General features: G+C 67.6%; 48 protein-coding genes and 1 tRNA gene (1 of these 49 cut by a window edge). 26 read left to right on the top strand and 23 right to left on the bottom strand.

Going from position 1 to position 55,908, the window contains the following annotated elements:
- Positions 1-26 precede the first annotated feature (26 nt).
- From F9Z44_RS19540 to F9Z44_RS19515, 6 genes are all read left to right on the top strand, one after another.
- On the top strand, positions 27-560 hold the full coding sequence (locus tag F9Z44_RS19540; protein ID WP_159608354.1) for a F0F1 ATP synthase subunit delta: 534 nt from the start codon (positions 27-29) through the stop codon (positions 558-560).
- Between the two features lie 54 nt (positions 561-614).
- A complete protein-coding gene (gene atpA, locus F9Z44_RS19535; RefSeq protein WP_159608353.1) occupies positions 615-2,171 on the top strand; it encodes a F0F1 ATP synthase subunit alpha in 1,557 nt (518 codons plus the stop codon).
- Positions 2,172-2,202: 31 nt separating this feature from the next.
- Positions 2,203-3,069 (top strand): F0F1 ATP synthase subunit gamma, encoded by an 867-nt coding sequence (gene atpG / locus F9Z44_RS19530; RefSeq protein WP_159608352.1) that lies wholly within the window; start codon positions 2,203-2,205, stop codon positions 3,067-3,069.
- Between the two features lie 44 nt (positions 3,070-3,113).
- The gene (gene atpD / locus F9Z44_RS19525) at positions 3,114-4,520 is read left to right on the top strand and encodes a F0F1 ATP synthase subunit beta (protein WP_159608351.1); all 1,407 of its coding nucleotides are present in this window, start codon (positions 3,114-3,116) and stop codon (positions 4,518-4,520) included.
- Positions 4,521-4,595: 75 nt separating this feature from the next.
- Positions 4,596-5,012: a F0F1 ATP synthase subunit epsilon gene (locus F9Z44_RS19520; protein WP_056266665.1), complete on the top strand. Its 417-nt coding sequence runs from the start codon at positions 4,596-4,598 to the stop codon at positions 5,010-5,012.
- Positions 5,013-5,137: 125 nt separating this feature from the next.
- The gene (locus tag F9Z44_RS19515; RefSeq protein WP_159608350.1) at positions 5,138-5,710 is read left to right on the top strand and encodes a cyclic nucleotide-binding domain-containing protein; all 573 of its coding nucleotides are present in this window, start codon (positions 5,138-5,140) and stop codon (positions 5,708-5,710) included.
- 13 nt (positions 5,711-5,723) lie between these two features.
- Here F9Z44_RS19515 and F9Z44_RS19510 read toward each other — a convergent pair whose 3' ends face one another.
- The 3 genes from F9Z44_RS19510 to F9Z44_RS19500 are packed head-to-tail and all read right to left on the bottom strand — an operon-like array spanning position 5,724 to position 7,788.
- Positions 5,724-6,251, bottom strand: a complete 528-nt coding sequence (locus F9Z44_RS19510; protein WP_159608349.1) for a TPM domain-containing protein — start codon at positions 6,249-6,251, stop codon at positions 5,724-5,726.
- 5 nt (positions 6,252-6,256) lie between these two features.
- Positions 6,257-7,171, bottom strand: a complete 915-nt coding sequence (locus F9Z44_RS19505) for a TPM domain-containing protein (protein ID WP_159608348.1) — start codon at positions 7,169-7,171, stop codon at positions 6,257-6,259.
- Complete coding sequence (locus F9Z44_RS19500; RefSeq protein ID WP_159608347.1) at positions 7,168-7,788, bottom strand: LemA family protein; 621 nt, start codon at positions 7,786-7,788, stop codon at positions 7,168-7,170. Before F9Z44_RS19500 ends, F9Z44_RS19505 begins: the two co-directional genes overlap by 4 nt.
- A gap of 138 nt (positions 7,789-7,926) precedes the next feature.
- Here F9Z44_RS19500 and F9Z44_RS19495 point away from each other — a divergent pair, with 138 nt between their 5' ends.
- The 3 genes from F9Z44_RS19495 to F9Z44_RS19485 are packed head-to-tail and all read left to right on the top strand — an operon-like array spanning position 7,927 to position 9,894.
- Complete coding sequence (locus tag F9Z44_RS19495; RefSeq protein ID WP_159608346.1) at positions 7,927-8,364, top strand: YybH family protein; 438 nt, start codon at positions 7,927-7,929, stop codon at positions 8,362-8,364.
- A complete protein-coding gene (locus F9Z44_RS19490; protein ID WP_236574197.1) occupies positions 8,361-9,359 on the top strand; it encodes a YheT family hydrolase in 999 nt (332 codons plus the stop codon). Before F9Z44_RS19495 ends, F9Z44_RS19490 begins: the two co-directional genes overlap by 4 nt.
- A 10-nt stretch (positions 9,360-9,369) precedes the next feature.
- Positions 9,370-9,894, top strand: a complete 525-nt coding sequence (locus F9Z44_RS19485; protein WP_159608345.1) for a DUF2946 family protein — start codon at positions 9,370-9,372, stop codon at positions 9,892-9,894.
- Here the strand turns inward: F9Z44_RS19485 and F9Z44_RS19480 are convergent.
- Positions 9,875-10,972, bottom strand: a complete 1,098-nt coding sequence (locus F9Z44_RS19480; RefSeq protein ID WP_159602847.1) for an IS630 family transposase — start codon at positions 10,970-10,972, stop codon at positions 9,875-9,877. The two genes, F9Z44_RS19485 and F9Z44_RS19480, sit on opposite strands and share 20 nt — an antisense overlap.
- Positions 10,973-11,105: 133 nt before the next feature.
- Positions 11,106-11,948 (bottom strand): c-type cytochrome, encoded by an 843-nt coding sequence (locus F9Z44_RS19475; protein WP_159608344.1) that lies wholly within the window; start codon positions 11,946-11,948, stop codon positions 11,106-11,108.
- A 141-nt stretch (positions 11,949-12,089) separates the two neighbouring features.
- Here F9Z44_RS19475 and F9Z44_RS19470 point away from each other — a divergent pair.
- The 7 genes from F9Z44_RS19470 (at position 12,090) to F9Z44_RS19440 (ending at position 18,253) form a co-directional block, all read left to right on the top strand.
- Positions 12,090-12,165, top strand: a tRNA-Arg gene (locus tag F9Z44_RS19470).
- Positions 12,166-12,314: 149 nt separating this feature from the next.
- Complete coding sequence (locus F9Z44_RS19465) at positions 12,315-13,325, top strand: 3'-5' exonuclease (RefSeq protein WP_159608343.1); 1,011 nt, start codon at positions 12,315-12,317, stop codon at positions 13,323-13,325.
- 95 nt (positions 13,326-13,420) lie between these two features.
- Positions 13,421-14,965: a methyl-accepting chemotaxis protein gene (locus F9Z44_RS19460; protein ID WP_159608342.1), complete on the top strand. Its 1,545-nt coding sequence runs from the start codon at positions 13,421-13,423 to the stop codon at positions 14,963-14,965.
- 80 nt (positions 14,966-15,045) lie between these two features.
- Positions 15,046-15,636 carry a TetR/AcrR family transcriptional regulator gene (locus F9Z44_RS19455; RefSeq protein WP_159608341.1) on the top strand — a complete coding sequence of 197 codons (591 nt, stop codon included), beginning with the start codon at positions 15,046-15,048 and terminating at the stop codon, positions 15,634-15,636.
- A 93-nt stretch (positions 15,637-15,729) separates the two neighbouring features.
- Positions 15,730-16,437 carry an SDR family oxidoreductase gene (locus F9Z44_RS19450; protein WP_159608340.1) on the top strand — a complete coding sequence of 236 codons (708 nt, stop codon included), beginning with the start codon at positions 15,730-15,732 and terminating at the stop codon, positions 16,435-16,437.
- Positions 16,434-17,792: an MATE family efflux transporter gene (locus tag F9Z44_RS19445; RefSeq protein ID WP_159608339.1), complete on the top strand. Its 1,359-nt coding sequence runs from the start codon at positions 16,434-16,436 to the stop codon at positions 17,790-17,792. The genes F9Z44_RS19450 and F9Z44_RS19445 overlap by 4 nt, the downstream gene beginning before the upstream one ends.
- A 44-nt stretch (positions 17,793-17,836) precedes the next feature.
- Positions 17,837-18,253: a PaaI family thioesterase gene (locus F9Z44_RS19440; protein WP_159608338.1), complete on the top strand. Its 417-nt coding sequence runs from the start codon at positions 17,837-17,839 to the stop codon at positions 18,251-18,253.
- Positions 18,254-18,268: 15 nt separating this feature from the next.
- Here the strand turns inward: F9Z44_RS19440 and F9Z44_RS19435 are convergent, their stop codons facing one another.
- Genes F9Z44_RS19435 through F9Z44_RS19425 form a run of 3 tightly spaced genes read right to left on the bottom strand, consistent with a single transcriptional unit; the run spans position 18,269 to position 20,726 of the window.
- On the bottom strand, positions 18,269-18,649 hold the full coding sequence (locus F9Z44_RS19435) for a thioredoxin family protein (RefSeq protein ID WP_159608337.1): 381 nt from the start codon (positions 18,647-18,649) through the stop codon (positions 18,269-18,271).
- Positions 18,650-18,654: 5 nt separating this feature from the next.
- Complete coding sequence (locus tag F9Z44_RS19430; protein WP_159608336.1) at positions 18,655-19,983, bottom strand: c-type cytochrome; 1,329 nt, start codon at positions 19,981-19,983, stop codon at positions 18,655-18,657.
- Positions 19,980-20,726: a c-type cytochrome gene (locus tag F9Z44_RS19425; RefSeq protein ID WP_159608335.1), complete on the bottom strand. Its 747-nt coding sequence runs from the start codon at positions 20,724-20,726 to the stop codon at positions 19,980-19,982. The genes F9Z44_RS19430 and F9Z44_RS19425 overlap by 4 nt, the downstream gene beginning before the upstream one ends.
- An 80-nt stretch (positions 20,727-20,806) precedes the next feature.
- Here F9Z44_RS19425 and F9Z44_RS19420 point away from each other — a divergent pair, with 80 nt between their 5' ends.
- Positions 20,807-22,246 (top strand): aminotransferase-like domain-containing protein, encoded by a 1,440-nt coding sequence (locus tag F9Z44_RS19420; protein ID WP_159608334.1) that lies wholly within the window; start codon positions 20,807-20,809, stop codon positions 22,244-22,246.
- 10 nt (positions 22,247-22,256) lie between these two features.
- Here the strand turns inward: F9Z44_RS19420 and F9Z44_RS19415 are convergent, their stop codons facing one another.
- Positions 22,257-22,700 carry a PACE efflux transporter gene (locus tag F9Z44_RS19415; RefSeq protein WP_159608333.1) on the bottom strand — a complete coding sequence of 148 codons (444 nt, stop codon included), beginning with the start codon at positions 22,698-22,700 and terminating at the stop codon, positions 22,257-22,259.
- A gap of 84 nt (positions 22,701-22,784) precedes the next feature.
- Here F9Z44_RS19415 and F9Z44_RS19410 point away from each other — a divergent pair, with 84 nt between their 5' ends.
- Positions 22,785-23,738, top strand: coding sequence for a LysR family transcriptional regulator (locus F9Z44_RS19410; protein ID WP_159608332.1), 954 nt, complete (start codon positions 22,785-22,787; stop codon positions 23,736-23,738).
- Here F9Z44_RS19410 and F9Z44_RS19405 read toward each other — a convergent pair.
- Both F9Z44_RS19405 and F9Z44_RS19400 read right to left on the bottom strand, forming a co-directional pair.
- The gene (locus tag F9Z44_RS19405; RefSeq protein WP_159608331.1) at positions 23,710-24,957 is read right to left on the bottom strand and encodes an MFS transporter; all 1,248 of its coding nucleotides are present in this window, start codon (positions 24,955-24,957) and stop codon (positions 23,710-23,712) included. The two genes, F9Z44_RS19410 and F9Z44_RS19405, sit on opposite strands and share 29 nt — an antisense overlap.
- A 135-nt stretch (positions 24,958-25,092) precedes the next feature.
- Positions 25,093-25,959, bottom strand: coding sequence for a class II aldolase/adducin family protein (locus F9Z44_RS19400; protein ID WP_159608330.1), 867 nt, complete (start codon positions 25,957-25,959; stop codon positions 25,093-25,095).
- Between the two features lie 109 nt (positions 25,960-26,068).
- Here F9Z44_RS19400 and F9Z44_RS19395 point away from each other — a divergent pair, with 109 nt between their 5' ends.
- The 3 genes from F9Z44_RS19395 (at position 26,069) to F9Z44_RS19385 (ending at position 29,270) form a co-directional block, all read left to right on the top strand.
- Positions 26,069-26,953 carry a LysR substrate-binding domain-containing protein gene (locus tag F9Z44_RS19395; RefSeq protein ID WP_201449990.1) on the top strand — a complete coding sequence of 295 codons (885 nt, stop codon included), beginning with the start codon at positions 26,069-26,071 and terminating at the stop codon, positions 26,951-26,953.
- A 78-nt stretch (positions 26,954-27,031) separates the two neighbouring features.
- The gene (locus F9Z44_RS19390) at positions 27,032-28,702 is read left to right on the top strand and encodes an ATP-binding protein (protein ID WP_159608329.1); all 1,671 of its coding nucleotides are present in this window, start codon (positions 27,032-27,034) and stop codon (positions 28,700-28,702) included.
- Between the two features lie 196 nt (positions 28,703-28,898).
- Entirely contained in the window at positions 28,899-29,270 is a 372-nt protein-coding gene (locus F9Z44_RS19385) for a COG4315 family predicted lipoprotein (RefSeq protein WP_159608328.1), read from the top strand.
- 16 nt (positions 29,271-29,286) lie between these two features.
- Here the strand turns inward: F9Z44_RS19385 and F9Z44_RS19380 are convergent, their stop codons facing one another.
- Positions 29,287-30,345, bottom strand: coding sequence for an ornithine cyclodeaminase (locus F9Z44_RS19380; protein WP_159608816.1), 1,059 nt, complete (start codon positions 30,343-30,345; stop codon positions 29,287-29,289).
- A gap of 122 nt (positions 30,346-30,467) precedes the next feature.
- On the opposite strand from F9Z44_RS19380, the gene F9Z44_RS19375 reads away from it, so the two are divergent.
- Positions 30,468-30,887 carry an Lrp/AsnC family transcriptional regulator gene (locus F9Z44_RS19375; RefSeq protein WP_159608327.1) on the top strand — a complete coding sequence of 140 codons (420 nt, stop codon included), beginning with the start codon at positions 30,468-30,470 and terminating at the stop codon, positions 30,885-30,887.
- A 4-nt stretch (positions 30,888-30,891) separates the two neighbouring features.
- Here F9Z44_RS19375 and F9Z44_RS19370 read toward each other — a convergent pair whose 3' ends face one another.
- Complete coding sequence (locus F9Z44_RS19370; protein WP_443135132.1) at positions 30,892-31,845, bottom strand: delta(1)-pyrroline-2-carboxylate reductase family protein; 954 nt, start codon at positions 31,843-31,845, stop codon at positions 30,892-30,894.
- 23 nt (positions 31,846-31,868) lie between these two features.
- Between F9Z44_RS19370 and F9Z44_RS19365 the strand changes: the two genes are divergently transcribed.
- Entirely contained in the window at positions 31,869-33,098 is a 1,230-nt protein-coding gene (locus tag F9Z44_RS19365) for an MFS transporter (protein ID WP_159608325.1), read from the top strand.
- On the opposite strand, the gene F9Z44_RS19360 is transcribed toward F9Z44_RS19365, so the two are convergent.
- Positions 33,064-34,209: a sensor histidine kinase gene (locus tag F9Z44_RS19360; RefSeq protein WP_159608324.1), complete on the bottom strand. Its 1,146-nt coding sequence runs from the start codon at positions 34,207-34,209 to the stop codon at positions 33,064-33,066. The genes F9Z44_RS19365 and F9Z44_RS19360 overlap by 35 nt on opposite strands.
- Before the next feature lie 164 nt (positions 34,210-34,373).
- Between F9Z44_RS19360 and F9Z44_RS19355 the strand changes: the two genes are divergently transcribed.
- Positions 34,374-39,191: a PAS domain S-box protein gene (locus F9Z44_RS19355; protein WP_159608323.1), complete on the top strand. Its 4,818-nt coding sequence runs from the start codon at positions 34,374-34,376 to the stop codon at positions 39,189-39,191.
- Here F9Z44_RS19355 and F9Z44_RS19350 read toward each other — a convergent pair whose 3' ends face one another.
- The 8 genes from F9Z44_RS19350 to F9Z44_RS19315 form a co-directional block, all read right to left on the bottom strand.
- The gene (locus tag F9Z44_RS19350; RefSeq protein ID WP_159608322.1) at positions 39,192-40,169 is read right to left on the bottom strand and encodes an NADPH:quinone reductase; all 978 of its coding nucleotides are present in this window, start codon (positions 40,167-40,169) and stop codon (positions 39,192-39,194) included.
- Positions 40,170-40,230: 61 nt separating this feature from the next.
- Positions 40,231-41,439: a sensor histidine kinase gene (locus tag F9Z44_RS19345; RefSeq protein ID WP_159608321.1), complete on the bottom strand. Its 1,209-nt coding sequence runs from the start codon at positions 41,437-41,439 to the stop codon at positions 40,231-40,233.
- Positions 41,436-46,577 (bottom strand): CHASE domain-containing protein, encoded by a 5,142-nt coding sequence (locus tag F9Z44_RS19340; RefSeq protein WP_159608320.1) that lies wholly within the window; start codon positions 46,575-46,577, stop codon positions 41,436-41,438. Before F9Z44_RS19340 ends, F9Z44_RS19345 begins: the two co-directional genes overlap by 4 nt.
- Entirely contained in the window at positions 46,574-46,954 is a 381-nt protein-coding gene (locus F9Z44_RS19335) for a response regulator (RefSeq protein ID WP_236574196.1), read from the bottom strand. The genes F9Z44_RS19340 and F9Z44_RS19335 overlap by 4 nt, the downstream gene beginning before the upstream one ends.
- A gap of 257 nt (positions 46,955-47,211) precedes the next feature.
- On the bottom strand, positions 47,212-48,873 hold the full coding sequence (locus F9Z44_RS19330; protein ID WP_159608318.1) for a SulP family inorganic anion transporter: 1,662 nt from the start codon (positions 48,871-48,873) through the stop codon (positions 47,212-47,214).
- Positions 48,874-48,898: 25 nt separating this feature from the next.
- On the bottom strand, positions 48,899-50,230 hold the full coding sequence (locus tag F9Z44_RS19325; protein WP_159608317.1) for a sulfatase family protein: 1,332 nt from the start codon (positions 50,228-50,230) through the stop codon (positions 48,899-48,901).
- 8 nt (positions 50,231-50,238) lie between these two features.
- A complete protein-coding gene (locus F9Z44_RS19320) occupies positions 50,239-51,231 on the bottom strand; it encodes a Bug family tripartite tricarboxylate transporter substrate binding protein (RefSeq protein ID WP_159608316.1) in 993 nt (330 codons plus the stop codon).
- Positions 51,232-51,255: 24 nt separating this feature from the next.
- On the bottom strand, positions 51,256-52,218 hold the full coding sequence (locus F9Z44_RS19315; protein ID WP_236574195.1) for a Bug family tripartite tricarboxylate transporter substrate binding protein: 963 nt from the start codon (positions 52,216-52,218) through the stop codon (positions 51,256-51,258).
- 99 nt (positions 52,219-52,317) lie between these two features.
- Here F9Z44_RS19315 and F9Z44_RS23195 point away from each other — a divergent pair, with 99 nt between their 5' ends.
- Entirely contained in the window at positions 52,318-52,830 is a 513-nt protein-coding gene (locus F9Z44_RS23195) for a MarR family winged helix-turn-helix transcriptional regulator (protein ID WP_159608315.1), read from the top strand.
- 12 nt (positions 52,831-52,842) lie between these two features.
- On the opposite strand, the gene F9Z44_RS19305 is transcribed toward F9Z44_RS23195, so the two are convergent.
- The gene (locus F9Z44_RS19305) at positions 52,843-54,399 is read right to left on the bottom strand and encodes a methyl-accepting chemotaxis protein (RefSeq protein ID WP_159608314.1); all 1,557 of its coding nucleotides are present in this window, start codon (positions 54,397-54,399) and stop codon (positions 52,843-52,845) included.
- Positions 54,400-54,703: 304 nt separating this feature from the next.
- Here F9Z44_RS19305 and F9Z44_RS19300 point away from each other — a divergent pair, with 304 nt between their 5' ends.
- Positions 54,704-55,908, top strand: the 5' portion of a protein-coding gene (locus F9Z44_RS19300) for a sensor histidine kinase (RefSeq protein ID WP_159608313.1). 1,249 nt of this gene lie beyond the right edge of the window; 1,205 of the gene's 2,454 nt are visible here — the first part of the coding sequence; its start codon is at positions 54,704-54,706; the stop codon falls past the right edge of the window.

Below are 55,908 nucleotides of genomic sequence, written 5' to 3'. Positions count from 1 at the left end.
ACCGACACGGCATTCAAAGGTAAACCATGGCCGAAATCGCCACCATTGCCCGCCCCTACGCGGAAGCGCTGTTCCAGGCCTCTGGCTCTGGTGCGGCTGGCACCGCCGCCTGGCTCGACGAGCTGGCGTCGGTGGCTGCCGATGAGCAGCTTCGCCAGTACGCCGACAACCCCAGGACCACGCCCGAACAGGTGTTCAGCCTGGTCGCCGGTGTGATCAAGACGAGCCTGCCTGCGATGGCGCAGAACTTCCTGCGCACCGTGATCGACAACGGTCGCCTGGCCGCGTTGCCTGAAATCGCGGACCAGTTCCGCGCTTTGAAGAACGCGCAGCAAGGCGCATTCGATGCGACGGTCTACAGTGCTTTTGCTATCGATAGCGCCGCGTTGGCCGATCTCTCCGGCGTGCTGGAAAAACGCTTTGCCCGCAAGCTCAACCTTCAGGTCGAATTGCAGCCCGAGTTGATCGGTGGCATTCGCGTGGTGGTGGGCGACGAAGTGCTCGACACCTCGATCAAAGCCCGCCTGGAACACATGAAAACCGCCCTGACCGCGGCCTGACCGCTGTAACCCCGCGCCCGCCTGCTCACCATTTAACGAAAGAAGGAAAGAGTCATGCAACTCAATCCCGCCGAAATTTCCGAATTGATCAAGTCCCGCATCGAGGGACTGGGCACATCGACCGATGTGCGCAACCAGGGCACCGTGGTGTCGGTGACCGACGGTATCGTCCGCGTCCACGGCCTGTCCGACGTGATGCAGGGCGAGATGCTGGAATTCCCGGCCAACAAGGACGGCGTGCCTTCCTTTGGCCTGGCGCTGAACCTGGAGCGTGACTCCGTGGGCGCCGTGATTTTGGGTGAGTACGAGCACATCTCCGAAGGCGAAACCGTCAAGTGCACGGGCCGCATTCTGGAAGTGCCGGTGGGTCCCGAGCTGATTGGCCGCGTGGTCAACGCCCTGGGTGCTCCGATCGACGGCAAGGGCCCGATCAACGCCAAGATGACCGACGTGATCGAGAAGGTCGCGCCCGGCGTGATCGCTCGCAAATCGGTGGACCAGCCGGTGCAGACCGGCCTGAAGTCGATCGACTCCATGGTGCCCGTGGGCCGTGGCCAGCGCGAGCTGATCATCGGCGACCGCCAGACCGGCAAGACCGCTGTGGCGATCGACGCGATCATCAACCAGAAGGGTCAGAACATGACCTGCGTTTACGTCGCCATTGGCCAGAAGGCCTCGTCGATCAAGAACGTGGTGCGTGCCCTGGAGCAGGCTGGCGCGATGGAATACACCATCGTCGTGGCCGCTTCGGCTTCTGAATCCGCTGCCATGCAGTACCTGTCGGCCTACTCCGGCTGCACCATGGGCGAGTACTTCCGCGACCGTGGCCAGGACGCCCTGATCGTGTATGACGACCTGTCCAAGCAGGCCGTGGCCTACCGCCAGGTCTCGCTGCTGCTGCGCCGCCCACCAGGCCGCGAAGCCTACCCAGGCGACGTGTTCTACCTCCACAGCCGTCTGCTGGAGCGGGCCGCTCGCGTGAACGCCGACTACGTCGAAGCCTTCACCAAAGGCGAAGTCAAAGGCAAGACTGGTTCGCTGACGGCACTGCCCATCATCGAAACGCAGGCCGGTGACGTGTCCGCTTTCGTGCCCACCAACGTGATCTCGATCACCGACGGCCAGATCTTCCTCGAAACCAGCCTGTTCAACGCCGGTATCCGCCCCGCCATCAACGCCGGCATTTCGGTGTCGCGCGTCGGTGGTGCTGCCCAGACCAAGCTGATCAAGAGCCTGTCTGGCGGTATCCGTACCGACCTGGCCCAGTACCGTGAACTGGCTGCGTTCGCGCAGTTCGCGTCCGACCTGGACGAGGCCACCCGCAAGCAGCTCGACCGCGGTGCCCGCGTGACCGAACTCTTGAAGCAGGCGCAATACAGCCCACAGTCGATCGGCCTCATGGCTTCCACGCTGTTCGCCGTGAACAAGGGATACCTGGACGACATCGAAGTCAAGAAAGTGCTCTCGTTCGAGAACGGCATGCACGCTTTCCTCAAGGACAAGCACGCAGCGCTGCTGTCCAAGCTGGAAAACGACAAGGCCATGGACAAGGACGCGGAAGCCCAGCTGGCTGCAGCCATTGCCGACTTCAAGAAAACCGGCACCTACTGATCCGGTCCATTGACTTCTTAGAGGAAACACAATGGCAGCAGGCAAGGAAATACGCGGCAAGATCAAATCGGTGGAGAACACCAAGAAGATCACCAAAGCCATGGAAATGGTCGCCGCCTCCAAGATGCGCAAGGCGCAGGAACGCATGCGTGCGGCCCGGCCTTACGCAGAAAAAGTGCGCCAGATCACCGGCAACCTGAGCCGCGCCAACCCCGAGTACACGCACCCCTTCATGCAGACCAACGACGCCAAAGTCGCGGGTTTTGTGGTGGTGACGACCGACAAGGGTCTGTGTGGTGGTTTGAACACCAACGTACTGCGCGCGGTGACGACCCAGCTCAAGGACCTGCAGGCGCAGGGCCAAACGGCTGAGGTGGTTGCCATTGGCAACAAAGGGCTGGCGTTCATGAACCGCATCGGTGCCAAGGTGGTTTCCAGCGTGACCGCTCTGGGTGACACGCCGCACCTTGAGAAGCTGATCGGCCCGGTGAAGACGCTGCTCGATGCGTACACCGAGGGTCGCGTCAATGCCGTCTACGTCTGCTACACCAAGTTCATCAACACGATGAAGCAGGAGTCGGTGGTCGAGAAGCTGTTGCCGCTCAACTCCGGCGATCTGCAGGACAACGCCGGTGGCCGTGACTGGGACTACATCTACGAACCCGATGCACCGGCCGTCATTGACGAGCTCCTGCTGCGCTACGTGGAAGCCCAGGTCTACCAGGCCGTGGCTGAAAACATGGCGTCCGAGCAGTCTGCGCGCATGGTGGCCATGAAGGCCGCCACCGACAACGCCGGCAGCGTCATCAGCGAACTCAAGCTGGTCTACAACAAGACCCGCCAGGCGGCGATCACGAAAGAGCTTTCGGAAATCGTCGCCGGCGCCGCAGCGGTCTGAAGCAGCCGTTCAACAGAATCCAGAGAATTTAAAAGGTATCCATCATGTCTCAAGTACAAGGCAAGATTGTTCAGTGCATTGGCGCCGTGGTCGACGTGGAATTTCCGCGCAACCAGATGCCGCGCGTTTACGACGCCCTGAAAATGGAAGGTTCCGCGCTGACGCTGGAAGTCCAGCAGCAGCTCGGTGACGGCGTGGTCCGCACCATTGCGCTGGGCTCTTCCGACGGCCTGCGCCGCGGTATGGTGGTGACCAACACCGCCGAGCCCATCATGGTGCCCGTGGGCAAAGCCACCCTGGGCCGCATCATGGACGTGCTCGGCGCGCCCATCGACGAGCGTGGCCCGGTTGATCAGGCGCTCACAGCCTCCATCCACCGCAAGGCCCCAGCGTATGACGAGTTGTCGCCATCGCAAGAGCTGTTGGAGACCGGCATCAAGGTGATCGACTTGATCTGCCCGTTTGCCAAGGGCGGCAAGGTGGGCCTGTTCGGTGGTGCCGGCGTGGGCAAGACCGTGAACATGATGGAACTCATCAACAACATCGCCAAGGCCCACAGCGGTCTGTCGGTGTTCGCTGGTGTGGGTGAGCGCACCCGCGAAGGCAACGACTTCTATCACGAGATGGCCGACTCCGGCGTCGTGAACCTGGAGAACCTGGGCGAGTCCAAAGTGGCCATGGTCTACGGCCAGATGAACGAGCCCCCGGGCAACCGTCTGCGCGTGGCCCTGACAGGCCTGACCATCGCCGAGTCGTTCCGCGACGAAGGCCGTGACGTGCTGTTCTTCGTGGACAACATCTACCGTTACACGCTGGCCGGTACCGAAGTTTCCGCCCTGCTGGGCCGCATGCCGTCCGCCGTGGGTTACCAGCCCACGCTGGCCGAAGAGATGGGCCGTCTGCAGGAGCGCATCACCTCCACCAAGGTCGGCTCGATCACTTCCATTCAGGCCGTGTACGTGCCCGCCGATGACTTGACCGATCCGTCGCCAGCCACCACCTTCGCCCACCTGGACTCCACCGTGGTGCTGAGCCGTGACATCGCTTCGCTGGGCATCTACCCCGCCGTCGATCCTCTGGACTCCACCAGCCGCCAGCTCGATCCGCTGGTCGTGGGCCAGGAACACTACGAAACCGCCCGCGCCGTGCAGAACACCCTGCAGCGCTACAAGGAACTGCGCGACATCATCGCCATTCTGGGCATGGACGAACTGGCACCGGAAGACAAACTGGCCGTGGCCCGCGCGCGCAAGATCCAACGTTTCCTGTCGCAGCCGTTCCACGTGGCTGAAGTGTTCACCGGCTCGCCCGGCAAGTACGTGACGCTGGCCGAAACCATCCGTGGTTTCAAGATGATCACCGCCGGCGAGTGCGACCACCTGCCCGAGCAGTCGTTCTACATGGTCGGCACGATCGACGAAGCTTTTGAGAAAGCGAAGAAGATGGCCTGAAGCGGCTGAAGCGGGTGTCGGCCTGTGCCGCTCACCCGCCCGCTTGCTTTCCAGCCCTCTTCAACAGGAGACCCTATGAGCACCATCCGCGTCGACGTGGTGAGCGCCGAAGCTTCCATCTTTTCCGGCGAAGCCAAGTTTGTGGCCCTGCCCGGTGAAGCCGGCGAGCTGGGCATCTTGCCCGGTCACATTCCGCTCATCACCCGTATCAAACCCGGTGCCGTGCGCATCGAAAAAGCCGATGGCGGCGAAGAGTTTGTGTTCGTGGCCGGCGGCATTCTGGAAGTGCAACCGCACCACATCACCGTGCTGTCCGACACCGCCATCCGCGGCAAGGACCTCGACGAAGCCAAGGCGCTCGATGCCCGCAAGCAGGCCGAAGAGGCTTTGAAAAACGCCAAGAGCGACATCGATCTGGCCAAGGCGACGTCGGAGTTGGCGGTCATGGCGGCCCAGATTGCTGCACTGCGCAAATACCGGCAAAAGAAATGAGTGAGCAGACCACGGTCTGCCCCCCCCATGAAAAGATCGGCCGCGGCCGGTCTTTTTTTTGCCTGTTGCTCGCTGCAATCTCCAGCGGTCCGAATACCATGTGATCGCGAACAAAGGCTGAGACGATGTCATCGATTTTTGAAAGTCCGGAACTGGCCCCCGAAGAGGTGGCTGCGCGATTGTTGGTCACACCATCGGCTCTGGCCGACCTCACGTTGGGCGACGCCCTCAAAGTGGTCGGCTACATGCGACCCAAGCTGATCAAGGCGGGGACGGTGATCATCCAGGAGGGTGAGGTCCGGCAGAACGACTACATGCTGCTGGTGCTCGAAGGTGACATCGCGGTGGAGAATGAACTGCCGGGCCTGCACGAAAGCATGGTGGTCAACATCATGGGTCCAGGTCACCTCATCGGTGAGATGGGTGTGCTGGATGGGGCGCCGCGTTCAGCCACGTGCACGGCCAACACCAACATCGCTGCGGCTGTGCTCTCACGCACTGCGCTCATGCGCATCCTCAAGGAAGACCCGCGCCTGGGTTCGCGCCTGTTGCTGGCCATTTCCAAACGCATGGCCGACCGGCTGCGCGAAACCACCCGCAAGCTCAAGACCTTTGCCCAGATGAACAAGGCCTTGCAGCAGGAACTGCAGGTGGTGATGAACAGCCGCAGCCCGCTGGACAAACGCAAGGGCGGCTGACCCGCCGGGCGGTTCAGCGGCGGACCACGGCGTTGGGGAGTTCATTGGGGCGCCCCTTGCCGCCATCGGCCGGGAAATACGCAACCAGCAAAGCGGAGACTTCTTCCAGTGCCTGGGTGAGACCGTCCTCAACTTCCCCCAGTCGCAGACGCGAGGCGAGTCGATCGACGATGGCCTGCCACTGCGCCGGGCTCACGCGCCGCACGAGTGCGCGGTCGGCCACGAACTCGATGGCGTGTTCGGCCAGCAGCACATAGATCAGCACGCCGTTGTTGTGTTCGGTGTCCCAGATGCGCAGCCGCCCGAACCAGGTCAGGGCGCGCTCGCGCACCACCGCTGCCAAGGGAGTCGCCGTACCGATGCGCCAGAGGTAGCTCAGCGGCAACGAGGCCTCGACACACAGGCGCACCTCACCGGTGTGCCGGCCTTCACTGGCCGCCACGCGGCGCGCGATGCGCTCGGCCATGTCGTCGGGCACCGCTCGCACGGTGTCCGCGCGGTCCATCCAGCGGTGCTTGACGATGCGCAGCAACTTGTTCATGGCAACTACCAGCCGCCCGAGGCGCCGCCGCCCCCAAAATTGCCGCCGCCGCCCGAGCTGAACCCGCCACCCCCGCGGCCACCCCCGAAACCCCCGCCGCCCAGGCCGCCACCACCCCAGCCACCGCCGCGACCGCCTCTGCCCGAGCCTCCCGGGGAAGCGGCCGGCAGGAACTGCATGAACAGCGCGGCGAGCATGCCGAGCAGGCCAGCGCCGATGGCCACCCACAGCACGGCGGTGAGCACCCAGGCCAGGGCGCCCGCGCCCACCCCGGTGAGCACGGTGCCGAGCTTGTTGCCAAACATGCCCCGCAGCACACCCGAGAGCATGGGGACGGCAAACACCAAAAAGATCAGCGCGTCCATCCATTCAAATTCGCTGGAGCCCGCTGCCCGTTGCGCCGCCGACGCATCGGGCAGCGGCAGCTCTTCGCCGCGGATGCGCGCCAGGATCTGGTCGACGCCGGCGTTGATGCCGCCTGCATAGTCGCCGCGCCGAAAGGCGGGCGTGACCGCGCTGTCCAGGATGCGGCGCGCCATGAGGTCGGGGATTGCGCCTTCCAGCGCCTTGGCCGTGGCGATGCGCAGGCGCCGGTCGTCCTTGGCGATCACTAACAAAGCGCCGTCACCCACCTCGGCCCGGCCGATCTTCCACGCGTCGCCCACGCGTTGGGTGAAGTCGGCAATGTCTTCGGGGGCGGTGGTCGGCACCATCAGCACCACCACCTGGGAACCGTTGGATTGTTCGAATGCGGCCAGCTTGGCCTCGATGGCGGCGAGGTTGGCGGCGTCCAGCGTGGCGGTCTGGTCGATCACATGCGCGCTCAGCGCGGGCACGGGCACCAGGCCCTGGGCCGCCGCAAGGGCCACCACCCACCACAGTCCCAGTGCCAGGAGGCACCGGGCACAGAAGCGCGTCATGGCTTCTTGAAGTCCACCGTGGGCGGTGCGGAAATGGCAGCCTCATTGGCCACCTGGAAGTTGGCCTTGGGCTTGTAGCCGAACACCATGGCGGTGAGGTTGCTCGGGAAGCTGCGCGAGAGCACGTTGTATTCCTGAACTGTCTGGATGTAACGGTTGCGCGCAACAGTGATGCGGTTCTCGGTGCCTTCAAGCTGCACGCGCAGATCGCTGAAGCCCTGGTTGGCCTTGAGGTTGGGGTACTGCTCCACCACCACCATCAAGCGGCTGAGCGCGCTGCCCAGTTCGCCCTGCGCGGCCTGGAACTGTTGCAGGGCGGCCGGGTCGTTCAGCGTCTGCGGGGTCACCTGGATGCTGGTGGCCTTGGCGCGAGCCTCGATCACGCGCGTGAGCGTTTCCTGCTCGAAGTTGGCCTCACCTTTGACGGTGGCCACGATGTTGGGGATCAGGTCGGCGCGGCGCTGGTACTGGTTGAGCACCTCCGACCAGGCCGATTGCGTCTGTTCGTCGAGCCGTTGGAAATCGTTGTAGCCGCAGCCCGTGAGGCCGATGGACAGCAGCACAGCGGCCAGCCAGGTGAGCAGCCGGGCGAACGGGGAGCGCAAGGGCGTGTGCATAAAACCTCCAGTGGCCGGTGGGCCGTTCATGCGGAGACTCTGGTCGAGCCTTGAATCTGCGGGACTATACCCCCGGGGCATGGTGCCTGGTGGTGTGCCCGATCGCACAAGGGCGGCGGTGCCTGCAAAATACGGCGCATGCGAAAACCCAAACTCCCGCCGGGCTCCCCGGACGACACGGAAGCCGCGTTCTACGACGCCCTGCAACACGCAGACATCGAGCGCCTCATGGCCTGCTGGGCCGACGAGGACGACATCGTGTGCGTGCATCCGGGCGGACCGAGGCTGGTGGGCCACGCAGCGGTGCGCTCGGCGTTCGAGGCCATGTTCTCCAACGGCAGCGTGCAGGCCACGCCGGAGAAAGTGCGGCGCCTGGACGCCGGCGCCTGCAGCGTGCACAGCGTCGTTGAGCGCGTGGCCGTGATGAGCGATGACGGCTTTCAGCACGCCTGGGTGGTCGCCACCAACGTGTACGCCAAGACGGCGCAAGGCTGGCGCATGGTGGCGCACCACGCCAGTCCCGGCATGCGCACCGAGCCGCCGGAGATCCTCACCGCCAAACCCGTGCTGCATTGAGCGCGGAAGGTTTTCCCTATGCTGCGCCGTGGTGGCTGCCCGGCGGCAATGCGCAGACGCTGTGGGCCGCGCTGGCCAGCCGCCGGCACTTCGGGCCCGCGCCCCGGTGGGCACGCAGCCGCTGGACCACGCCCGATGGTGACTTCATCGACGTCGATCAGGCGCAGCACACCGCACCCGCGGGCGCGCCTTTGCTGGTGTTGTTCCACGGCCTCGAAGGCTCGTCGGCCAGCCAGTACGCGGTGGCCTTCGCCGATTTTTCGGCGGCCCACGGACTGGCCTTCGCCGTGCCGCATTTTCGCGGCTGCTCGGGTGAACTCAACCGCGCGCCACGCGCCTACCACTCGGGCGACTTTGAAGAGATCGACTGGATCCTGAAGCGGTTTGCCACCGAACACCCCGAGCGACCCTTGATTGCGGTGGGCGTGTCCCTCGGCGGTAATGCACTCATGCGCTGGGCCGCCGAGATGGGTGAGTCTGCCCGCCAGCATGTGCGGGCGGTGGCCTCCATCTGCTCGCCGCTGGACCTGACCGCGAGCGGCCATGCCATCGGACGCGGCTTCAACCGACTGGTCTACACGCGCATGTTTCTGGGCAGCATGGTGCCCAAGGCCCTGAAGAAACTGGAGCAGCACCCCGGTCTGTTCGACCGCGATGCGCTGCTGGCCGCGCGGGACCTCTTTGAATTCGACAACCTGTTCACAGCTCCGTTGCATGGCTTTCGCGACACGCAGGACTACTGGTCGCGCGCCTCGGCCAAACCCGTGTTGCATCAGATCCGCGTGCCTGCCCTTGCGCTCAATGCCCGCAACGACCCGTTCATTCCCGCTGCATCTCTGCCGACACCGCAGGAAGTCGGCGGGTACCTGACCTTGTGGCAGCCGACGCAGGGCGGGCATGTGGGCTTTCCCGTTTCGCACGGTGCGCTAGGGCTGCCCGGCCACGTGCGCGCCATGCCCGATGCCGTGGGACACTGGCTGCTCGCCCACCTTTGATCAAACACCCATGGACGAGATCGTCAAGGCCGCCATGGCCAAGTGGCCCAACGTACCCAACTGCTTCGGCTGGCTGGGGCTGGATGCGCGCGGCAACTGGTACATGCGCGACGACCGCGTGCAGGCCGCCGGCGCGTTTCCGGCGAGCAAGGGATCGCTGCTGCGTCACGAAAAGCTCATCGACTTCATCCAGCGCAACTACGCCCCTGATGACGAAGGGCAGTGGTATTTCCAGAACGGTCCGCAGCGCGTGTACGTCGAGCTTGAAGCCACACCGTGGATCTGGCGCCTGCAGCCCGATGGGCGGGTGCTCAGCCACACCGGCGCGGTGGCGCAGGTGCAAGGCAGCCTGCTGGACGAGAGCGGCAAGCTGTATCTGGTGGCCGATCTCGGCATTGGACTGGTGCACAGCGCCGACATGGTGCTCGCGGGCGATTGCGTGGAGGCCGGCTTGTGGTCTCCGCGGGGCGTGCAGGCCGCTGACTTGCCAGCCCAGGGCCGTTTCGTGCGCAGCCCTAGTGTCCTGTCCCGTTAATTCGTCCGCATAGCCGGGCGAGCTTTTCGAGGATCGAGTCGGCTGTTGCCATCCAGGTGAAGGGCTTGCAGTTCTCGTTGTATTGACTGACGAATGAGTTGATCTTGTTCGTCAGCTCCTTGACGCTTTTGAACGAGCCGCGACGGATCGCCTTGTCGGTGATGATGGCGAAGAAGCGTTCGACCTGATTGAGCCAGCTCGAGTAGGTCGGCACGAAGTGCATATGCCAGCGTGGCCGCTGTGCGAGCCAGGCGCGCACCTTCGGGTGCTTGTGGCTGGCGTAGTTGTCGGCGATGCAGTGCACGTCCAGTGCCTGCGGCACCGCCTTGTCGATCGTGCGCAGGAAGTCCAGAAACTCCTGGTGCCGGTGCCTCGGGCGGCATTGCGCCAGCACCTGCCCATTCATCACGTTGAGCGCGGCAAACAGCGTGGTCGTTCCATGGCGCACATAGTCGTGGGTCACGCCTTCCACATAGCCCAACCCCATCGGCAGCATGGGCTGAGTGCGCTCCAACGCTTGGCACTGACTTTTCTCATCGACGCATAGCACCAGCGCGTTCTCAGGAGGATTCAGGTACAGCCCGACCACATCGCGAAGCTTCTCGATGAACAGGGGATCGGTCGACAACTTGAAGCTCTCCACACGGTGCGGCTTGAGTTGGAACGCCTGCAGGTAGCGCGCCACCGTGCTCTTGCTGATGCCTGTCTCGCCCGCCAAGCCCCGAGTGCTCCAGTGCGTCGAGCCATCTGCAGGCTTGGTGTGCAATGTCTTGGTGATCAGCTGCGCGACTCGCTCATCATCGACCGTGCGCGGCCGTCCCGGGCGCAACTCATCGTACAGACCAGCGATGCGATCTCGCACATACCGACCGCGCCACTTGTTCACCGTGTTTCGATCCAGCCCTAGCGCTTTGGCAACCTGCGTGCTCGCAATGTCCGATCCTTCACAGGCCAGCACAATCCGCGCTCTCAAGGCAAGGGCAGCAGGCAGCGAGCGCGATCTCGCCATCGAGGTCAATTCGGCACGCTCCATCTCGGTCAGCGTGACCACATTGGTACGGGTGTATGCGTTGGGCATAGGGCATCTCCAAGGATGCTTCATCCCATGCAGTTTCTGTGCCTACGAATTAACGGGACAGGACACTAGCCCTGTGGTGTCACACGCAAAAAAGCCGGCTTGAAGCCGGCCTTTTTGCGTCGAAGCTGCGCTCTTACTTCACCGCGGCCAGCATGTATTGCACGGCCGACTTGATGTCTGCGTCGGAAGCGGCCGTACCACCCTTTGGCGGCATCGCGCCCTTGCCTTTGATCACGCTGGCGGTCAGACCGTCCAGACCCGTGCCCACGCGGGGAGCCCATGCGGCCTTGTCGGCGAACTTGGGCGCACCGGCCACGCCGGCCACGTGGCAAACGGAGCATGCCTGCTTGTAGAGTGCTTCACCCGCGCCGGCGGCCACCGTGGCCGAGGCGGCGGGTGCCGGGGCTGCAGATGCGGCCGCGACCACGGCCACTGGTGCTGGTGCTGGTGCTGGTGAGACAGCCGGTGCCGCGGCAGCGGCGGGTGCCGCTTCGGGAACGGCGAATTTGCCACCTGCAGCGTTGGCGATGTGCACCACGGCGCGACCGATCTCCACGTCACGGTAGGCGCCGCCGCCTTGCGCGCCCATGGCGCCCTTGCCCTTGAGCGCGGACGTCAGCAGGGCCTCGTATCCAGTGGCAATGCGTGGAGCCCAGGCGGCTGCATCGCCGAACTTGGGTGCGCCCGCCACACCAGCAGCGTGGCAGGCCACGCACTGCGCCGCGTAAACCGCTTCACCCAGCGCCAGCGGACGGTTGGCGTCGCGCAGGTCGACCGTGCCCACACGCTGGATGCGCTGTGCAATGGCCAGTTCCGGATCACCCGCGCCCATGGCGGGCTTGTTGCCCGAGGTTACGAAATAGACCAGCCCGATGATGATGAAAATGGGAGCGACAAATGCGAAGAACGACGTCCACAGCAACTGCGAAGGTGTTTTGATCGGGCCGGTGTGGTGTTCGTGCGCGTGGTCGCTCATGGTGTCCTCAAGGGGTGGCAAGGCGGGTCAACAATCCGACGGAACTTGCCCGCGTGGAAGGGTCGGAAGAGCCTTCGATTATAGCCAACGCCCTCTGCACAGACCTTTCAAATACCCCTCACTGATAGAATTCAGGCGGTTGCGGCTGTAGCTCAGTGGATAGAGTATTGGCCTCCGAAGCCAAGGGTCGTGGGTTCGATCCCCGCCAGCCGCACCAAAAACAACGACTTGCGTGGGCGCCCGCCCATGTGCCACACGTGACCCGCACAGACTCCAGTGCGGCACGCCCCTGATCCCTTCCCGCCCCGGGTCCTGCGCCCATCTCGTGCAGTCCTGGTACTCAGGTGGGTGCATCCGGCTTCGCCGATGAACCAATTCAGTTTCGAGTTCGACCCACCGCATTCAGCGGATGTGTCTGCCGTGCCCGCACCCCTCTCTGCGTCGGCGACGCTGGAGGCGTTGGCCCGGCGGCTGGAGCAGGATCCCGATTTTCGCGTTCTGCGCCGTCTGGTTCCCCTCGCGGATTTCGGGCCAGGGCCGGTGGCTTCAGGGCAAACCACACCGGCCTGCCAGCGCGTGCTGGTGCTCGACACCGAAACCACCGGCCTTTCGCACCAGAGCGACAAGATCATCGAACTGGCCATGCTGCTGGTGCAGGTGGACGTGGCCACGGGCTTGCCGTTCGGACCGGTGGAGCTGTTTGAAGGCTTCGAGGACCCCGGGATGCCCATTCCACCCGTTGCGCAGGAAGTGACGGGCATCAGCGATGACATGGTCAAAGGACACCGGCTGGACGACGCGCGGGTCGAGGCGATGGTGTCGAAGGCCGATCTGGTCGTGGCACACAACGCCGGCTTCGACCGCCCCTTTGTGGAAGCCCGGTTCTCCTGTTTCGCAGCGAAGGCCTGGGCGTGCTCGTTCGCCGACATCGACTGGAAGGCCGCCGGCGCGGGTTCGTCCAAGCTGAGCGCGCTGGCCCAGGACCAGGGATGGTTCTTTGATGCCCACCGCGCGCAGGTGGATTGCCATGCGCTGCTGCAGGTGCTCGCAAAGACGGTGGCCAGGAGCACGACCACGGGCCTGATGCAGCTGATCACGGCGGCCTCGCGGCCCAGCTTCAAACTCCGCGCCACCGGCTCGCCCTTCGAGTCCAAAGACCAGCTCAAGAGCCGAGGCTACCGGTGGGATGCGGACGCCAAGGTCTGGTTCTGCACCGTGGTCGACGCGCAGAAGCTGGAGGACGAGATCGAATGGCTCAAGGCGCAGGTGTATGGGCGGCGCAGCGCGCGCGTGGAGATCGAGGCGCTGGACAGCCTGGTGCGTTACTCGGCGCGATCGGGGGAACTTTCGCAGCGGGGCTTGCAGGCAGCCGGGTGATTCAAGAAATCGGCAAAACAGACGATGCAAGGGCGAAGGTGCCCGCTGCATCGTTTTGCCTTTGCCTCATTTCTCACCCGCCGGAAAGCTCCCTCATGAAACTCAACAACATCAAGGTCGGCAGTCGCCTGGCCCTCGCCTTCGGACTGGTCCTGATCATCACGGCGCTGATGGCCGGCATCGGTGTCTGGCGGCTCCAGGAGCTGGTGACCACCACGCGCCAGCTGGCCACGGTGGACAGCGAGAAGCTGCAGATGGCGGTGCAATGGCGCCAGACCGTCGATCTCAACTGGGTGCGCACCCGCGCTTCCATCCTGGATTCCGACACCAGCCGCCTTCCGATGTGGCAGGCCGACATGGACAAGACCTCCGAAGTCACGCTGGCCTCGCGCAAGCGGCTGGTCGAGCTGGTGGAGTCCGACGCAGGCAAGCAACTGATTGCCGACATCGACGCGGCGCGCGAGGCTTACCGCACGCCACGCGCCAACGCGATGAAGGCGCGCAAGGCCGGCGAAGACGTCAGTGTGATGCTCGAACGCGACCTCAAACCCCTGGCCGACGCTTACATCAACTCGATCTTCAAGCTCGAGCAGCGCCAGCAGGGCATCTACGACGCCGCGCTGAAGGAGGCAGAAGACAAGGCCGCCATGGGTCGCAACATCCTGATCGCCGGCGGCGTGCTGGCCATCCTGCTGGGCGCTGGGGCGGCGTTCGTTCTGAGCCGCTCGATCACCGTGCCGCTGCGCCATGCCGCCCAGAGCGCAAGCCTGATCGCGGGTGGTGATCTCACCCAACCCATCGATACCAGTGGCCGCGACGAAGCCGCCCAGTTGCTGCAGGCCCTCAAGGGCATGCAGGACAGCCTGGTCCGCGTGGTGTCCAACGTGCGTGGCAACGCCGAGGGCGTGGCCACGGCCAGCGCCGAGATTTCCCAGGGCAACAACGACCTGTCCGCGCGCACCGAGCAACAGGCCAGTGCCCTGGAGGAGACCGCCGCTTCCATGGAAGAGCTGAGTTCCACCGTGCGCCAGAACGCCGACAACGCGCAGGCGGCCAACCAGCTGGCCCTGAGCGCTTCTACCGTGGCCACGCAGGGCGGCGACGTGGTGGCTCAGGTGGTGGGCACCATGAAGGGCATCAACGACAGCTCGAAAAAGATCGCCGACATCATCAGCGTGATCGACGGCATCGCCTTCCAGACCAACATCCTGGCGCTCAACGCCGCCGTGGAGGCCGCGCGTGCGGGCGAGCAGGGGCGTGGCTTTGCGGTGGTGGCGGGCGAGGTGCGCAACCTGGCCCAGCGCAGCGCGGGCGCGGCCAAGGAAATCAAGGAACTCATCAACGCCAGCGTGGAACGCGTGGCCCAGGGCACCGCACTGGTGGACCGTGCCGGCGTGACCATGGCCGAGGTGGTGGGCGCCATCCAGCGCGTGACCGACATCATGGGCGAGATCAGCTCGGCCAGCGTCGAGCAGAGTTCGGGTGTGGCGCAGGTGGGCGAAGCCGTGACGCAGATGGACCAGGCCACGCAGCAGAACGCTGCGCTGGTGGAGCAGAGCGCGGCGGCGGCTTCGAGCCTGAAGACGCAGGCGGCCCAGATGGTGCAGGCCGTGGCGGTGTTCAAGCTCGCGCGCGCCTGATCGGCCCGACCCCCAAGCCCGCAAGACGGGCAGGGTCATCGAAATATGATGATCGTCATATGGTTGGGTAGAATGCCGGCATGGACATCGCCCCCAGCCGCAAGGCCCTGACCCACGAGCGCATCCTCGACACTGCGGCGCGTGCGATCCGGCGTGCGGGTTTCCAGGGTGTGGGCGTGGCCGACATCATGAAAGAGGCGGGCCTGACCCACGGTGGTTTCTACGCCCACTTCGCCTCGCGCGACGCCTTGCTGGCCGAAGCCCTGGAGCACGCCGGGCAACAAAGCGCCAGCCGCATCGCCAAGGGCAACGCCACGCGCCAGGCGCGCGGTGCCAGCCCGTTCAAGGCACTCATTGAAGGCTATCTGTCGGACAGCCATCTGAGCGGCACCGAAAACGGCTGTGCCGTGGCAGCACTCGCCTCCGAGATGCCGCGCCAGGCGCCCGACGTGCGTGCGGCCGCCGCGCAGCGCGTGCGCAGCCTGATGGCCCTGGTCGAACGATCCCTGCCCGCCCCCGCCGGGCCCGGCAATGCCGCCGCCATCGCCAGCCAGATGGTGGGTGCGCTTCAGCTGGCGCGTGCCCTGGGCGACAACGCCGAAGGTCGAGCCCTGCTGGCCGCCAACCGCAGCGCCCTGCTGGCGCAGCACGACGCGTCCCCGCGGGACTGAGTCATGTGCCACCCCACCCCGTTTTCCTTCGCTCTTGAATATGACGACCGTCATATTTGAGTTCTCCTCTGCCTTCAACCCGAAACCTGAACCATGCAACTCCACAACGCCACCGTCTTCATCACCGGAGCCAACCGCGGCATCGGCCTGGCCTTTGCCCGCGAGGCGCTGGCCCGTGGCGCGCGCAAGGTCTACGCCGGCGCGCGCAACCCGGCCAGCGTCACGCTGCCGGGTGTCGAGCCGATCGCACTCGATGTCACCCGCCCCGAACAGGTGGCCGCGGCCGCCCGCCACGCCAGCGATGTGACGCTGGTGATCAACAACGCGGGCATCGCGTCCCTGGGCGGCTTCATGGTGGACGGCAGCATCGAGTCGGCCCGCGCCCACATGGAGACCAATTACTTCGGCGTGTTGCGCGTGAGCCAGGCCTTTGCGCCGGTGCTCGCGGCCCACGGCGGCGGTGCCCTGCTCAACGTGCTGTCGGTGGCGAGCTGGATCAATGCGCCCTTGCTCGCGGTCTACGGTTCAAGCAAGTCGGCGGCCTGGGCGCTGACCAACGGACTGCGCAACGACCTGCGCGCGCAAGGCACGCAGGTGCTGGGCCTGCACATGGGCTTTGTGGACACCGACCTCACGCGTGGTCTGGAGATGCCGAAGTCCACACCCGAAGCGATCGTGGGCCGCGCCTTCGACGCGCTGGAGGCCGGCGCCGAGGAAGTTCTGGCTGACGAATTCACGCGGCAGGTCAAGCTCGGCCTGTCGATCGAGCCCGGCGTCTACCTGCGGGACCCACGGGCATGAGCGCCGCGCTGGCTCAATCGCGCGTGCAGCAGATGCTGCACGCGCCGCTGCTGTCCACGCTGTTTCGCCTGGCCACGCCCAACGTCATGGGCCTGTTCGCGGCGACCATCGTGATCGGCTACGACGGCTACATCCTCGGGCGCGTGGGCGCGGATGCGCTGGCCGGCATTGCACTGGTGTTTCCGCTGTCGATGCTGATGCTGCAGATGTCGGCGGGCGGCATTGGTGGCGCCACCACCGCCGCCGTGGCGCGCGCGCTGGGGGCCGGGCGTGGTGAAGACGCCAGCCGCCTGGCGCAGCAGGCGCTGCTCATCTCGGCCGCGCTGGCCGCGCTGTTCATGCTGGTCCTGCTCGGCTTCGGGCGCCCCATCTTCAGCGGCATGGGCGGGCGCGGTGCCGCGCTGGAAGCCGCGCTGGCGTATTCGAACGTGCTGTTCAGCGGCGCGTTGATCATCTGGTTCACCAACGTGCTCGCCGCCGTGGTGCGCGGCGCGGGCAACATGGTGCTGCCATCGGTGCTGCTGCTGGGCACCGCGCTGCTGCACCTGGCGCTGTGCCCGCTCCTGGTGTTTGGCTGGGGGCCCTGGCCGGGCCTGGGAGTGGCGGGTGCTGCGGTGAGCACCCTGGTGGTCAACGCGCTGTCGGCGGTGGTGATGGTGGTCCACCTGCTCAGGCGCGATGGCGCCGTGCACCTGCAGCGCGCACCGTGGCGCCCGCATGGGCCGCTGCTGCGCGACATCCTGCGCGTGGGCTTGCCGGCGTCCATGAGCCCGGTGATCAGCAACGCCTCCATCGCGGTGGCCACTGCCCTGGTGGGCAGCTACGGCACGGCCGCGCTCGCGGGCTACGGCGTGGCGGCGCGGCTGGAGTACATCCTGGTGCCGATCGCGTTTGGCTTCGGCACCGCGCTGACCGCCATGGTGGCGACCAACATGGGGGCAGGGCAGTCGGCGCGCGCGGTGCGCGTGGCCTGGGTGGGTGGTGCGGTGGTGGCCGCGATCACCGGCACCATCGGCCTGGTCGCCGCTGTGGCGCCCGCGCTGTGGATGGGCCTGTTCACCACCGACGCCGAGGTGCTTGCGCTGGGCGCCACCTACCTCAACATCGTGGGCGGGGGTTATGCCTTCTTCGGCCTGGGCCTGGCGCTGTTCTTCGCGTCGCAGGGCGCGGGGCGCATGTTCTGGCCGCTGGCTGGCAGCATGGGCCGCCTGGTGATCCTGCTGGTCGGTGGCTGGCTCTGCGTGCACGTGTTCAAGACCCCGGCGAGCGCGCTCTTTGCCGTGGTCGCGCTCAGCCTGGTGGCCTATGGCTCCACGCTGGCCATCGCGATCCGCCTGGGCAGCTGGACCCGATGACCTCCCTTGATCCCCGTCCTTCACCTTCAACACAGGAGACCTGCATGACCACGAGTGCAGCCGAATTCAACCAGCGCGGGGCCGGTGCCCTGCCCGGCCACCTGGGGCTGGTATTCACACACGTCAGTTCACAGGAGGTCCGCGCCGAGCTGGCCGTCAAGCCCACCACCATGGCGCCCAACGGCTTCCTGCACGCGGGCAGCGTGGTCACGCTGGCCGACACCAGTTGTGGTTATGGCTGTGTGGCCAACCTGCCGGCAGAGGCCACCGGCTTCACCACCATCGAGCTCAAGAGCAACCACCTGGGCACGGCACGGGAGGGCACCATCGAGTGCGTGGCCCGGCCCGCCCATGTGGGCCGCACCACGCAGGTGTGGGATGCGGTCGTCACGCACCGCGAGACGGGCAAGACGATCGCGCTGTTCCGCTGCACGCAGATGGTGCTGTACCCCAAGGGCTGACGTGGGGCCGCTGGCTCAGGCTGGCAACTGGCCTGGCGGCGCGGGCATCTGCTGCAGCCGCGCCAGGACCTCGGCCGCCGCTTCGTCGGGCGCCTGGGGCGCTTGCGTCACGCGGCCCAGCGCGAAGGGCTGCAGGAACGACCTGAACCGCGCGGCGTTGCCGGGCGCCTCGCCAAAGAAGACCAGCTGATCGTCCATGCCCACCAGCACGGTGGGGAAGGTGGTGATGTCCAGCGCTTCCACCAGTGCCGCGTGGTCCTCGACGTCGATCCACAGCCAGGTGGCCGAGGGATGCTCCCGCGCCAGGGCCAGGAAGTCGGGCGCCAGGTCGCGGCAAACGTGGCACCACTGCGCGCAGAGACCAACGATCCAGGGCTTGGGCGTGGGCGTGGGCATGGGGGCTATCTGGCGGCCGCGCTTCGCAGCTGCTGCACGTCGAGCGCCGAGACCGGTGGCGCGTCGTGGCCCCACGCGCTCCTCACATAGGTCAGCAGATCGGCGACGTCCTCGCCGCTGAGGTCGAGTACGAACGGCGGCATGCCGAAGGGGCGCGGGTGCCCCGCCGTGCTGGGGCCGAAGCCGCCATAGAGCACCGCCTGCACCAGGTTGGCTGGCACGCCTTGCAGCACGGTGCTGTTGCCCGCCAGCGCCGGGTAGGCCCAGGCGCCATCGCTGCCCCGGATGCCTTGCCCCTGCGCGCCGTGGCATTGCGCGCATTGCTGTTCGTAGAGCTTGCCGCCTCGGGCCAGCGCTGTGTCTGACCGCGCCTCGGTCTTTGGAAGCACCCGGCTGCGGGTCGCCGGAAGCGCCTTCAGGTACACGGCCATGGCCTGCAGATCGCCGATCTCCCAGTGTTGCGTGCTGTGCTGGACCACCTCCGCCATGGGGCCGGTGACGATGTGGCCACCGCTGCGGCCGGTCTGGAACAGCGCGACGATGTCGGCCACTTCGCGCTCCTGCACGCCACCGTCGGCGGGGTCGAGCAGCGAGGGCGCGTACCAGCCCTGTGCCGCCATGAGCCCGCCGGCGAGCGAGAGCATGTCGCTGCTGCCGCCCAGGGCGTTGCGCGGCACATGGCAGGCGCTGCAATGCGCCAGCCCGTTCACCAGGTAAGCGCCGCGTTGCAGCTCGTTGACCGCGGCGCCGTTGTCGGCCACAGGGGCCATGGCTTCGCCGGGCCGGAAGTACAGCGTGCGCCAGGCCTTGAGCGCGGCCTGCGAGTCCAGGTACCGACCCAGGTCGTTGGGGGGCGCGGTCGCCTGCACCGGCGCCAGGCTGCTGAAAAACGCGAACAGCGCATCGCTGTCGGGCCGCGTGACGTAGGTGGTGTTGGTGTACGGGAAGGCCGGGTTCAACAGGCGCCCGTCGCGCGACTGCCCGTGGTGCAGGGCACGCCAGAAGTCGTCGGCGCTCCAGTCTTTCAGACCGGTGCTGTCGGGGGTGAGGTTGCTGCTGTACGCAGTGCCGAAAGGCGTGGCGATGCCGCGCCCGCCCGCGAATGCGGCACCGCCCCGCGCGGTGTGGCAACCCATGCAGTTGCCCAGCAGGGCGAGGTAACGACCGCGCTCGATGGTGGCGGCGTCGTCCAGGCGGGTGGTGGGGCTGGCGGGCTGCACGGCCACGGGCCGGGATGGCCAGAGCAGCCAGGCGCCAGCACAGAGCAACAAGGCCAGCAGGACCAGCGCCACGACCGCGCCGCTGCCACGCCGACGAAGCGGAGGCGCGCTCATGGCCGCACCTCTTTCACCGGCATCGGTTTCGGTGCCACGGGCGGCGTGAAACTGCCGCACGCCAGGGGGGCCTTGGTGCCGCTGGACGCCACCGGCGCGGCGGCCTGCGGCACGGGTTGCGCAGCGAGCCAGGCGCTCACGGCCGCCACGTCCTTGGCCGGCAGGCGGCGGGCGATGGTGGCCATGCAGTCGGGTGCCTGTGCCTGGCGGTTGCCGTTGTGCCAGGCGCCGAGCTGCGCGTTGATGTAGTCCGGGGGCAGGCCCAGCAGCCCGGGCGCGGCGGGTTGCACGCCGGTGAGTGCGGCGCCGTGGCAGGCGGTGCAGGCCGGTACCTGCCGAGCAGCGTCGCCGCGCAGCGCGAGCTGCTCGCCCCGCTGCAACACGGCGGCCGGCGCCCGGGCCGGCAGGGCCGGCGCGTGGGGCAGGTCGAGCGATGCGAAGTGGTGCGCGATCTCCCACAGGTAGGCATCGCTCAGTGGATCGACCATGCGTGCCATCAAGGCGTGTTTGCGCTGGCCGTTCTGGAAATGCTTGAGCTGGTTGTAGAGGTAGCCGGCCGGCTTGCCGGCGATGCGGGGGTAGTAGCCATCGGGGCGGGCACGCCCCTGCTGGCCGTGGCAACTGGCGCAGGCCTGCACCCGTTGGGCCAGGGTGTCTTCAAAGCGGGGGGCAGGCTGTGCGGCAGCGCCCCACGGGAGGCAGGCGGTGAGCAGCAGGGCGGCAAGGGATGGAATGGGGAGCATGTGGGTATCCTCGGCACAATTCATCTGATGCGCAAGATTCAGATTTATTGAAAAACAACCAGATCAGATGGTGGGTGCCGATGAACCATTTTCGCCTGAGCCGCTACCAGCAACTGGCCGATGAGCTGGCCACGGCCATCCGGGGTGGCGTGCTGCGCCCGGGCGAGCGCCTGCCTTCGGTGCGCGAGACCTGCCAGCAGCGCGGCATGAGCCCGTCCACCGTGTTCCAGGCCTACGCCCAGCTGGAGGCCGAGGGCCTGGTCGAGGCGCGGGCTCGCTCCGGGTTTTATGTGCGGGCCACTCGGCGCGCGGTGCGGGCCGGCCCCCAGGTGGCCGCACCGCGCAGCGAAGCCACGCCGGTGGCCATCAGCGAGCTGGTGTTCGATCTGCTGGGGTCCACGCGCGACGCCGACGTGGTTCCGCTGGGCTCGGCGTTTCCGGCGTCGCACCTGTTCCCGTTTGACGAACTGGCCCGGTGCGGCGCACGCGCCATGCGCGGCCTCCAGCCGGCCCGGATCACCGGCGCCCTGACCGCAGGCGACGAAGGGCTGCGCCAGGCCCTGCGTCGGCGTTATGCCTTGCAGGGCCTGCCGCTGGCGGAGAGCGAACTCATCATCACCAACGGGGCCATGGAAGCGCTCAACCTCTGCCTGCAGGCGGTCACGCAGCCGGGGGATGTGGTGGTGGTCGAGTCGCCCACGTTTTATGCGGCCTTGCAGGCGCTGGAGCGCCTGCACCTGAAGGCGGTGGAGGTGGCCACCGATCCGCGCGACGGCGTGGACCTGGAGGCGCTGAGCGTGCTGCTGGAGCGGCACAAGGTGGCCGCCTGCTGGTTCATGCCGAGTTTCCAGAACCCGCTGGGCGCGCTGATGTCGCCTGCCCGCAAGAAGGCGCTGGTCGAGTTGCTCGCGCGCCACCGCGTGCCGCTGATCGAGGACGACGTGTACGGCGAGCTGTATGCGGGCTCGTTGCGCCCGCCGCCGGCCAAGGCCTTCGACCAGGACGGTGGTGTGCTGCACTGCTCGTCGTTCTCCAAGAGCCTGGCGCCCGGCTACCGGGTGGGCTGGGCCGCCGCCGGGCGCCATGCGCCACGGGTGGAGCGGCTCAAGATGACGACCTCGCTGGCCACCGCGCTGCCCACCCAGCTCGCACTTGCCGACTACCTGGCCCAGGGTGGCTACGACCGCCACCTGCGGCGCCTGCGCGAGTCCCTGTCGGCGCAGCGAAAACACGCGCTGCGGCTGATCGAGCGGCATTTCCCGCCGGGCACGCGCACCACCCGGCCCGAGGGCGGTTATTTCATCTGGCTCGAACTGCCGCCCTCGGTGGACGCCCTCGCGCTGCACCACCGGGCCCGCGCACAGTCGATCAGCACCGCACCCGGTGCGCTGTTTTCAGCCGACCGTCGCTTCACCCACCACCTGCGCCTCAACGTCGGTCATCCGGGTGACGACCGCGTGGACGCGGCACTGCGCACGCTGGGCGCGCTGGCCACCGAGATGGCGCGCTCGGCGCACTGAGCGCGCGGCATCAGGGCGCCTGGACCGCCATGCCCTTGCTGGCCGAGGCCGGCAGGCCGAACACCGCGTCAAAGGCCCAGTTGAAGGCGAAGGTGTAGACCAGAAAGAAGACCACCAGCGCCATGTCCATCACCAGCGCCTGCCACAGGCTCACCCCGAGCCACCAGGCGATCAGGGGCACCAGCATGACGACCAGCCCGATCTCGAAGCTCACCGCGTGCAGCACACGCCGTTTCACGCTGCGCCCGGTGGTGGCTTGCCGCGCTTCCCAGCGTTCAAAGAAGGTGTTGAAGACGAGGTTCCATACGACCGCCACCGACGAGGTGGCGATGGCCAGCGTTCCGCTGTCCAGCAGGCTGTGGCCCGACATGAGCATCAAGCCCCAGCCGGCCAGCGCGATGGCCACCACTTCGTACAGACTGATGTACACCACACGTCTCCAGATTCCCTGCACAGCTCGACTCCGTTGTTTCAATGCCGGCACTTTATGTCGGCGTGGCTGATACTGGAAGTCAGCTTCTATCAGGAGAACTGACAGATGAAATTCGACTTCGAATCCCTCAAGGTGTTTCTCGCGGTGCTGGATCACGGCTCTTTTTCGGCGGCCGCCCGGTCGTTGGGCAAGGTGCCGTCGGCGGTCAGCATGACGATTGCCCACCTCGAGGCCGACCTGAACCTCGTGCTGTTCGACCGCAGCGGCCGCGAGCCCAGGCCCACGCCGCAAGCGGTGTCCCTGGTGCCGCAGGCGCGGCTGCTGGCGGAGCAGCTGCTCAAGCTGGACACGCACGCCCTGGCGCTCACCCAGGGACTGGAGCCCTGCCTGACCATTGCGGTGGCGCCGGAGCTGCTGGCGGCCACGCCGTGGAGCGCGGCACTTGTGCAGCTGTCGGCCGAACACCCGCTGCTGGAGGTGGAGGTGCTGGCGGCGCCACAGACCGATGCCCTGGGCATGTTGCACAGCGGGCGCGCTCACGTGGCCCTGGTCTTCGAGCGCGCGAGCCTCGATGCGCGCGAGGGCTTCCAGGAGGTCGGTCGCGAGATCCTGGTGGCCGTGGTGGCGCCCACGCATCCCCTGCTGAGCGGGCGCAAGGCCACGCGGGGCTTGCGCGAGGACGACCTCGCGGTGGAGCGGCAGATCATCGTGGCGGGCCGCCACTCGGGGGACGTGGACGAACGCATCGTGATGTCCCGCCACCAATGGCGCACCGACACGCCGGTGGCCGCCATGGGGCTGGTGATCGCCGGGCTGGGCTGGGCGTGGTTGCCACAGGGCTTCGTGCGCGCGCCCCTGGCCGCCGGGCAGCTGGTGCAGATCCCGCTGGAGAATTTCAGCAACGCCATGCCGCTGTGGGTGGACGCCGTCTGGCCGAAGGCGCGCCCGCTCGGCGTGGCGGCGCGCCGCTTTCTGACCTTGCTCGACGGCGTGCGCAGGCAGAACGAACCGCAGGGCAAGGCCGCCGTGATCAAGCGCCGGCCAGCTGCGCGCGGGTGATGCGGCGCACCCGGAAGTACAGCCACAGCGCGATGCTCATGTTGAGCAGGTTGAAGGCGATGCCGTTGAGAAAGGCCGCGTGGTAGCTGCCGGTCAGGTCGAACACCCAGCCCGACATCCAGCCGCCCAGGGCCATGCCCACCAGCGTGGCCATGATCACCGCGCCCACCCGCGCGCCCGCCTCCCGGGGTGGGAAGTACTCGCGCACGATGATGGCGTAGGACGGCACGATGCCGCCCTGGAACAGGCCGAACAGCGCGGCAATCAGGTAGAGCGAGACCAGCCCGTCGAACGGCAGGAACATCAGCAGCGCCACGCACTGCAGGGCCGAGCCCAGCAGCAGCGTGCGGATGCCGCCGATGCGGTCGCAGATCCAGCCCGAGATGAGCCGGCTGGCGATGCCGCAGAACAGCATGAGCGAGAGCATCTCGGCACCGCGCGCCGCGCCAAAACCCAGGTCGGTGCAATAGGCCACGATGTGGACCTGGGGCATGGACATGGCCACGCAGCAGCCCACGCCGGCCACGCACAGCAGGGCCATCGCGTGGTTGGGGCTCAGACCGAAGGGCCGGCTGGTGTCGGGCGCGGCCTCACCCACGCTCACCGGGGTGGTCACCACCAGCGGCGGACGCTGGCGCATGAGGTTGGCCAGCAGGAACATGCCGCTGCCGCACACCAGCCCAAGGATCATGTAGGTCTGGCGCCAGCCGATGGTCTCGATGCCCCACTGCACCAGCGGCGGCCACACCGTGCCGGCCACGTAGTTGCCGCTGGCGGCGATGGCCACCGCCATGCCGCGGCGTTTGTTCCACCACAGGGCCGTGTCGGCCAGCAAGGGTGCAAAGGTGGACGAGCTGCCCAGCATGCCCAGCAGCAGCCCGTGCGCCAGGCCAAAGGTCCAGATGCTGCCTGAGTAAGCCGCCCAGATGAAACCACCCGCCACCGCCACCGCGCCCACTCGCAGCACCGGCGTGATGCCGTGCCGGTCGGCCAGCCTGCCGGTGAACAGGCCACCGATGCCGAGGCAGATCATCATGAGTGTGTAGGGCAGGGAAGCATCGGCCCGGCCCACGCCGAACTCCGCCTGCACCGCCGGCAGCACCACCGCCACCACATACATGCCGCTGTTGCCCAGCGTCACCAGCCCCAGCGTGGTGAGCAGGCGGCGCGCAGCCACGCGCGAGTCGATGAGGCTGGGGTCGGCGGGCGTGTGGGGCATGCGGTCGATGCTACGCCGCGCAGGACAGCGCGCTTGTCGCACGCGTGCGATCCGGCGCCGGGCCGCCCCAAGCCGGATCAGCCCCCTCGGGGGGCAGCGACCCGCGCAGCGGTGGAGCGTGGGGGCACCGTTTTTTCAATCGAACAGATCAGGCTCGCTGCGCACCAGGTCGTTCCAGATCGCCTGGAAGTGCAGCCACCCGATGTACTCGCTGCCCACGTGCTCGCGGCTGTAGCGCGCGCGTTCGGCCGGCACCAGGCGCGGGGTGGCGCCGGTGGCCATCACGGCGAGTTGTTGCTGGCAGCAACGCTCCAGCGCGATGAACCAGAACGCCGCAGCCTCGATGCTGTGGCGGCTGGCGGTGAACAGGCCGTGGTTCTGGTGGATGGCCGCTTTCACGCCCTTGAACCAGTCGGCCACCTTCAGGCCAGCCTTCACTTCCACCGCCACCTGGCCGGCTTCGTCGCCAATGACCACATGGTCTTCAAAGAACGCAGCGGCGTCCTGCGAGATCGGCTGCAATGGCTGGCCCAGTGAGGCGAACGCCGTGCCGTAGACCGTGTGGGCGTGGCACATGGCAATGATGTCGGGGTGCGCCTCGTGGACCGCCGCGTGCAACACGAAGCCGGCGCGGTTGACCGCGTGGCGGCCTTCGACCACCTGGCCCTGGTGGTCCACCAGGATCAGGTTGGACACCTTCACCTGCGCGAAATGCACCGCCATCGGGTTGGTCCAGTACAGGTGCGGGTGCTCGGGATCGCGGATGGTCAGGTGGCCGGCGAAGCCGTAGTCGAAGCCCTGGCGGGCAAACGCGCGGCAGGCGCCGGCCAGGCGTTCTTTCAGGTACTGGCGCTCCTGCTTCACGTCGTCGAACGTGGGGATGCCGGGGTAAATCAGGCCGGGCTGGTCGGGCTGGTAGATCGAGACCTTGGGGTCGGTCAGCGGGTCGTGGCGGTATTCCTTCTGGCCCAGTGCTGAGAGTTTTTCGAGTACGGCGGACATGGTGTCTCCTCGGGTGGTGATAAGCCGTGATGGTCGGCCAAGCGGCGCGCATTGACAAACGATGAATGCTCATGGAAACATGAGCCAGTTTCATCTGAAAGCGCATTGCATGAGAAATCTTCCACCGCTGGCGCGCCTGCGCACCTTCGAGGCCGCCGCGCGTTTGCAGAGTTTTGCGCTCGCCGCGCAGGAGCTGCACCTCACCGCCTCGGCCATCAGCCACCAGATCCGCGACCTGGAGCGGCACTTCGGCCGCGCGCTGTTCGAGCGCCGCCACCGCCAGGTGCAGACCACGCAGGAAGGGCGGCGCCTGTTCGAGAGCCTGGGCCGTCTGTTCGACGCGCTGGAGGCCACCTGCGCCGAGGTGCAGCTGCCCACGCACGACGAGGTGCTGGCGGTGCACTGCGCGCCCAGCCTCGCGCTCAAGTGGCTCGGCCCGAACTTGCCGTCGTTCGTGGCGCAGCACCCCGCGATCAACATCCGCCTGACCACCGGCGCTGACGCGGTGGACCTGGGCGTGGTGCGCGACATCGACGTGGCGCTTTCTTATGGAGCGGCGCGCCACAAACCCGGGCTGGACGTGGTCTCGCTGGGCGACGAGCGCATCGCGCCGTTGGTGTCACCCGCCTTGCTGGTGGCCAGGGAACGCCCCGCCCATGCGATCCAGCGCCTCTTGCTCATCGACTCCCAACTCAGCCCGGTGGGCTGGGCCGAATGGTTTCAGGTGAATGGCCTGGAACTGCCCCAGCGCCCCCGCCCCTCGTTCGACCGCGCGGCCATGGCGATTGCGGCGGCGGTCGACGGCATGGGCGTGGCGCTGGAGAGCACCCGCCTGGCGGCACGCGAGATCGAGCGCGGCGAACTGGTGGTGCTGGGCGAGCGCAGTTTGCAGAAGATCGTGCGGCCAGTGCACTTCTTGAGCGTGCGCACCACCGACCGCGCGCGTGCGCCAGTGGTGGCTTTTGTGCGGTGGGTGCAAGCGCAGTCGGCGTAAGTTCGTCGTCGCTGACATGCTGTCCCATTGCCGATTTCGCCGGGAACCTTGCCAACCCCCTCGCCATAATTCACAGCCATGAGCCTTGAAGACCATCACACCGATCGCAAGTCGCTGCGCACCGCCAGCGGAAAAACGGCCGACTGGACCGCGCTGGCGCAGGACGCAGTGTGCTTTGCCAACGGCGCGGGTGGACGGTTGTTGATTGGTATTGAAGACGGGCATGTGCTGCCACCGTCCGACCAGCGCGTTGAGCCTGAGTTGCTGGACCGGCTGCGCAAGCGCATCGGGGAACTCACAGTCAACGTGCAGGCCTTGCCCCGTTTGCAGCGCGCAGCCAATGGTGGTGAGTTCATCGAACTGTTGATCGATCGCTCACCGGGCGTGGCCTCCACGCGCGACGGTCGTTACTTTCTTCGAGTGGGTGACAGTTGCCAGCCCGTGCTGGGCGACGATGTGCTGCGCTTGGCCAATGAGCGGCCAGGCCGGCCCTGGGAGGCCATGGACAGCGCGGTACCGCGCCAAGCGGCGGATGCCGACAAGCTCGTGCATTTCGTCGTGGCCATTCGAGCATCGGACCGCGTGAAGGATTCGGTGAAGGAAAAAAGCGCCGACGAACTGCTTACGCACTACGGGCTGACCCAAGGGCAGACCCTGACGCGCCTCGGCGTGCTCATTCTGGGCACACAGGTGGACCGGCGCGCGCTGGGTACTTCACCTTTGGTCCAAGCGATCAAGTACGACGAACAAGGGCAGAAGATCAACAAGTGGATGTGGGACGACTGTGCGCTGTCGCCGGTGGAGCTGGTGGACGCCGTGTGGCGTGAATTGCCGGACTTTCGCGAGAGTTACGAGGTGGCCGAGGGCTTGTACCGGCGCAGCGTGCCTGCCTACGACGAAAAGGTGGTGCGCGAGCTGCTCGTCAATGCGCTGGTGCACCGGCCCTACACGCAGCAAGGCGACATCTACTTGAACCTCTACCCCGAGCGGCTGGAGGTGGTGAACCCGGGCCGGCTGCCGCTGGGCGTGACGCCGCGCACCATGTTGCACGCGAGTCGGCGCCGCAACGAGGGGCTGGCTCGCTTGTTCCACGACCTGGGCCTGATGGAACGCGAGGGCAGCGGCTTTGACCTGATCTACGACCGGCTGCTATCGCAGGGCCGGCCAGCACCGCTGCCCGAGGAGGGACCTGACTGGGTGAAGGTGACGATCCAACGGCGCATTGCCAAGCCCGAGGTGATGCGCCTGGTGTCGGAGGCGGACGCGCGTTTTCAGTTGACGCAGCGCGAGCGCATCACGCTGGGGGTCTTGGCGCAAACCGAGGGATTGACGGCGCGTGAACTGGCCGCTGCCTTGGCGGCGGAAGGTGTGGATGAACTGGTGGCGTGGCTGGGGCAACTGCTGCGTACTGGTCTTGTCTTGACCCTGGGCAAGACCTCCGGCATGCGTTATTTCGTTGCCCCCGACTGGTTGCGCGGGGTGCAGTTGGACAGCAAGACCACCCTCAGTCGCATTGCGCCGCACCGGCTCCAGGCACTGATTCTGGAAGACCTGGCCCGCTACCCGAATTCTTCAACGACCGACGTGAACCGCCGAATCGGTACGGAAATTTCTGCCAAGACCGTCAAGCGGGCGTTGGATGAGTTGGCAACGGCAGGGCAGGTCAGCTATGTCGGTGAACGTCGCTGGAGACGCTATGGGTTGGCCAAGCAGGAACATAAAGGACAAATGACAGGGAAGTTTTCGTGATCGGCATCTTCTTTGAGCTCGTGATGTCAGGCAGGTGATTGATCCATAAGGAGTTTTTTAAAGGACATTGGCTTTTTGTCCTTTATGAAGGCGTTCTCGTTCCGCCCTGCTCTGCCGTTCGCTGAGCGCGCTCAACGCACCAGGTCGGCAGTCGGGTCAGCATGCAACGCCCATCTGTTTTTCAGGAGACGCCACCATGCACTTCAGACCGGCCCTCATTCCGACCCTTCTTCTCGCCCTGGCTGCTGTGGGCCTGGCCCAGGCCCAGCCGCGCGAGGCCGGTGGCGTCCTCACCGATGCCGCGGGGCTCACGCTGTATGTGTTCGACAACGACCTCACGGTGCCGGGCAAGAGTGTGTGCATCAACGCCTGTGCGCTGAGCTGGGTGCATCTGGCGGCCAAAGACACGGACAAGCCGCAGGGCGACAACACCATCATCGTGCGCGACGACGGCCAGAAGCAGTGGGCCTACAAGGGCCGCCCGCTCTACCGTTTCGTCAACGACAAGAAGCCCGGAGACAAGATGGCCGAGGGCATGCGGGGCGCCTGGCACGTGGCCAGGCCCTGAGCGCGGCCTCGCCGGTTCAGGCCACCAGGCGCAACGGCGCTGCCGCCACCTGCGGGCGCAGCGCACCAAACAGGTTTTTCGGGTCGGCCAGTTCGGGGATCAGCGAGACCGTGGTGCCCATGCCCTGCGCAATCGCCAGGCTGTGCATGAAGCGCAGGGCCGAGTAGTCCTCCAGCGCGAAGCCCACCGAGTCGAACACGGTGATCTGTTCGGCGTGCGTGCGCCCGGCCTGGCGGCCGGCCAGCACATCGTGCAGCTCGGTCACGGCGAAGTCGGCCGGCATTTGCTGGATGTCGCCTTCCACGCGCGTTTGCGGCGTGTACTCCACGAACACGCTGGCGCGCTGCAACACCGCAGCGTGCAGCTCGGTCTTGCCGGGGCAGTCGCCGCCCACGCCGTTGATGTGCATGCCCGGCGCCAGCATCTCGGGCGTGATGATGGTGGCGTTGGTCTTGTCGGCGGTGATGGTGGTGACGATGTCGGCGCCGCGCACGGCGTCTGCCGTGCTCTCGCACACCACGATGTCCAGGCCGCTGTGGGCCAGGTTGGCCACGAGTTTGGCGGTGGCGCTGCGGTCCGCGTCGAACACGCGCAGCGTGGTGATGCCCACCAGGTGCTGGAAGGCCAGCGCCTGGAACTCGCTCTGCGCGCCGTTGCCGATCAGCGCCATCACGCGGCTGTCGGGGCGGGCCAGCGTTTGCGCGGCCAGGGCCGAGGTGGCGGCGGTGCGCAGCGCGGTGGTGAGCGTGAGTTCGGACAGCAGCAGCGGGGTGCCGGTGGCCACGTCGGCCAGCACGCCGAAGGCCATCACGGTGGACAGGCCCCGTTGGGTGTTCTTGGGGTGGCCGTTGACGTACTTGAAGCTGTAGAGCGTGTCGTCGGCGATCGGCATGAGTTCGATCACACCGTCGGCGCTGTGGTTGGCCACGCGGGCCGATTTGTCGAAATCGCCCCAGCGCGCGAAGTCCTCGGCGATGGCGTCGCGCATGCCGCGCAGGGTCTGCGGGATGCCGTGGCGGTTGATCAAGGCGGCGGCGGCGGGCGCGCTCAGGAAGAGGGTGTTGGCGGGGTTCATGGTGGTGCTCGAAGTCATGAGGAGCAGTGTCCCGCAGCCGCGTGGCAATGTGAATCGGCAAAAATCTGCCAAAAACCGAATAAATGCAGCAAAACGGCAGACGTGAATGTCAAAATGCGAACATGGACGACATTGACCAGGCCCTGATTGCCCAGCTGCGCCAGAACGCGCGCGCCACCGTGGCCGAGCTGGCGCACCGCCTCAAGGTGTCGCGCGGCACGGTGACCAACCGCATCCGCAAGCTCGAAGACCAGCAACTGATCGTGGGTTACACGGTGCGCCTGCGGCCCGAGGCCGAGCCCGAACGCATCCGCGCCTGGATGGCGGTGCTGGTGGACGGCAACCAGACGCGCGCGGTGATCTCCAGCCTGCTGGGCGAGCCCGGCGTGGCCGCGCTGCACGACACCAACGGCCGCTGGGACCTGCTGGCCGAGCTCAGCGCGGGCTCCATGACCGAGCTCTCGCAGGTGCTGGAGCGCATCCGGCTGATCAAGGGCATCCAGAGCACCGAGACCAGCATCCACCTGGCCACCTACCGTTGAAGGTTCAGCGCTGAAGGGCCAGGCGCGCCGCGGCGAGGTCCCAGCCGGCCCAGCCGCAACTCTTGAAGAACACCGGTCCGTGGCGGCGGTGCGTAGTCGCATCGCGCACCACGTCGGCCAGCGTGGCCAGCGCGTGCACGTTGATCCCGGCCTGCAGCAGATCGCCCGCCTCGTGGTCGGCGTCACGTGTGTCCACCACCAGCCGGCCCTGGACCGCCAGCCAGCGGCAGACTTCGGGTGCCCACTCCACCATGCGCGGCGTGAACGCGCCCACCGCCGCCACGAAGGCGTCGGCGCGTGGCTGCGCATGCAGGGCCACGGCCTGGGCCGGGGTGCAGCTCACCACCAGCGGGCACTTGGCCAGTGCGGCGTCGGCATCGGCCACCCGCCGCGCGCGCATGCCGAGGCGGTGCGCATGCAGCACCAGGGCGTCGGCGCTGGCCGGGCTGCGTGAGGCCACCCAAACCTCCTGCACACCCAGGCCCGCGTGAAACGCCTCCAGATGCGCGCGGCCCTGCACACCGGCGCCCACGATGAGCAGGGGGCCGTCGGTGCGCGGCGCGAGCAGCCGCGCCGCCAGCAGCGACACCGCCGCGGTGCGCCGTGCCGTCACGGTGGGGCCGTCCAGGATGGCGGTGCGCTGGCCAGACACGGCGTCGAACACCACGATGTCGCCCTGGATCGCGGGTCGGTTGCGCGAAGCGTTGTCGGGGATGAAGGTGATGAGCTTGGTGATGGCGAGGCGCGCGTCGCAGGCCGGCATGACGAACAGGCTGCCACCGCCGGCCAGCGGCTGCACGGTGCGCGCCGGCACCACCACGGAGGTGTCGCGCAGCAGTGCCTCGATGGCTGCGGCGAGCTCGGGGTAGGGCAGGGCGTCTGCGGTCTGTTGGGGCGTGAGCAGCGGTGTCATGCCGACATCATCGGCTTTCGGGCACGATGGGGGTCCGGCTGCCATGGCCGGGCCTGTCGAAGCTGCCCATGTCCACACCTTCCTCCAAGCCATCCCCGGGCGCGTTGCGCCAGTTGCCCGCCGGTATCTGGGTGCTGGGTTTCGTGAGCCTGCTGATGGACGTGTCCTCCGAAATGATCCACAGCCTGCTGCCGCTGTTCATGGTCGGCGTGCTGGGCACCAGCGTGTTCATGGTGGGTCTGGTGGAGGGGCTGGCCGAATCGGTGGCGCTCATCACCAAGGTGTTTTCCGGCGTGCTCAGCGACTACCTCGGGCGCCGCAAATGGCTGGCCGTGGCGGGCTACGGCCTGGGCGCCCTGACCAAGCCGCTGTTTGCGCTGGCGCCGTCGGTGGGCGTGGTGCTCACCGCCCGGCTGCTCGACCGCGTGGGCAAGGGCATCCGGGGTGCGCCGCGCGATGCCCTGGTGGCCGATCTCGCGCCGCCCGGCATCCGCGGCGCGGCCTTCGGGCTGCGCCAGTCGCTGGACACCGTGGGCGCCTTCGCCGGCCCGCTGCTGGCCGTGGCGCTCATGCTGCTGTGGGCCAACGATTTCCGGGCGGTGTTCTGGGTGGCGGTGGTGCCGGGCCTGCTCGCCGTGCTGCTGCTCGTGGTGGGGGTGAAGGAGCCGGCCCGCCCGCCCGAGGCGCGGCGGGTCAACCCGATCCGGCGCGACAACCTGCGCCGCCTGGGGCCGGCCTACGGGTGGGTGGTGGGGGTGGGCGCGGTGTTCACGCTGGCCCGCTTCAGCGAGGCCTTTCTGGTGCTCAACGCCGAGCGCAGCGGCATCGCGCTGGCGCTGGTGCCGCTGGTGATGGTGGCGATGAACGCGGTCTACGCCTTGTCCGCCTACCCGTTCGGCTGGCTGTCCGACCGGGTGAGCCACCACCGGCTGCTGGCCTGGGGGCTGGTGGTGCTGATCGCAGCCAACCTGGTGCTGGGCAGCAGCAGCCATTGGGCGGTGGTGTTGGTCGGTGTGGCGCTGTGGGGCGTGCACATGGGCATGACACAGGGGCTGCTGGCCACCATGGTGGCCGAGGTGGCGCCGCCCGACCTGCGCGGCACCGCGTTCGGCTTCTTCAACCTGATCAGTGGTGTGGCCATGCTGCTGGCCAGTGTGGTGGCCGGCCTGGTGTGGGACCGCTGGGGCCCCGCGACCACCTTCTGGGTCAGCGCGGCGTTCTGCACCGTGGCGCTGCTGGGCCTGCTGCGAGCGCCTCGCGCCCTCAAGCCGACGGCTGCGGCGGAAAAACGATCGTGAAGCTGGCGCCTTCGCCCAGGCGCCCCCGTGCCGTCACCGTGCCGCCGTGGCGCTCCACGATGCGCCGCACATTGGCCAGGCCCATGCCCTCGCCCACGAACTCGTCGGCCGTGTGAAGGCGCCGGAACGGTTTGAAGAGCTGATCGGCGTGCTTGGGGTCGAAGCCTGCGCCATCGTCGGAAAACACGATCGCCTGGCCTCCGTCGGGCAAGGGCTGGGCGCTCACCGAGATGTGGGCCACGGCGCGCGCCGAGGTGTACTTGATGGCATTGCCCAGCAGGTTGGCAAACGCCTGTTGCAGCAGGCCCGCATGGCCTTGCAGCGTCGGCAGCGGGCCGATGCTCCAGTCGATCTCGCGACCCTCGCTCTGGGGCTTGACCGTGGCCAGCGCGGCCTGCAATACGTCGTCGAGCTGCAGCGGGGCCATGGTCAGTGACTGGTTGCCCAGGCGCGCGAACTCGAGCAGGTCGCGCACCATGCGCAGCGCCAGGTCGCCCGACTGCACGCCCAGGCGCAACAGCTCGGCCTGCTCCCGGTCCAGCTGCGTGCCCGAATCCTGCAGCGTCGTTGCCAGGATGCTGCGCATGTTCACCAGCGGCCCGCGCAGGTCGTGCGCCAGCCGCGCGGCAAAGGCGTCGAGTTCCTGGTTGACGGCCACCAGCTCCTTGACCTGCTGCGACACCTCGGCTTCGAGCCGGCGGTTGTTCACCCGCAGGCGTTGCACTTCGAGCGCGCGCTCCACGGCGGGCACGATGCCGCTGATGCGAAACGGCTTCTGCACGTAGTCGATGGCGCCGTTCTTCATGGCGTCGACCACGCTGCCGATGCTGCCGTGCGCCGTCATGAGCACCACCACCATGTCGGGCGCCACCGCCTGTGCCCGGCGGGTCAGCTCAATGCCGTCGATGCCCGGCATCTGCAGGTCGGTGAGCAGAAGCTCGAAGGGGGACTGGTCGAGCTTGTCCAGCGCCACCAGCGGATCGGTGCAGCCCACGACGTCATAACCCTGGTCGATCAGGATTTCGCACAGCGCACGTTGCTGCGGTGCCTCGTCGTCGACCACGAGCAAGCGTGGGCGGCGGCGGTGTTGGGAGGTGCTGCGGTGCGGCATGGTGGGGTGCCAGGTTGACGATCAATGACAGGTCGTTGGCACAGTTGGTTTTTTTTCACGATCGGTCGTTGGCGCATACCCTACCACCTACCGCGTTTGTGCGAGCATCCGGGCGGACGGCTTTCGGTGATTTATTTCTGGTTCAACCAACAGGGGGCGACGCCTTGCGCCAAAAGACGGGAATCCGCAGCCTGCTGCTGCTGTTGGTGGTCATCGCTGTGCTGCCGGGCCTGGCCGCGCTGGTGATTGGCTACACCAGCACCAGCCAGGAGGCGGTGCAGCGCGGGCGCCAGGAAATCAAGGCCGTGGGCGTGCTCGCGGCGGCCAACCAGGAGCAGTTGATCGAAGGCGTGCGGCAGATTCTGGCCACGGTGGCGGCCGGTCCCTCGGTGCGCCGCAACGACCTGCGCCAGCTCTGCTTCGAGTTCCTGCACAACGTCTCGCTGGCCACGCCGGGCTACGGCAACATCGGCGTGGTCGATCTGCAGGGCGACATCCAGTGCCTGGCCAACCCGGGTCAGCAGCGCATCAACGTGGCCGACCGGGCCTATTTCCGCAACACGGTGCGCTCGCAGAAGTTCTCCATGGGGGAATACCTGGTCGGGCGCGTCTCGGGCAAGCGCCAGCTCGGCTTCGGCATGCCGGTGTACGACTACGCCAATGTGTTTGTCGGCGTGGCCTTCACCACGGTGGACCTGCTGCCGGCCGCGCAGAGGCTGCAGTCCCTGCCGCTGCCCGGTTCGATCCAGGTGGACATCACCGATGCGCAGGGCACCTTGCTGGTGTCCAGTCGGCCGGGTCTGGAGCGCATCGGAACCCGCATTGAGAACGACGACCTGCGCGCCGCCATCGCTGCCCGCAGCACGGGCAGCCTGGACCTGCGCGATGCGCAGGGCACCGACTGGCTGTACGAGTTCATTCCGATCCAGGGCGTGGGCGGCGAGGGCTTGTTCGTGATCGCGGGGGGGCAGCGCGACGACGTGCTCGCCTCCGCCATCCGGCACCTGCGCCAGCAACTCGCCGTGATGGCGCTGGCCGCGCTGGTGGGCCTGGCCCTGGCGTGGCAGATGGGCTTGCGCCAGATCGCGCAACCCGTGTCCCACCTGCTGGCGCGCATGCGCGCGGCCTCCCTCAACCAACCGAAGTCTGAACCGCTGCCGCCAGCAACGGGCCGGGAGTTCGCCGAACTCGAGACCGAGCTGGACACCATGCTGCGCGAGCTCACCAAAAACCAGGCGCAACTGGTCAAGGCGCAACAGATCACGCGCGTGGGCTTCTACCAGCTCGACCTCAGGACCCGGCTCTACACCGCCTCCGAGACGATCTACGAGCTGCTTGGGCTGGACCCCGCCATGGGACCGATCACCGCCGAGATGTACCAGTACATGATCCATCCCGACGACATGGAGCGTGTGATTGCCCACCGCGACACGCTGTTTCAGGGCGGCAAGCCGTTGCGCCTGCAGTACCGCGTCGTGCGCACCGACCGCGGTGTGCGCTGGGTCGACGGCTTCGGGTTCCTGGAGCGAGACGAGGCCGGTGTGCCGGTGGTGTACGCCGGTGCCTTGCAGGACATCACCGAGCAGCATCGGCTGCGGCGCATGTACCAGGTGCAGAGTCAGATCAATGCGGCCATCGTCTCGGCGCAATCCAGGGACGACCTGCTCCAGCGCGTGTGCGACATCGTGGTGGAGCAGGGCGAACTGCGCATGGCCTGGGTGGCCAGCATGGACCCGCACAAGCGCACCATGACCGCGCTGTTGAGCGCCGGCGCGGACGACGGCTACACCGACCTGCTCAACCGCTCGGCGGTGGACGTGGACACCTACCCTTCGCCCGTGCCCACCGCGCTGCGCACCTTGCAACTGGTGGTGTCCAACGACATCGCCAGCGATCCCAACATGGGCCGCTGGGCCACCACGGCGCTGCGCCGTGGCTTCAAGGCGGTGGCGGTGGTGCCGATCGTGCCCGTGGGCCAGGTGCCCATGGCCCTGGCGCTCATGGCCGATGAGCCGATGTATTTCCTCGACGAAGAAAGCCGCTTGCTCTCGGCCATCGGTGAGAGCCTGTCGGCGGCGCTGGAGCAGTTGCAGCGGGCCGCCGAGCGCCAGGCACGCGAAGAGCGTCTCAAGCTGCTGGAGACCTGTGTGTCCCGGGTCAACGACATCGTGTTGATCACCGAGGCCGAACCCTTCGATGCGCCCGGCCCGCGCATCCTGTACGTGAACGAGGCCTTCGAGCGCCTGACCGGCTACACCGCGGCCGAGGCCCTCGGGCAATCGCCGCGCATGCTGCACGGCCCCAAGACCCAGCGCGATGCGCTTGACCGCATCCGCAGCAGCATCGAACGCTGGGAACCGGTGCGCGAGGAGCTGATCAACTACCGCAAGGACGGCAGCGAGTTCTGGCTGGAACTCGACATTGTGCCGATCGCCGATGAAACCGGCTGGTTCACCCATTGGGTGGCGATCGAGCGCGACATCACCCAGCGCAAGCTGGCCGAGCAGAAGGAAGCCCGGTTGCGCGGCGGCTTTCAGCTGCTGTTCCTGGGCAACCCGCACCCGATGTGGGTGTTCGAGCGCGCCACCCGCATGTTCCTCGAAGTCAACAGCGCGGCCATCGAGCAGTACGGCTACAGCCGCGAGGAGTTCCTCGCGCTCACCATCGACGACATCCGGCCCGAGAGCGAAAAACATCGGCTGCGCAGCCGCACCCACCAGGCGTCGCCCGAGGGCCGTGAGCGCGTGGGCACCTGGGTGCATTTGCGCAAGAACGGCACGCCCGTGGCGGTGGACATCACCACCCAGCGCCTGAACTACAACGGGCGCGAGGCCGAGCTGGTGGTGGCGATGGACATCACCGAGCGGGTGGCGCTGGAGCAGCAGCGCGCGCAGGCCCTGGTGGCGGTGCAGGCCTCGCAGGCCAGCCTGGCACGCTCGCAGTCGCTGGCCCGAATGGGCAGCTGGGAGCGCCTGGCCCAGGACCGCTCGGCGGTGTGGTCGGCCAACCTGTATGCCTTGACCGGCCTCGATCCCGCTGCCGGCCCGCCGAGCATTGAATCTGCGATTGAGCGCGTTCATCCAGACGACCAGGCCGAATACCTTCAGACGATGAACGAGTGCCTTCGGGACGGCATCTCCCGAAGCTGGACCTACCGCTGCTTCCTGCCCACTGGCGAGCTCCGCTGGTTCGAGGAAAACATGGACGAACCCCGGCGCGACGCCAGCGGCGCGGTGGTCTCGGTCAGCGGCACGGTGCAGGACGTGACCGAACGCGTCGAAGCCGAGGCACGGCTGCAGCTGCAACTCTCCCGCACCGAGCTGCTCAACCACATCGTTCGCGCCACCGACGAACGCCTCGACCTCGACCGCATCTTTCGCGTGGTCTGCGACAACATCGAATCCCGCTTCTCGACCGTGTTCTCGGCCGCCCTGCTGTTCGACCTGCCCTCCCGCACCTTCACCGTCGCCCACCTGGGCACGCAGGGCGCCGCGCGTGGGGCGGAGATCGGGCTTCGCGAGGGCGATGTGCTGAGCGCGGCGGACAGTGGCCTGACGCGCTGCACGGTTGGTGAGCTGCTGCACGAGCCTACGCTGGCCGAGTCGCCGTTTGCCTGGCTCCAGCGCCTGGCGCAAGCAGGCATGGGGGCGGCGGTGTTTGCGCCCCTGCAGGCACAAGGCGAGGTGCTGGGTGTGCTGGTGGCCGGGCGGGCACAAGGCCACGGTTTTGACAGCGGTGAATGCGAGTTCATGCGCCAGCTCGCCGAGCACGTGGCGCTGGCCGCCAGCCAGGCCCGGTTGCACCGCTCGCTGCAGCAGGCCTACGACGAACTCCGCGAAGCGCAGCAGGTGGTGCTGCAGCAGGAGCGCCTGCGCGTGCTGGGGCAGATGGCCAGCGGCATCGCGCACGACATCAACAACGCGATCTCGCCGGTGGCGCTCTACACCGAATCGCTGCTGGCCAACGAGCCCGCGCTCAGCGAACGCGGACGCGCCCAGTTGCAGACGGTACAGATCGCCATCGACGACGTGGCCGAGACGGTGGCGCGCATGCGCGATTTCTACCGGCCCAGCGATGCCGGCGTGCGGCGCCGCTCGGTGGACCTCAACCTGCTCGCCCGGCAGGTGCTCGACCTCACCCGCGCGCGCTGGCGCGACATGCCGCAGCAGGCGGGCATTTCGGTGGACATCGCGCTCGACCTGGATGGCCTGCTCTCGCCGGTCTTTGTCATGGAGGGCGAGATCCGCGACGCGGTGACCAACCTCGTGCTCAACGCGGTGGACGCCATGCCCGAGGGCGGCACGCTCACCCTGCGGACCCGCAGCGCGGTGCGGGCCGACGGTGCGGCCTGTGTGCAGCTGGAGATCAGCGACTCCGGCATCGGCATGGACACCGAGACACAGCGCAGGTGTCTGGAGCCGTTCTTCACCACCAAGGGCCAGCGCGGCTCCGGGCTCGGCCTGGCCATGGTCTACGGCAGCATGCAGCGCCACGGCGCCGAGATCACCATCGAGAGCGCGCCCGGTGAGGGCACCACCATCCGCCTGGACTTCGCCGCGCACGTGGAGCTCGCGGCGGCCGAGCAGGCGCCGGTCAACCCGCCCGCACTGTCCCGGCCCCTGAAGATCCTGCTGGTGGACGACGATCTGCTGCTGCTGCGCTCCTTGTCCGAAAGCCTGGCCGGTGACGGGCACAGCGTGTCCACCGCGGCTGGTGGCCAAGAGGGCATCGCGGCCTTCAAGGCGGCGCTCGCGGCGCAGGCGTTCGACGTGGTCATCACCGATCTGGGCATGCCCGATGTCGATGGCCGCTCGGTGGCCGCCGCCGTGAAGGCCGCGTCGCCCGCCACCCCGGTGGTGATGCTCACGGGCTGGGGCCGGCGCATGCAGGAAGAGGGCGAGTGCCCGCCCCACGTGGACCACCTGCTGAGCAAGCCACCCCGGCTCGAAGCCCTGCGCGCGGTGTTCAGGTCGGTGGCTTGATCAGATCCGGATCACGACGTTGCCCACCACACGCCCGGCTTCCACCGCCTCGTGGGCTGCGGCGATGTCGTCCAGCGCAAAGGTCTGCCCGACGGTGTGGCGCAGCTGGCCAGCCCGCAGCAGCGCGGTGAGGGCCTGGATGGCGCTGGCGCGGTCGTGTGGCAAGAGTTCGTAGACCACGAAGAACACCAGCTGGAGCGAGTCGAACAGCAGCGTGCGGAAGTCCACCACCACCTCGCCGGGCTGGTTGGAGCCGTAGCACGCCAGCCGGCCGTGGGGCCTCAAGATCTTCTGCGGCAGCAGGGCGGCGGTGCTGGAGAAGTCCATGTCGATCACCACGTCTGCGCCCCGGCCCTGCGTGAGCTCGGCCACGCGCGCGGCCACCGGTTCGCGCTGGTAGTCGATCACATGAAGCGCGCCCGCGTCGCGCGCATGTTGCTGGCGTGCCGGCGCTCCAGCCGTGCCGATCACGGTGGCGCCCTGCAGCACGGCGAGCTGGGTGACGAAGTGGCCTACCGCGTTGCCGGCGCCGGTCACCAGCACCGTCTTGCCCTGCAGCGGGCCGGCCAGGTGCACGGCCTGGATGGCGGTGAGTGCCGGAATGCCGAAGCAGGCCGCGGCATCGAAGTCCACCTCATCGGGCAGGGCCACAGCCTGCTGCGCCGGCAGTGCCACGCATTCGCAGGCCGTGCCCATGGGGCGCTGCCACTGCGCGTTCCACAGCCACACGCGCTCGCCCACGCGGCTCGCGGGCACGCCGTCGCCCACGGCATCGATGATCCCCGCGCCATCGCTGTGCGGCACGATGCGCTCGGCGATCAGCGGGCGCTTCAGCCGTGATTTCACGTCCGAGGGGTTGACCCCGGAGGTGTGCAGCCTCACCCGCACCTCGCCCGGGCCAGGCTGCGGTGTGGGCAGCTCACCCACCTCCAGAACGTCTCGGGCCGAACCATTGCGGCGGTACCAGGCGGCTTTCATGGGCGGGGTTCCTGTGTTGTGGGGTGGTGGTGCGGCCGGGGGTCGTTGGCGTTGACCGGGGTCAGCCCAGCGGCAGCCGCACCTCGAACGCCGAACCTTCGCCCGGTTGTGAACGCACGGTGATGGTGCCGCCATGCGCCTCGGCAATCTGGCGGCTGATCGCCAGGCCCAGCCCCGAGCCTTCGAACTCGCGCTTGAGGTTCAGCCGCGCAAACGGCTGGAACAGCTTGTCCATGCCCTCGGGCGAGATGCCGATGCCGTTGTCCTGCACGGTGACCGTGGTCATGCCGTCGTGCGTCTCGGCCGTGATGTCGATGCGGGGCGCGCGGTCGGGCGGCATGAACTTCAGCGCGTTGGACACCAGGTTCTGGAACAGCTGGGAGAGCAGGCTGGCGTGACCCGAGACCACCGGCAGCTCGCCGATCCGCAGCTGCGCGCCGGTGGCGTTGAGTTGCGCGGCCAGGGCGTCGCAGAGCTCGGCCATGAGCGGTGCCAGCGACACCGGTGTGCGCGGATCGGTCTCGCCGTGCTGCAGGCGCGCGTAGCGCACCACATCGTCGAGCAGCGTGCGCATGCGCTCGCCGGCGTTGCGCACCAGCTTGAGGTAGTGGCGCGCGTCCGTGGGCAGGCTCACACCATGGTCTTCCTCCACCAGCCCGACGAACTGCACCACCGTGTTCAGCGGCTCGCGCAGGTCGTGCGACGAGATGCGCACGAACTGCAACAGGCCTTCGTTGGCGAGCTGCAGTTCCTCGGCCGTCTTCTGCAACTGGGCATGGCTTTCGCGCAGGTCCTTGAGCGCTTCGGCCAGGTTCAGGCGGTCGGTGGCGGCCACTTGCTTGAGCGCATCGTTGGCCTGTTTGAGCCGCAGCTGCGTGCGCACCCGCGCCTGCACGATGGCGGGGCGTATCGGCTTGGCAATGAAGTCGGCCGCGCCCTTTTCCAGACCGGTCTGCTCGAAGGTGGCTTCGGCCTGGCTGGTCACGAAGATCACCGGGATGTCGGAAAGCAGCGGGTCGCCCTTGATGGTTTCCAGCACCTCGAAGCCGGACATGCCGGGCATCTGGGCATCGAGCAGCACCAGATCGGGCGGTGACTCGGCCATCAGCCGCAGCGCGTCCGGACCCTGGGTGGCAAAGCGCAGGCGTCCCAGCGGGCGGATGACGCGCGCCAGCGCCTGCACCATGCCCGGGTCGTCGTCGACGATCAGGATGTCGGGCAGCAACGGTGGTGGGGCGGGGGTCTCAACCCCGGTGGTCGGGCGGATCATGGCGGGAGCTCCTCGGTCAGGGCGGCACTGGCGCTCGCGAAATCGAGTTCGTCCAGCCAGTGTCCCACGCGCTCGACCGTGGCCGCGCCCAGGCGGGCGCGCAGCCCGCCGGCGTGGGCTCTCCACCAGACCAGGGCGTCGAGGTCCCGGCGGTTCAGCAGCTCCAGAAACTGCGGCAGATCGGCCTCGTCGGCATCCTCTGGCGCCGGGGCGGGGTGCTCGCTGGCGGCGCGGCGAGCGGCCTGCAGCACCGGTTCGCTGTGGCGGTGCAGCGCCTCCAGTTCGTCCTGCAGTGCCCGCCAGCGTGCGTCGAGTTGCGCCAGTGGCAGCGCGCTGGCCAGACCGGCCTCCAGCGCCTGGGCCAGCTGCATCAGCTCGGTGGCGCCCAGCGTGCCGGCGCTGCCGCGCAGCTTGTGCAGCCGCGCCGCGAGTGCCTGCCGCGCCGTGCCGGCCTCGGGCACGGTGAGGCCGCGCGCCGCCAGGTCGCTGAACTCGTCGTGCAGGCGCTGCAGCAACTTCAGCCACAGGTCCAGGTCGCCTCCCAGGCGCTGACGGGCCTGCTCGCCGTCCAGGCCGGGGATCGTCGGCCAGAGGCCGTCCGACGGCGTGGCCACCGATGGCGCAACGGGTCGGTCCGGCGCGTGGGCCGCGTGGTTGCCTGCCTTGTTCACGCACTCGCGCACCATGCGCACCAGCCGCTGCGGGTCCAGCGGTTTGGTGAGGAAGCCGTTCATGCCCGCCTCCATGGCGCGCTGGCGTTCTTCGGCGAGCGCGCCCGCTGTCAGTGCGATCACCGGCAGGTTGAGAAGACCGAGTTCGGTGCGCACGCGCCGCGTGGCCTCCAGGCCGTCCATCTCGGGCATCTGCAGGTCCATCAGCACCGCGTCGAAGGCCTGGGGAGTGGCGCGTATCGCCTCCAGGGCCTCGCGCCCGGTGCGCGCCAGGCACACGCGGGCACCTTCGCGCCCGAGCAGGCCCGAGGCCACTTCCAGGTTGATCTCGCCGTCGTCCACCAGCAGCAGGTTGAGGTGGCGCAGCGCCTGCCCGGGGGCTCCTGGGGGCAACCCTTCGTCGCGCGCGGCCGCGCCCAGGGCTTGCAGCGTGGCCGCCGAAGGGCGCTTCAACGCCAGCTCGAACCAGAACTCGCTGCCGCGCCCCGGCTCGCTGCGCACGCCCACCTCGCCGCCCATCAACTCGGTGAGCTTGCGCACGATCGACAGGCCCAGGCCGGTGCCGCTGAAACGGCGGGTGGATGAGGCGTCGGCCTGGGTGAACGGCGTGAACAGCCGCGACTGTGTGTCGACATCGATACCCGCGCCAGTGTCGCGCACCGTGCCGCACAGGCGCACCCGGGTGTCGTCCATCGCCACCGTCTCCAGGGTCACCCACACGTTGCCCGCCTGCGTGAACTTCAGCGCGTTGCCGATCAGGTTGGTGAAGATCTGGCGCACACGCAGTGCATCGCCCAGCAACATTTGCGGCACGTCCTGCGCCACCGTGATCATGTAGCGGATGCCGGCGGCCTCGGCCTGGGGGCGGAACAAGGCGTCCATGTCGTCCAGCGTGTCCCGCAAGCTGAAGGGCTTCTCATCCAGATCGAGGCCGCCGGCCTCGATCTTGGCGAGGTCGAGCACGTCGTTGACCAGGCCCAGCAGCGAGCGGCTGGCCACCTGGGACTTGGCCAGCAGTTGCTTCTGGTACGCGGTGAGCTGCGTGTCGCCCAGCAGGTGGGTCATGCCGATCATGGCGTTGAGCGGTGTGCGGATCTCGTGGCTCATGTTGGCCAGGAACTCGCCCTTGATGCGGGAGGCTTCCTGCGCCTGTTCCGTGGCCTGCACCAGGTGCGTGATGTCGATGCGAAAACCCACCGTGTGGCCATCGGGCATGCGGCGCTCCACCAGGCGCAGCGTGCGGCCATTGGCGAGCTGCTGCAGCATCTCGATGTTGCCGGAGCGGTGGGCCGCCAGCCGCTCGGCCACCCAGGCATCCTCATTCCCGCCGGTGTCCGCGTGGTCGCCCAGCGCGATACTGGCGCGCAGGATGTCCTCGAACACGGTGCCCGGCACCATGAGGTGCGCCATCCTGGGCGAGATCTGGCGGTACTTCTCGTTGCAGAAGACCAGCCTGTCATCGGGGTCGAACAGCACAAAGGCCTCGTCCACCGCGTCGATCGCGCCACGCAGCAAGGCCTCGCTGCGGACGGTGTTTTCCTGAGCCTGCCTGCTGGCCGAGATGTCCTGGTGCGTGCCGTACATCCACTCGGGCTGGCCATCGGCTGTCCAGGTGCGCACGCGTCCGCGGTCGAGCACCCACACCCAGTGACCGTCTCGGTGGCGCATGCGCGCCTCGCACTCGTAGAGGTCGCTCTCCCCATTGAAATGGGCTTGCAGCCGCTGCCCTGACAGGGCCAGGTCGTCCGGATGCGCGAACTTCATCCAGGTGTCGATGGTGGTGGGCTGCAGTTCGGCAAGCCGCCAGCCGATGATGTCGGCCCAGCGTTCGTTGAAGCGGGTCTCGCCGGTCTGCACGTTCCACTCCCAGGTGCCGGAGTCCGTGCCGATCAGGATGTTGTCGAGGCGTTCACGCTCCTCGGCCAGGGCCGCGGTGCGCTCCTTCACTTGCCTCTCCAGCCCTTCCTTGAGCTCCACCACCTTGCGCTGGGCTGCGCGTTCGTCGGTGATGTCGCGCACGATCATCGACGCACCCACGAGCTCACCGGCCTCGTCGTCCAGGCGCGAGAGCGTCATGGCCACCAGCACGGCGTGGCCGTCGCGCGTCTGTCGCCACTGCTCCAGCGGGGGTGCATCGCCCGAGCGGGGCAGGGCCTTGATCGATGGCACGTCTTCACCGGTGTGTCCTGCTGGCAGGGTGAGCGCATCCAGCACCTGCCCGATCGCTTCTTGAGCCGTGAAGCCAAAGAGCCGTTGTGCGCCGCGGTTCCACGAGGTCACGCGGCCCTCGGTGTCCAGACCCACGATCGCATCGGGCGACTGGTCGACGATGGCGGCGATGCGCAGCCGGTCGCTGCGCGCCTGCAGGCTGCGCTGCACGCCCATCCAGTACAGGTAAAGCATCAGCGCACCCACGGCCCCGGCGACCAGCAGGGGCGGGATGGTGTTGCGGGTGGCTGTCAGGGCCGCCGCCTTCAGGTCGCTCTCCAGCCGGGTGGCCGTGTAGTGCAGCACGCCGATGGTCGAGTCGGGGTTGCCCACGACGCTGGACTGGGCCGACATGGTCAGACCGTCCGGCCCGTTCCACCAGCGGGTGCCCTCGGCGCTGAAGTCCACCGGCGACGGCGCGGGCTGAAAACTGTCGCTCCACAGATGGCGCTGCCCGAGGTCAAAACCGAAGGTGCGCGAAGGATCGGGGTGCGCCAGGAAGTCGCCGTGGGCGTTGGTCACGTACACCTGCGTTCCGGGCCCATTGCCGGTGGCCAGCGCACCCAGGCGGGTGGTCAGGTCAATGTTGATCAGGAGCACGCCGAACACCTCGCCCGCGTCGTTGTGCACTGGCGTGGCGTAGCGGATGGTGGGTCGGTGTGGCAATTCGACCTGGTCGTGTTCCCGGTTGAGGCTGATGTCCGACACGAACACATTGCCTTCCCCCACATGCAAGGCCTCGCGGAAATAGGGGGCGTTGCCCGTGCTTTGCAACTGGTCCTTGGGCGTCACCACCACCCGGTCTTGCCGGCGCTCCACACGCACCAGCTCCCGCCCGTTGCTGGCCACGCCGATGAAACGCACCCGGTAGGCCTCGGGTGTGGCTGCCAGAAAAGCCGAGAAGATCTGCTCCATCCGCTGGTGCCACTGACCTGCGGTCGAGTTTGCCGGGGTGTCGTGGTCGCCGTTCTGCAGCGCCCGTACCAGACCCTTGACCGTCGGGGTGTTCGCCAGAAACATCAGACTGCGCCGTCGCTCGGCGTATTTGTCCTCGGCGGTTCGGGCCAGGGTGTCCACCGCCGCCTGCAGGGTCTGCTCGGTCTGCCGGTGCTGCACCTGGAGTTGCTGGCGGTAGCTGTAGGTGAGCAGCAGCACCAGCACCAGACCGTAGCCCAGGCCGGCCCGCAAGGCCAGCGGGCTGCGCAGGAACGTGGCCGGCGTCACAGCCTGGTGGTCCGGATGCCAGGCCACGGACTGCTCCTGCTGCTCGCGCTGGAGCTGGCGCCGCTCCAGCAGCAGGAACAAACCAGCGGCCAGCAGGCTGCTGAGCACCACGCCGGCGAGCACGGCCATGCTGGGGGAGATCCGCTTGACCGACGCCTCCAGGGCCGGCAGCGCATGGATGTGCATTTCCCACTGGCGGCCCTGCACGCTCAGGGGGCGGGTGGTGCCGGTGCTGGCGGCAGGAGCACTCTGCGATTCGAAAAACGGACGTGGTTCGGCGCTGTCGGTCAGCGACAGGGCCACCTCGCGCAGCTTCGGGCCCAGGTCGGCCAGCACCTCGTCCACCACGAGTGGCGCGTAGGTCCACCCCAGGGTGGCGGCTTCGCGGGCGGCGGGCGCCGGGTTGGGCTGGTTGTCGCGGTACACCGGCAGCAGCAGCAGGAAGCCGCGGCGCGCCAGGCCGCTGGCCTGCACCAGCGTGATGGGCGCGGTCAGGCGCGACTGCGCATCGCGCGCCGCCGACAGGGCCGCCTCGCGGCGGTTGGGCTCGGAGGCGATGTCCAGACCAGCGGCGCCCTGGTTCGGATCTTCCGGGAAGACGTACTGGATGACGAAACGGTCCTGCGAGTGGGGCGCGAGCTCTCGAACGCTGAAATCGGCCGGGCCCTCGGCGCGTGCCCGCGCCAGGAAGGCGGCCTCATCGGCCCGGATCACACGGCGGACGAAGCCGAAACCGCGGGTCCCGGGAAACTCCTGGGCGGTGTCGCGGCTGTCCACATAGGCCTTGAACTGCTGGCGCGTGACCGCCTCGCCGCCACTGACGGCCACCGCGCCGCGCGTGCCCTTCAAGGCGTGTTCGTAAAGCGCGAAGCGTTCCTGGATCTGGTGGCCGAACTCATCGGCGATGGCGTTGGTCCGGGTCAGCAGCAGGCGCTGGTTGTTCTGCTGCACCAGCCAGCCGGCCACAACGCTGAGCAGCACGCCGACACACCACAGCGCCAGGGCCCGCCGGCGGTGTGACGGATCGTGGCTCATCGGGGCCCGATCAGGCGGACCAGTCCGGCGGCGGTGTCCTTGTCCAGGGGTTTGCTCACGAAGCCTCGCACGCACGCGTGAGCCGCGGCGCGGCTGCGGTCGGCCGGATCGGAGGACGAGGAGAGCATCACCACCACGGCATGACCGCGTTGCGCTGCCGGCAGCGCCTCGAACGCCCGCAGGAACGCGAAACCGTCCATGACAGGCATGTTGATGTCGAGCAGGATCAGATCGATGCCGTGCGCGGGGTCGGTGGCCAGCAGGCTGAGCGCCTCCTGTGCCCGCTCGAAAGCACGGATGTCATAGTCGACACCGCAGCGCTGCAAGGCGATGCGGGTGAACAGCAGGTCGTTTTCGTTGTCGTCAATCGTCAACACGCGGCAGCTCATCGGGGCTCCATACAGCTCGTTTTTTTGTTCAACCCTGAGTTCGCCGCACAGATGGCAAGCCGCTCCATTTTCGCCGCGGGCGCTTAGGCCCTGCTGACGCCATCGTCAGCATGCCAACGGCAACGGACCCCATTGGAACGCAGCCGCCTGCCGCTGTCATCCCCGCGGTGCAGGGCAACAACGGGGTTTCCCTGAATATCGGCCCTGACCGTGCGTTTCTTGACCCCTTCACCCGCGTGCGGTGCTCAGGTCGTCGGCGGAGGCAGCTCCATGGCGGCGCGCAGCGCTTCGGCTTCGGTGCGGTAGAGGTGCAGCCGCGGGCCCGCGTCCAGGTGGCCCGCCCGCCTGAGCACCTCTTCCACCGGCAGCTTGATGCCCACCAGGTGCAGCTCGATGCGCAGGTCGTCCAGGTGTTCGCGCAGGCGGCCGAAGGCCTCGGCTCCGGTGGCGTCGATCCAGTTGATCGGGTGCGCGATCAGCATCACGTGGCGCGTGAGCGGGTGGGTGGCAATGTGCTCGGCGATCGCGCGCTCGAAGCCGTTGGCGGTGGCGAAATCGAGTGCGGCGTCCATGCGCAGCGCGTAGAGGTCGGGCGCCAGGGGCGGCAGATGCCACAGGTGGCGGTCGCGCAGGCTGCCGTCGGGGTGCAGGCCGACCTCGATGATGCGCGGGTGCAGCCGCAGGTAGAGGAAATGGGAGAGCGCCATCAACACGCCCGCCAGCACCCCCCAGTACAGGCGCGGCGCGGCCAGCAGCGTCACGGCAAAGGTGACGCCGGCAATGCCGGCTTCCACCCGGGAGACCGTCCACAGCTGCACGAAAGCCCGGGGCTTGACGAGGCCCAGGATGGCCACCAGCACGATGGCCGCCAGCACCGCCATGGGCACATGGTGCAGCAGCGGAGTGAGCACCAGCAGCGCCACCAGCACCACCACCACCGAGAACACCGTGGCCCAGCCGGTGTGGGCGCCCGCGTACAGATTGAGCGCAGAGCGCGAGAACGACGAACTGGTGGGAAAAGCACCGCAGAACCCCGAGGCCAGCTTGGCCAGACCCTGGCCGATCAGGTCCTGGTCCTGGTCCCAGCGCTGGCCGCGCTGACCGTTGTCGACCTTTGCGCTGGACGCCGTCTCCAGAAAACTCACCAGCGTGATCACCAGCGTGGGCAACACGAGCTGGCCCAGCACGCTCCAGCCCGGCCAGGTGGGCAGGTAGGGCGTGGGCAGGCCCTGCGGCAGCGTGCCGATCACCGCGCCGCCACCGGCCTCAAAGCCGGTCAGCGCGCTGATGCCCGCACTGGCCACCACCACCGCCAGCACGGTGGGAAAGCCCGGGCGCCAGCGGCGCGCCAGCATCAGCGCGGCGAGGCTGCCCAGGCCAAAAGCCAGCGAAGGCAGGTGGAGGTGGGCCGGGTCGAACAGCTGGTCCCAGCCGCCCAGCCCGAGCAGGGCCGGCAACTGCGAAGCGATGATGAGCACCGCCGCGCCCTGGGTGAAGGCCATGAGCACCGGCGAGTTCACCAGGTTGAGCAGCCAGCCGAAGCGCGCAAAACCCAGCACGATCTGCAGCAGGCCGCTGAGCAGCGCCAGCCACACGGCCAGCGCGATCCACTGCGCGCTGCCCGGCTCGGCCAGGCCACTGAGCGAGGCGCTGATGAGCAGGCAGGTGAGCGCGGTGGGCCCCACCGCCAGGCGCACCGAGGCACTGAACAGCACCGCGATCAGCGCAGGCAGCAGCGAGGCGTAAATGCCGGTGATCAGCGGCATGCCCGCCAGTGCGGCGTAGGCCACGCCTTGCGGCACCACCATCAGTCCCACGGTGAGGCCTGCCATGGCCTCGCCGCGCAACAAGCTCGCGTCGGGGCGCGGCCAGGAGAGGAACGGCAGCAGACGTTTCAAACGGGACATGCACCGATCCTACTTGCGCGCCGGATCAGCGCTGCGGCATGTCCTTCACGGAGTAGCCCAGGCTCACCGTGGCATCCGCCGGGATCGGCGGCACGCTCGCGTCCCAGGCCAGCCACTGCGCACGCATGCGCGCCAGGCACTCGGGCTCGCGCGCGGCGAGGTTGGCGCGCTCGCGCTCGTCCTTCGCGATGTTGAAAAGGTATTCGTGACCATCGACCTGCAGGTACTTCCAGTCGCCCTCGCGCAGCGCGCGCTGGCCGCGGTGGTTCATGCGCCAGTACAGCGTGCGTTCGAAACGCTGCGCGGGCTCGCGCAACACCCTGAGAAGGCTCACGCCGTCCAGTGGCCAGTCCGGGTCGGCCTGGCCGCCACCGGCCTCCAGCAGCGTGGCCGACCAGTCCATGGTCATGCAGTGCTGCGTGCTCACGGTGCCGGCGGGAATGGCCGCCGGCCAGTGTGCGATCCACGGCACGCGGATGCCGCCTTCGGTGAGGTCCATCTTGCCGCCCACGAGCGGCCAGTTGTCGGAGAAACGCTCGCCGCCGTTGTCGCTGGTGAAGACGATCAGCGTGTTCTCTTCCAGCCCGTGCTCGCGCAGCGCGGCCATGAGGCGGCCGATGCCTTCGTCCATGTGGTGGATCATGCGGCGGTAGGTCTGCACGTCGCCGCCGTGCAGGTGGAACAGGTTCTTCGCCAGCTCGGGCGCCATGTGCGCGTCGTCGCGCGTTTCCCAGGGCCAGTGCGGCGCGGTGTAGTGCAGGCTGAGCAGGAAGGGCTTGCCCGCTTTCGCGTCGGCCGCGCGCTGGTGGATGTGGTCGACCGCGCGCTGCGAGAGCACGTCGGTGAGGTAGCCCACCTCGTGGTGTTCGTCTTCGTCGATGTAGAGGTCGTGCTCGCCGCTGGACGAGCAGTGGGTGAAGTAGTCGACACCCCCGGCCATGATGCCGAAGAACTCGTCGTAGCCCGAACGCAGTGGCCCGAACGTGGGCGGGTAGCCCAGGTGCCATTTGCCGATGAGCGCGGTGTGGTACCCGGCCTTTTTCAGCAGCGAGGGCAGGGTGGGAACCTCGGGCGGCAGGCCCAGTGTGGTGCTGCCCTTGCTGCGGCTGTTGATGGGTTCCTCCATCGCGCCGCGCAGCCGGTACTGGTAACGCATGGTGATGAGCGCGAAGCGTGTGGGCGAGCACACCGGCGAGTTGGCATAGCCCTGGGTGAACTTCACGCCGCCCGCAGCCAGGCGGTCGATGTGCGGCGAGACCGGGCCGAAGTCCGCCGCGCGACCGCCGTAGCAGCCGAGGTCGGCGTAGCCGAGGTCGTCGCAGACGATGTAGATGATGTTGGGGCGTTGCGGGGTCATGGAAAAGGTCACTCCACCTTCATGCCGGTGGCCTTCACGATCGGGCCGTAGCGGTTGTAGAGCGCGTCCATGCGCTGGCTCGCCTGTGCGCCGGTCAGGCCTTCGAAGAACAGGTCGAGGTTGGCCATGCGGGCCTGCACGTCGGGACGCTTGAGCGCGTCGATGATGGCCTTCTGCAGCGTCTGCACCACCGCGTCGGGCGTGGCGGCGGGCACCATCGCGACGTAGAGAACCTCCTGCTCCAGGCTCTTCAAGCCCGCCTCGGCCACGGTGGGCAGTTCGGGTGTCAGGCGCGAGCGCTGGCGGCTGGTGACGGCCAGCGCGGTGATCTTGCCGGTCTGCACGTGCGGCAGCATGCCGGGTGTGGCGAGCACGCCGCCATCGACCTCACCCGAAAGCACGGCCGTGACGGCCGGCGTGTTGCCGCGGTAGGGCACGTGCGTGATCTTCGCCTGCGTGGCTTCCTTGATCACTTCCACTGCGAGGTGGCCCGGGCTGCCGCTGCCGGCCGAGCTGAAGTTCAGGTCCTTGGTCTTGGCCATGTCCACCATGCCGGCGAGGTTCTTGATGCCGGTGGCCGGGTTCACGCCCACCAGCAGGCCGGAAGACGCCATCACCACCAGCGGTTTGAGGTCGCTTCGCTTGAACGGCATCGTCGCGTAGAGGTGCGGGTTGACGGTAACGGTGGTGTCGATGCCGAACAGCACGGTGTAGCCGTCGGCCGCGCTCTTGGCCACGTCGCCCGCGCCGATGTTGCCGGCCGCGCCGGCCTTGTTCTCGACCACGAAGGGCTGCTTGAGCGTTTCCTGCAGCACCTGGGCCACCGAGCGCGCGAGCAGGTCCGAAGGGCCGCCGGCGGGGAAGTTGTTGACGAAGCGCACCGGCTTGGTCGGGTACACGTCCTGGGCGGCTGCGGTGGCGGCGCCCAGGGCAAGGCTGCTGGTCAGCGCAAGGCCAGCGAGTGCACTCAGGCCGCGCCGTGAGATGGAGAGGGTCTTCATGGGTGGGTTTCTTTCAGGGATCGATCAGTCGAGTTGCACGCCGGTGGCCTTGATCGGGGCTTCCCAGCGTTTCAGGTCGGATTTCTGTTCAGCGGCCAGTTCGCCCGGCGTGGAGCCCACCGGGTCGTAGCCCAGGCCGCGCATGCGCTCGCGCATCTCGGGCCGCTGCATGGCACTGGCCACAGCGGTGTTGAGGCGTGCGAGCACGCCGGGGCTGAGCCCGGCCGGGCCATACATGGCAAACCAGGCGGTGGCGTCCATGTCGATGCCCGCCTCCTTCAAGGTGGGTACCTCGGGTACCTGCGGATCGCGCTGGCTGCCCGTGACGGCAATGATGCGCACCTTGCCCGAGCGGTGCAGTTCGGCGGTTTCGGACACCACGTCGAACTTGTAGTCGATGTGGCCACCTAGCAGGGCGGTGTTGGCCGGACCGCCGCCCTGGAACGGCACGTGGTTGAGCGAGGCACCTGCTTTCTGTTCAAACAGCACGCCCATGAAGTGCGGCAGCGTGCCCAGGCCCGGCGTGCCGTAGGTGGCCTTGCCGGGTTGCGCCTTGGCCTGCGCAATCATGTCTTTCACCGTCTTGGCGGAGCTGGCCGGCCCGGCCACCACGCCGAACTGGAAACGCGCCAGCAGAGAAACGGGCGTGAAGTCGGCCACCGCGTCGTAGTCCAGCTTCTTGTAGACGTGGGGAAAGAGCACCATGGGACCGCTGGGCAGCACGATCACGGTCTGCCCGTCGGGCGCGGCACGCTTGACCTGTTGCAGTGCAATGCGGCCACCCGCGCCGGGGCGGTTTTCCACCACGACGGAGCTGAAGTCGTTGCGCAGGGCCTCGCCGATCAGCCGCGCCAGTGTGTCGGCCGAGCCGCCCGGCGGAAAGCCCACCACGATCTTCAGCGGCGGTTTGTCCTGCGCGAAGCCGCTCAAGGGATTGACCAAGGCCGCAAGGGCCAGACAGGTGCCGGCCATCCATCGTGTTTGCATGCTGTGTCTCCTGGGTTGTCGGGTGTTCCCGGTGCAACTCACCATGCTATGCAGGGACAATCAATTGCAGAAATCAATCAATGCGGGTGTTTTCCCTACATGCCGGACAAGAGCCCTCACGACCGACTCACCGAGCCGCAGCACCAGGCCGACCTGCTGCTGTACCGGCTCTACCGCATCCACATCACGGCCGGCCGGCTGGTGGTGCACCTGTGCGAATCGGAGTTCGGCATCACGCGGCGCGAGTGGCGCATCCTGTCGTTCCTGGCCGAGCGCGAGGGTGCGCAGTCGTCGCAGCTGGCCGAACACGCCATGCTCGACCGCGCGCGCACCTCGCGCACACTGACCACGCTGGCGTCCAAGAAGTTGGTGGTGCGCCAGCCCAAGCCGTCGGACCGGCGCGAGGTGAACGTGTTCCTCACCGACGAAGGGCGGCGGCTGTACGGTGCGATCTATCCGCGCGTGGCGACGATCAACCGCGAACTGGCCTCGGGTCTGACAGACGCCCAGCGCAGACAACTCGACGCCATGGTGGACGCGCTGCAGGCGCAGGCCAGCCGCATGGTGGCGGCCGCGCCCGAGACGCCGCTGCCGCAGGACGGCGGGGAATGAGGCGCAGACCGGTCAGGCGAACTTGAAGGTCGCCACGGTCTGCACCAGATCGTCGGCCTGGCTCTTGAGGCCACTGGCGGCCGAAGCCATCTGCTCGACCATGGCCGCGTTCTGTTGCGTGCTCTGGTCCATCTGGGTGACGGCCTCGCCCACCTGGGCCACGGCGCTGCTCTGCTCGGTGCTGGCCGAGCTGATCTCGCCCACGATGTCGGTGACGCGGCGGATGCTCTGCACCACCTCGTTCATGGTGTTGCGTGCCTGGTCCACCAGGGCCGAGCCTTGATCGACACGGTCCACGCTGTCGGAGATCAGGCCCTTGATTTCCTTGGCGGCCTCGGCGCTGCGACCGGCCAGCAGGCGAACCTCGCCCGCCACCACGGCGAAGCCGCGCCCTTGCTCGCCAGCGCGCGCCGCTTCCACCGCGGCGTTGAGCGCCAGGATGTTGGTCTGGAAGGCGATGCTGTCGATCACCGAAATGATGTCGGCGATCTTCTTGCTGGACTCGTTGATGGCGCGCATCTTGTCGACCACCTGCCCCACCACCTCGCCGCCCTGCACGGCAACAGACGAAGCGCTTTGCGCCAGTGCGTTGGCCTGGCGTGCGTTGTCGGCGTTCTGGCGCACCGTGCTGCCGAGTTCTTCCATGCTGGCGGAGGTCTGCTCCAGCGCGCTGGCCTGGCCTTCGGTGCGCGCGCTCAGGTCGTGGTTGCCCTGTGCGATCTCGGTGCTGGCCAGCGCCACCGACTCGCTGCCCTGGCGCACGCGACTCACGATGCCGGCCATGTTGTCGCGCATCACGCGCAGGCCGTGCAGCAGGCTGTGCGTGTCGCCCGGTTGCAGGTCGATCCTCACGCTGAGGTCGCCCTGTGCGATGCAGTCGGTGATGGCACTGGCGTGGCTCGGCTCGCCCCCGAGCTGCTTGAGGATGCTGCGCGCGATCACCAGGCCCACCCCCAGCAACAGCGCAGCCAGCACGAGCGAGCTCAGGCCCATCATCAGGGTGCGCTGCCAGATGGTTGCGGTGACGGTGTCCACGTAGACGCCCGAGCCGATCACCCAGCCCCAGGGTGCAAAGCCCTTCACATACGACACCTTCTGCACCGGCGCTTCGCTGCCGGGCTTGGGCCACATGTAGGACACATAGCCAGCGCCCGATTGTTTGACGGTGTTGACGAACTCGACGAACAGGTGTTTGCCGGTCGGGTCCTTGTTGCCACTGAGGTCCTTGCCTTCGAGCTCCGGCTTGATCGGGTGCATCACCATCACCGGCTGCATGTCGTTGATCCAGAAGTACTCGGCGCCGCTGTAGCGCAGCGAGCGGATGGCGTCCAGCGCGAGGCCCCTGGCCTGCTCGTCGGTCATCTTGCCTTGCTTGGCCAGTCCGTGAAAGTGCACCGCCAGGCCGTGCGCAGTCTCCACCGTCTGGCGCACGCCGTTCTGGCGCTCTTCGAGGATGAGGTTCTTTTCGGAGATGAGGAAGATGGCGAGCAGCACGGCCAGGCCAGCCACGGCGCTGGCCACGAGGATGCCGAGTCTTTTGGAGACGCCGAGGGAAGTCAGTCGAAACATGAAGAGGTCCAGTCGATGAAAGCGGGGGGTGCTGGTGTGCGGCGGCGCTGGGCCCGCAGGCCTGGCCGCACCGTCAGCGGGGCTACCCCCGTGTATCGACATCTGGCCGGCGGTCTGTAGCCGGAAATGGGCCGGTTTGACCCCGCATTTGCCCTGCCCGGGTCAGGGTGAATCCGCTGCGCAGGGTTGTGTGGCCGGGTTACATTTTTGACCTGTTGGCAACGGCCGCCGCCTCAAGCCACCCTTCCTCACCTCCCGGAAATCACCGCACCGTGTCGACCCCTCCACCCACCGAGATCGCCGCTTGAGCAACCGTGCCCGCCTTGTGCCCGCCTGGGTGGCGCTGCTGACGGTGGTGGCCGCGGCGTTTCTGTGGTGGCAGTCGGAGCGTTCCCAGGCGCTGCTGCGCGAGCAGGTGCTCCTGCAGGCCGAACAGCGGGGCGTCCACCTGGCCGACGCCATGGCTGGGCAGGTCAGCGGCATGATCACCACACTCGATCTGCAACTGCGCGACCTGCGCCGCGAGTGGTTGCGTGAACCGGCCGGTTTCAACGACGTTGCCCGCGGGGTGGTGCAGGCCTTGCCACCGGGCTTCGTGACGCACATCTCGGTGGTCAACGCAGAGGGCTACGTGGTCTACGACAGCCTGGCCACGCCGACCGCCACCTTCGTGGGCGACCGGGCGCACTTCCAGGCCCAGCGCGACGCCGCCACGCAGGACCGCCTCATGATCAGCCAGCCGTTGGAGTCGCGCATGGCCTCGGGCTGGGTCGTCGTGGTCAACCGGCCGATCTTGCGTGCAGGCCGGTTTGACGGCGCCATGCAGATGGCGGTGTCCACCGACTTCATCGCCCGCAGGCTGGCTGCCCTGCAACTCTCCGGGCAGGACGTGGTGGCCTTGCTCGCGCCCGATGGCGCCTTTCTCGCCCGCAGCCTGGACCACCGGGGGGCCATGGGTGCCCGCGTGCCGGCGGATCGGCCGTTTCTCACCGACCGTGTCGCCCGCAGTGGCAGCTACCGCGCCAGTGGCCTGATCGACGGCATTCCCCGCACCTACGGCTGGTACCGCCTGAACACCTCGGGTCTGGTGGTCACCACCGGGATTGCCGATGAAGCCGTGCTGGCACCCCTGACACCGGCGCTCAGGAGCAGCCGCCAGGTGACCGCGGCACTCACCTTGCTGCTGCTGTTGAGCGGCGGATTGATCATTGCGCTGCTGCTGCACGCGGGTCGCAAGGCGTCGGCGCTGGAAGCCAGCGAGGTGCTGCGGCTGCGGCAGTTCGAGAGCTCGCCGCTGGCCATGCTGGTGATGGATGCGGCCACCCAGCGTTTCGTCGACTGCAACGCAGCCGCCCTGCGCATCTATGGCTACCCCACGCGCGAGGCGCTGCTGAACCAGTCGCCGATGGACTTGTCGGCCAAGGTGCAGGAGGGCGGGGAATCCTCGGTGAAAAAGGGCTTTGCTTTCGTCGAAGAAACACGGCGCTCGGGTGCGGTGGTGTTCGAGTG

The organism is Hydrogenophaga sp. PBL-H3, from assembly GCF_010104355.1.
In the GTDB taxonomy this organism is placed as follows: domain Bacteria; phylum Pseudomonadota; class Gammaproteobacteria; order Burkholderiales; family Burkholderiaceae_C; genus Hydrogenophaga.
This window is presented reverse-complemented; position numbering and strand designations above follow the sequence as displayed.

What these genes read in the sequence shown, in the direction of transcription:
- F9Z44_RS19540 (WP_159608354.1), top strand. Translation starts at nt 27, where the DNA reads ATGGCCGAAATCGCCACCATTGCCCGCCCCTACGCGGAAGCGCTGTTC.
- atpA (WP_159608353.1), top strand. Translation starts at nt 615, where the DNA reads ATGCAACTCAATCCCGCCGAAATTTCCGAATTGATCAAGTCCCGCATC.
- atpG (WP_159608352.1), top strand. Translation starts at nt 2,203, where the DNA reads ATGGCAGCAGGCAAGGAAATACGCGGCAAGATCAAATCGGTGGAGAAC.
- atpD (WP_159608351.1), top strand. Translation starts at nt 3,114, where the DNA reads ATGTCTCAAGTACAAGGCAAGATTGTTCAGTGCATTGGCGCCGTGGTC.
- F9Z44_RS19520 (WP_056266665.1), top strand. Translation starts at nt 4,596, where the DNA reads ATGAGCACCATCCGCGTCGACGTGGTGAGCGCCGAAGCTTCCATCTTT.
- F9Z44_RS19515 (WP_159608350.1), top strand. Translation starts at nt 5,138, where the DNA reads ATGTCATCGATTTTTGAAAGTCCGGAACTGGCCCCCGAAGAGGTGGCT.
- F9Z44_RS19510 (WP_159608349.1), bottom strand. Translation starts at nt 6,251, where the DNA reads ATGAACAAGTTGCTGCGCATCGTCAAGCACCGCTGGATGGACCGCGCG.
- F9Z44_RS19505 (WP_159608348.1), bottom strand. Translation starts at nt 7,171, where the DNA reads ATGACGCGCTTCTGTGCCCGGTGCCTCCTGGCACTGGGACTGTGGTGG.
- F9Z44_RS19500 (WP_159608347.1), bottom strand. Translation starts at nt 7,788, where the DNA reads ATGCACACGCCCTTGCGCTCCCCGTTCGCCCGGCTGCTCACCTGGCTG.
- F9Z44_RS19495 (WP_159608346.1), top strand. Translation starts at nt 7,927, where the DNA reads ATGCGAAAACCCAAACTCCCGCCGGGCTCCCCGGACGACACGGAAGCC.
- F9Z44_RS19485 (WP_159608345.1), top strand. Translation starts at nt 9,370, where the DNA reads ATGGACGAGATCGTCAAGGCCGCCATGGCCAAGTGGCCCAACGTACCC.
- F9Z44_RS19480 (WP_159602847.1), bottom strand. Translation starts at nt 10,972, where the DNA reads ATGCCCAACGCATACACCCGTACCAATGTGGTCACGCTGACCGAGATG.
- F9Z44_RS19475 (WP_159608344.1), bottom strand. Translation starts at nt 11,948, where the DNA reads ATGAGCGACCACGCGCACGAACACCACACCGGCCCGATCAAAACACCT.
- F9Z44_RS19465 (WP_159608343.1), top strand. Translation starts at nt 12,315, where the DNA reads ATGAACCAATTCAGTTTCGAGTTCGACCCACCGCATTCAGCGGATGTG.
- F9Z44_RS19460 (WP_159608342.1), top strand. Translation starts at nt 13,421, where the DNA reads ATGAAACTCAACAACATCAAGGTCGGCAGTCGCCTGGCCCTCGCCTTC.
- F9Z44_RS19455 (WP_159608341.1), top strand. Translation starts at nt 15,046, where the DNA reads ATGGACATCGCCCCCAGCCGCAAGGCCCTGACCCACGAGCGCATCCTC.
- F9Z44_RS19450 (WP_159608340.1), top strand. Translation starts at nt 15,730, where the DNA reads ATGCAACTCCACAACGCCACCGTCTTCATCACCGGAGCCAACCGCGGC.
- F9Z44_RS19445 (WP_159608339.1), top strand. Translation starts at nt 16,434, where the DNA reads ATGAGCGCCGCGCTGGCTCAATCGCGCGTGCAGCAGATGCTGCACGCG.
- F9Z44_RS19440 (WP_159608338.1), top strand. Translation starts at nt 17,837, where the DNA reads ATGACCACGAGTGCAGCCGAATTCAACCAGCGCGGGGCCGGTGCCCTG.
- F9Z44_RS19435 (WP_159608337.1), bottom strand. Translation starts at nt 18,649, where the DNA reads ATGCCCACGCCCACGCCCAAGCCCTGGATCGTTGGTCTCTGCGCGCAG.
- F9Z44_RS19430 (WP_159608336.1), bottom strand. Translation starts at nt 19,983, where the DNA reads ATGAGCGCGCCTCCGCTTCGTCGGCGTGGCAGCGGCGCGGTCGTGGCG.
- F9Z44_RS19425 (WP_159608335.1), bottom strand. Translation starts at nt 20,726, where the DNA reads ATGCTCCCCATTCCATCCCTTGCCGCCCTGCTGCTCACCGCCTGCCTC.
- F9Z44_RS19420 (WP_159608334.1), top strand. Translation starts at nt 20,807, where the DNA reads ATGAACCATTTTCGCCTGAGCCGCTACCAGCAACTGGCCGATGAGCTG.
- F9Z44_RS19410 (WP_159608332.1), top strand. Translation starts at nt 22,785, where the DNA reads ATGAAATTCGACTTCGAATCCCTCAAGGTGTTTCTCGCGGTGCTGGAT.
- F9Z44_RS19405 (WP_159608331.1), bottom strand. Translation starts at nt 24,957, where the DNA reads ATGCCCCACACGCCCGCCGACCCCAGCCTCATCGACTCGCGCGTGGCT.
- F9Z44_RS19400 (WP_159608330.1), bottom strand. Translation starts at nt 25,959, where the DNA reads ATGTCCGCCGTACTCGAAAAACTCTCAGCACTGGGCCAGAAGGAATAC.
- F9Z44_RS19395 (WP_201449990.1), top strand. Translation starts at nt 26,069, where the DNA reads ATGAGAAATCTTCCACCGCTGGCGCGCCTGCGCACCTTCGAGGCCGCC.
- F9Z44_RS19390 (WP_159608329.1), top strand. Translation starts at nt 27,032, where the DNA reads ATGAGCCTTGAAGACCATCACACCGATCGCAAGTCGCTGCGCACCGCC.
- F9Z44_RS19385 (WP_159608328.1), top strand. Translation starts at nt 28,899, where the DNA reads ATGCACTTCAGACCGGCCCTCATTCCGACCCTTCTTCTCGCCCTGGCT.
- F9Z44_RS19380 (WP_159608816.1), bottom strand. Translation starts at nt 30,345, where the DNA reads ATGAACCCCGCCAACACCCTCTTCCTGAGCGCGCCCGCCGCCGCCGCC.
- F9Z44_RS19375 (WP_159608327.1), top strand. Translation starts at nt 30,468, where the DNA reads ATGGACGACATTGACCAGGCCCTGATTGCCCAGCTGCGCCAGAACGCG.
- F9Z44_RS19370 (WP_443135132.1), bottom strand. Translation starts at nt 31,845, where the DNA reads ATGGCAGCCGGACCCCCATCGTGCCCGAAAGCCGATGATGTCGGCATG.
- F9Z44_RS19365 (WP_159608325.1), top strand. Translation starts at nt 31,869, where the DNA reads ATGTCCACACCTTCCTCCAAGCCATCCCCGGGCGCGTTGCGCCAGTTG.
- F9Z44_RS19360 (WP_159608324.1), bottom strand. Translation starts at nt 34,209, where the DNA reads ATGCCGCACCGCAGCACCTCCCAACACCGCCGCCGCCCACGCTTGCTC.
- F9Z44_RS19350 (WP_159608322.1), bottom strand. Translation starts at nt 40,169, where the DNA reads ATGAAAGCCGCCTGGTACCGCCGCAATGGTTCGGCCCGAGACGTTCTG.
- F9Z44_RS19345 (WP_159608321.1), bottom strand. Translation starts at nt 41,439, where the DNA reads ATGATCCGCCCGACCACCGGGGTTGAGACCCCCGCCCCACCACCGTTG.
- F9Z44_RS19340 (WP_159608320.1), bottom strand. Translation starts at nt 46,577, where the DNA reads ATGAGCCACGATCCGTCACACCGCCGGCGGGCCCTGGCGCTGTGGTGT.
- F9Z44_RS19330 (WP_159608318.1), bottom strand. Translation starts at nt 48,873, where the DNA reads ATGTCCCGTTTGAAACGTCTGCTGCCGTTCCTCTCCTGGCCGCGCCCC.
- F9Z44_RS19325 (WP_159608317.1), bottom strand. Translation starts at nt 50,230, where the DNA reads ATGACCCCGCAACGCCCCAACATCATCTACATCGTCTGCGACGACCTC.
- F9Z44_RS19320 (WP_159608316.1), bottom strand. Translation starts at nt 51,231, where the DNA reads ATGAAGACCCTCTCCATCTCACGGCGCGGCCTGAGTGCACTCGCTGGC.
- F9Z44_RS19315 (WP_236574195.1), bottom strand. Translation starts at nt 52,218, where the DNA reads ATGCAAACACGATGGATGGCCGGCACCTGTCTGGCCCTTGCGGCCTTG.
- F9Z44_RS23195 (WP_159608315.1), top strand. Translation starts at nt 52,318, where the DNA reads ATGCCGGACAAGAGCCCTCACGACCGACTCACCGAGCCGCAGCACCAG.
- F9Z44_RS19305 (WP_159608314.1), bottom strand. Translation starts at nt 54,399, where the DNA reads ATGTTTCGACTGACTTCCCTCGGCGTCTCCAAAAGACTCGGCATCCTC.